Here is a 55,186-nt window from a genome sequence, read left to right as displayed (position 1 = left end):
TCCTGGGCCGGCCCGGGATTGCCTTGTTTCAAAAGAGGTCAACATTTACCCATGACCATCAGCGATCAACTACACCGCTTGCTACTCGACAACCTGACCACCGCGACCATCCTGCTCAACGCCGACCTGCGCCTTGAGTACATGAACCCGGCGGCGGAGATGTTGTTGGCCATCAGTGGCCAGCGCAGCCATGGGCAATTCATCAGCGAACTGTTCACCGAGTCGGCCGAAGCCCTGAGCTCCCTGCGCCAGGCGGTGGAACAGGCGCACCCGTTCACCAAGCGCGAAGCCATGCTCACCGCGCTGACCGGCCAGACCCTGACCGTGGACTACGCGGTGACGCCGATCCTGAGCAATGGCGACACCCTGCTGTTGCTGGAAGTCCATCCCCGTGACCGCCTGCTGCGGATCACCAAGGAAGAGGCCCAGCTGTCCAAGCAGGAAACCAGCAAGATGCTGGTGCGCGGCCTGGCCCACGAGATCAAGAACCCCCTCGGCGGGATTCGCGGCGCCGCCCAGTTGCTGGCCCGCGAACTGCCGGACGAGAACCTCAAGGACTACACCAACGTCATCATCGAAGAGGCCGACCGCCTGCGGAACCTGGTGGACCGCATGCTCGGCTCCAACAAGCTGCCGTCGCTGGCGATGTGCAACGTGCACGAAGTGCTGGAGCGCGTGAGCAGCCTGGTGGAAGCCGAAAGCCAGGGCTGCATCACCCTGGTGCGCGACTATGACCCGAGCATTCCCGATGTACTGATCGACCGCGAACAGATGATCCAGGCGGTGCTCAACATCGTGCGCAACGCGATGCAGGCCATCAGCAGCCAGAACGAGCTGCGCCTGGGCCGCATCAGCCTGCGCACCCGCACCATGCGCCAGTTCACCATCGGCCACGTGCGCCACCGCCTGGTGACCAAGATCGAGATCATCGACAACGGCCCGGGGATCCCCGCGGAACTCCAGGAAACCATCTTCTTCCCCATGGTCAGCGGCCGTCCGGACGGTACCGGGCTGGGCCTGGCCATTACCCAGAACATCATCAGCCAGCACCAGGGCCTGATCGAGTGTGACAGCCATCCCGGCCACACCACGTTCTCGATCTTTCTGCCACTGGAACAAGGAGCCCCATCGACATGAGCCGTAGTGAAACCGTGTGGATCGTCGATGACGACCGTTCTATCCGTTGGGTTCTGGAGAAAGCCTTGCAACAGGAAGGCATGACCACCCAGAGCTTCGATAGCGCCGATGGTGTGATGAGTCGCCTGGCCCGCCAGCAACCGGACGTGATCATTTCCGACATCCGCATGCCCGGCGCCAGTGGCCTGGACCTGCTGGCGCGGATCCGCGAGCAGCACCCGCGCCTGCCGGTGATCATCATGACCGCGCATTCCGACCTGGACAGCGCTGTCGCCTCCTATCAGGGCGGCGCCTTCGAGTACCTGCCCAAGCCGTTCGATGTCGACGAAGCGGTGTCCCTGGTCAAGCGCGCCAACCAGCACGCCCAGGAGCAGCAGGGCCTGGAGGTGATCCCGGCGCTGGCTCGTACCCCGGAAATCATCGGTGAAGCGCCGGCGATGCAGGAGGTGTTCCGCGCCATCGGTCGCCTCAGCCACTCCAACATCACCGTGCTGATCAACGGTGAGTCCGGTACCGGTAAAGAGCTGGTGGCCCACGCCCTGCACCGCCACAGCCCGCGGGCGGCTTCGCCGTTCATCGCCCTGAACATGGCGGCGATCCCCAAGGACCTGATGGAATCCGAGCTGTTCGGCCATGAAAAAGGCGCCTTCACCGGCGCGGCCAACCTTCGGCGCGGGCGCTTCGAACAGGCCGACGGCGGCACCCTGTTCCTCGACGAGATCGGCGACATGCCGGCCGACACCCAGACCCGCCTGCTGCGGGTGCTGGCCGACGGCGAGTTCTACCGGGTCGGCGGGCATACGCCGGTCAAGGTCGACGTGCGCATCATTGCCGCGACCCACCAGAACCTGGAAACCCTGGTGCACGCCGGCAAGTTCCGCGAGGACCTGTTCCACCGCCTGAACGTGATCCGCATCCATATCCCGCGCCTGTCGGACCGTCGCGAAGACATTCCGACCCTGGCCAAGCACTTCCTCAGCCGCGCCGCCCAGGAGCTGGCCGTCGAGCCCAAGCTGCTGAAAAGCGAGACCGAGGAATACCTGAAGAACCTGCCGTGGCCCGGCAACGTGCGCCAGCTGGAGAACACCTGCCGTTGGATCACCGTGATGGCTTCGGGTCGCGAGGTGCATATCAGCGACCTGCCGCCGGAACTGCTGAGCCTGCCCCAGGATTCGGCGCCGGTGACCAACTGGGAGCAGGCCCTGCGCCAGTGGGCCGACCAGGCCCTGGCACGCGGCCAGTCGAGCCTGCTGGACAGCGCGGTGCCGAGCTTCGAGCGGATCATGATCGAGACTGCCCTCAAGCACACCGCCGGCCGCCGCCGCGACGCCGCCGTGCTGCTGGGCTGGGGCCGCAACACCCTGACGCGCAAGATCAAGGAGTTGGGGATGAAGGTCGACGGCGGGGATGACGACGACAGCGACGAGGGCTGAGCCGCGTAACCCCCTGTAGCCGCTGCCGCAGGCTGCGATAAGGCCGAAGGCCTTCAGCGATCTTGAGATCCTGCGCGCCCTTCGGTCGCGATCGCAGCCTTCGGCAGCGGCTACAGTGCAAGGCATTCGGGCTGTGCCGAATGACAGATCCAATCGCGGGCAAGCCTCGCTCCTATAGATGAAGGGGTTCTGTAGGAGCGAGGCTTGCCCGCGAAGCTTTTTGTGCACCGCAATGGTGAGCCTGCACTGCCCGAATGCGCGGCTGGACGTGGGATTTCCCGGTGGGTGATCTCGATTTTTCTCGCAAAAACATCTCCACACAACGGCGAAAGCCCCGTAAACCGGGGCTTTCAGATTTTCTTGAAAATTCGCTTAACCGTTTAAGCCGAAATTGGCACGCCCCCTGCAAAGACAAGATCATGAGTGCAGTCACTCACCCGTTTTGGGGACCTTGGTACAGGCAGGCCGAGAATCCCCTTCTTTACACCCGGAACCCATACCGCTCGCAGCGACGGGTTCCACCCGGTTTGGGGAACCCTGGTACAGGCAGGCCAGGGATTCCCTCTTTAACACCCGGGCTCATCACGCTCACAGCGACGAGCCCCCACCCGTTTCGGGAACCTTGGTACAGGCAGGCCGGGGATTCCCTCTTTACACCGGGCCCAGCGCAATCAGCGCGGCCCTCACGCTTTTGGGGACCTTGGTACAGGCAGGCCGGGAATCCCCTCTTTTATTCCTCGCGCAGCTGGACTTCCAGGCGCCAGCGCCCGTCGACCTCGCTGCCCGACCACTCGGCGTGCAGCGCTCTTGCTGCGACCACGTTCAGCAGCAACCCTTCCTTAGCCGCCCGCACTCGCCAGTTGGCATCCTTGTCGTTGATCTTCAACTGGCCCTTTTGCACCCGCCCCTCGGCCTCGAACAACAGCGCCACGGACCCGTCGATGTGCTCGCCATGGACCTTGGGCTCGTTGTTGAACCACACCACCAGGGCATTGGGCTGGACCTGCACTTCCTGCAACTCGGTGGGGTCCGGGGTCGTCAGGCGACCGATCATCAACCCGACCATCACGCCAAGGATCGCCAGCGAGCCGAATACCCGCAGCATTAGCTTCGGCCGGACGTCCGCTTCAGGCGTAGAATGCGGCCTGTCTTTTTCTTCGGAGCCGTGCATGTTTCACGTCATCCTTTTTCAACCAGAAATTCCGCCGAATACCGGCAACGTAATCAGGCTGTGCGCCAATAGCGGCTGCCACCTGCATTTGATCGAACCGCTGGGTTTCGAAATGGACGACAAGCGCCTGCGCCGGGCCGGCCTCGACTACCACGAGTACGCCACCCTGCAGCGCCATGCCGACCTCGCCAGCTGTCTTGAAAGCCTAGGCCATCCGCGCCTGTTCGCCTTCACCACCAAGGGCTCGCGACCTTTCCACGACGCCAGCTTCGCCGAGGGCGATGCCTTCCTGTTCGGCCCGGAAAGCCGTGGCCTGCCCGCCGAGGTACTGGACGCCCTGCCCGCCGAACAACGCCTGCGCCTGCCCATGCGCGAAGGCTGCCGCAGCCTGAACCTGTCCAACACCGTGGCGGTGGCTGTCTACGAAGCCTGGCGCCAGCTGGGGTTCAAATAAGCCCCACCTCTGCACGACTCCTTGTAGCCGCTGCCGCAGGCTGCGATAAGGCCGAAGGCCTTCAGCGTGCTCAAGACCTGGCGCCCCCTTCGGAGGCGATCGCAGCCTTCGGCAGCGGCTACAGGTTTGGCGCCGCTCTCGGCGTCAACCTCGAAACCTTGGGCCCGAACATGAAAAAAGCGCCTGAAACGGCGCTTTTTTCATGGAACCCGGCAGCTTATTGAACAGTGCCTTCACCGGCTGCCTGCAGGCGTTGCAGCTCTTGCGCGTACAGCGCGTCGAAGTTCACCGGAGCCAGCATCAGGGCCGGGAACGAACCGCGGGTCACCAGGCTGTCCAGCGCTTCGCGAGCGTACGGGAACAGGATGTTCGGGCAGAACGCACCCAGGGTGTGGCTCATCGAAGCGTCGTCCAGGTTCTTGATCAGGAAGATACCGGCCTGTTGCACTTCGGCGATGAACGCCACTTCGTCGCCGTTCTTCACGGTGACCGACAGGGTCAGCACGACTTCGTGGAAACCCTCTTCCAGCGCCTTCTGACGGGTGTTCAGGTCCAGGCCGACGCTCGGCTCCCACTGCTGGCGGAAGATCGCCGGGCTTTTCGGAGCTTCGAAAGACAGGTCACGCACATAGATACGCTGCAGCGAGAATTGCGGTGCGGATTCGTCTTCGGTCGCAGCGGTGTTCTGTTGGTCAGTCATCTCAGATCCTTCTTGATCTCGGGGTCATGTAGGGTTTGCTGAACTTGGGTGGTCAGTCAGGCCGCGAGCAGCGCGTCGAGCTTGCCGGCGCGCTCCAGGGCGAACAGATCGTCACAACCGCCCACATGGGTGCTGCCGATCCAGATCTGCGGCACGGACGTACGCCCGGCCTTCTGGGCCATTTCGGCGCGAACCTGCGGCTTGCCGTCGACCTTGATCTCTTCGAAGGCTACGCCTTTGTTCTCGAGCAGGTACTTGGCCCGCGAGCAGTAGGGGCAGTAATCGCTGGAATAGACGACGACGGCAGCCATATCACTTCACCAGCGGCAGGTTGTCGGCTTTCCAGCTGCCAACGCCGCCGGACAGCTTGGCGGCGGTGAAGCCGGATTTCATCAGCTCGCGAGCGTGGGTGCCGGCGTGCTGACCCAGGGCATCGACCAGAATGATGGTCTTGGCCTTGTGCTTTTCCAGCTCGCCCACGCGGGCGGCCAGTTTGTCTTGAGGGATGTTCAACGCGCCGACGATATGGCCCGCGGCGAAGTCCTTGGTCGGACGGATATCGATCACCACGCCCTGCTCGCTGTTCACCAGCGCGGTCAGTTCACGGGTGCTGAGGCTACGGCCGCCGCGGCTCAACTCGTGAGCGATCAACAGAGCCAGCAAGATGACGAAGGCGCCGACGAGCAAGTAGTGTTCAGTGGCGAATTGAATCAGGTGAGCAACCATCAAGGAGGTTCCAGGGCGTTAAAATGTCGGCCAGTATACACAGCCCTCCGGGTCGGCCAAACCCCGCCCGGCGGTGACGCCACCGGAACTTCGCTTTAAACTGCCACTCCCTTTTTCCAACATTCTCCCAATCCAGCCACGAGTGGAATCTATGACTACCACGCCTAAACCTTTGGTCCTGATGATTCTGGATGGCTTCGGTCACAGCGAGAGCCACGAATCCAACGCTATCTATGCAGCCAAGAAGCCGGTCCTCGACCGCCTGTGCGCCAGCGTGCCGAACGGCCTGATCTCGGGTTCGGGCATGGATGTCGGCCTGCCGGACGGCCAGATGGGCAACTCCGAAGTCGGCCACATGAACCTTGGCGCCGGCCGCGTGGTGTACCAGGATTTCACCCGTGTCACCAAAGCCATCCGCGATGGCGAGTTCTTCGAGAATCCGACCATTTGCGCCGCCGTGGATAAAGCCGTGGCCGCCGGCAAGGCCGTGCATATCCTCGGCCTGCTGTCCGATGGCGGCGTGCACAGCCACCAGGACCATCTGGTGGCCATGGCCGAACTGGCCTTCAAGCGTGGCGCCGAGAAGATCTACCTGCACGCCTTCCTCGACGGCCGCGATACTCCGCCGAAAAGCGCCACCTCGTCGATCGAACTGCTGGATGAAACCTTCAAGACCCTGGGCAAGGGCCGCATCGCCAGCCTGATCGGCCGCTACTTCGCCATGGACCGCGACAACCGCTGGGACCGCGTGGCCCAGGCCTACAACCTGATCGTCGACGGCAAGGGCGAATTCAACGCCGCCACCGCCCAGGAAGGTCTGCAGGCCGCCTACGAGCGTGGTGAGAGCGACGAATTCGTCAAGGCCACCACCCTCGGCGAGCCGGTGAAAGTCGAAGACGGCGACGCCGTGGTGTTCATGAACTTCCGCGCCGACCGCGCCCGCGAGCTGAGCCGGGTATTCGTCGAGGACGGTTTCAAGGAATTCGAGCGCGCCCGCCAGCCGAAACTGGCCGGTTTCGTCATGCTGACCCAATACGCGGCAAGCATTCCGGCCCCTTCGGCCTTTGCCCCGGGCAGCCTGGAAAACGTGCTGGGCGATTACCTGGCGAAAAACGGCAAGACCCAGCTGCGCATCGCCGAAACCGAAAAATACGCCCACGTGACCTTCTTCTTCTCCGGTGGCCGCGAAGAGCCGTTCCCGGGCGAAGAACGCATCCTGATTCCGTCGCCGAAAGTCGCCACCTATGACCTGCAGCCGGAGATGAGCGCGCCGGAAGTCACCGACCGGATCGTCGACGCCATCGAAAACCAGCGCTACGACGTGATCGTGGTCAACTACGCCAACGGCGACATGGTCGGCCACAGCGGCGTGTTCGACGCCGCAGTCAAGGCCGTCGAATGCCTGGACCTGTGCGTCGGCCGCATCGTCGATGCCCTGGAAAAGGTCGGCGGCGAAGCCCTGATCACCGCCGACCACGGCAACGTCGAGCAGATGTCCGACGCCTCCACCGGCCAGGCCCACACCGCCCACACCAGCGAGCCGGTGCCGTTCATCTATGTGGGCAAGCGCGACCTGAAAGTCCGTGAAGGCGGAGTCCTGGCCGACGTGGCGCCGACCATGCTGAAACTGCTGGGCCTGCCGCAGCCCGCGGAAATGACTGGCACTTCGATACTGGTCTGATATCAAAAAGACCGAATAATGGGCCGCAAACGGCTTTTTATGACGAACGCCTCAAAGCAGTTGGCTTTGAGGCGTTTTTTTTGCAGCGAGGGGCGGGCATACTAGGCCGTCCCTTTCCCTGGTGTCGCCCGCCTCTATGCTTCGCGCCCTGATTACCCTTGCTCTGATCTGCCTGCTCCAACCGGCCTTCGCCGACGAGCGCGCGCAAACCCAACAGCAGTTGGACGCCACGCGTCAGGATATTGCCGAGCTGAAAAAGCTGCTGGGCAAGCTGCAGGAAGAAAAATCCGGCGTGCAGAAAGACCTGCGCGGCACCGAAACCGAGATGGGCAAGCTGGAAAAGCAGGTCGATGCCCTGCAGAAAGAGCTGAAGAAAAGCGAATCCGAGCTGCAGCGTCTCGATGAGGAGAAAAAAAAACTCCAGAGCGCGCGCATTGAACAGCAACGACTGATCGCCATCCAGGCCCGTGCGGCCTACCAGAACGGCCGCCAGGAGTACCTCAAGCTGCTGCTCAACCAGCAGAACCCGGAAAAATTCGCCCGCACCCTGACTTATTACGATTACCTGAGCCAGGCCCGCCTGGAGCAGCTGAAGAATTTCAACGAGACCCTGCGCCAGCTGGCCAATGTCGAAAAGGAAATCTCCCTGCAGCAAGCCCAGCTGCTGGTGCAGAAAAGCAGCCTCGACACCCAGCGTGAAGAACTCGACAAGGTCCGCAAGGAACGCCAGGTGGCCCTGGCCAAGCTCAATGATGACGTGAAGGCCCGTGGCGACAAGCTCAAGGCCCGCGAACAGGACCAGGCCGATCTGGGCAAGGTCCTGAAAACCATCGAGGAAACCCTGGCCCGCCAGGCCCGCGAGGCGGAAGAAGCGCGACAGAAAGCGCTGATCGCCCAGCAGGAAGCCGAAAAAAAGCGTTTGCGTGAGGCCCAGGCCAGTGCCGACGAGAGCCCGAGCAAGCCGCCCCGAGCGACGCCCGGCCCCTTGGTTTCCAGCGCAGGCGCCTCCTATGGAGGCCCTTTTGCTTCATCCCGGGGAAAACTTCCATGGCCGGTTGATGGTCGACTGCTGGCGCGCTTCGGCGAAAGCCGCGGCGACGATGCCCGGACCAAGTGGGACGGGGTGATGATCAGCGCCTCGGCCGGCAGCCAGGTGCATGCCGTCCATGGCGGCCGTGTAGTGTTCGCCGACTGGTTGCGCGGCGCCGGCCTGCTGGTGATCCTCGACCATGGCAACGGCTACTTGAGCCTCTACGGACACAACCAGACGCTGCTTAAAGAAGCGGGCGATATCGTCAAGGCCGGCGAGTCCATCTCCACTGTCGGTAGCAGTGGCGGACAGGGCGCGCCTGCACTGTACTTCGCTATTCGCCAGCAGGGTCGCCCAAGCGACCCGGCACAATGGTGCCGCGCGCAAGGATAAGCGCGCCATCTCATTCAGGAGTTCGTTCGACATGCTGCATTTGTCCCGCCTCACCTCGCTGGCCCTGACGATCGCTCTGGTGATCGGTGCGCCCCTGGCGTTCGCCGCCGAAACCGCTCAGTCGGCAGCCGCCACGACCACCAAGGCGCCATTGCCGCTCGAAGAGCTGCGCACCTTCGCCGAGGTCATGGACCGGATCAAGGCCGCCTATGTCGAACCTGTCGACGACAAGACCCTGCTGGAAAACGCCATCAAGGGCATGCTCAGCAACCTCGACCCGCACTCGGCCTACCTCGGCCCTGAAGACTTCGCCGAGCTGCAGGAAAGCACCAGCGGCGAGTTCGGCGGCCTGGGCATCGAAGTCGGCGCCGAGGACGGCATCATCAAGGTGGTGTCGCCGATCGACGACACTCCGGCGTCCAAGGCCGGCATCCAGGCCGGCGACCTGATCGTCAAGATCAACGGCCAGCCGACCCGCGGCCAGAGCATGACCGAAGCCGTGGACAAGATGCGCGGCAAGATCGGCCAGAAGATCACCCTGACCCTGGTACGCGACGGCGGTGCACCGTTCGACGTGACCCTGGCCCGCGCCACCATCCAGGTGAAGAGCGTGAAGAGCCAGCTGCTGGAGTCGGGCTATGGCTACATCCGCATCACTCAGTTCCAGGTCAAGACCGGCGAGGAAGTCTCCAAGGCCCTGGCCAAGCTGCGCAAGGACAATGGCAAGAAACTCAACGGCATCATCCTCGATTTGCGCAACAACCCGGGCGGCGTGCTGCAATCGGCGGTGGAAGTGGTCGACCACTTCATCACCAAGGGCCTGATCGTCTACACCAAGGGCCGCATCGCCAACTCCGAGCTGCGCTTCTCCGCCACCGGCAAGGACGAAAGCGAAGCGGTGCCGATGGTGGTGCTGATCAACGGTGGCAGCGCCTCGGCTTCGGAGATCGTCGCCGGCGCCCTGCAGGACCAGAAACGCGCGGTGCTGATGGGCACCACCAGCTTCGGCAAGGGCTCGGTGCAAACCGTGCTGCCGCTGAACAACGACCGCGCGCTGAAGATCACCACCGCGCTGTACTTCACGCCGAACGGCCGTTCGATCCAGGCCCAGGGCATCGTGCCGGACATCGAGGTGCGCCGCGCCAAGATCACCAGCGAAGCGCAGGACAACGAGTACTTCAAGGAAGCCGACCTGCAAGGTCACCTGGGCAATGGCAACGGCGGCGCCGACAAGCCGACCGCTTCCGGCAGCAAGCCCAAGCCGATGCCACAGGACGACGACTACCAGCTGGCCCAGGCCCTCAGCCTGCTCAAGGGCCTGAGCATCACCCGCAGCAAGTGATGGAAGCCATCGCGAGCAAGCCCGCCGCCTCCTCTGCAGGAGCGCAGCTTGCTCGCGATAGCGCCCTGATGACCGCCACACCCCGCTAAGGCTTTACCCGAACCCTATGCTTCAAATCCCCATGATCAACCAACGCCAACCCCTCCCACGGTTGTCGTGGAGGCTCATGACCGGGCTTCTGTGCCTCCTCGCCTTCACCTCGACCCAGGCCGCCGAGCCCGCCCCGCGCAAGGCCTACCTGAGCCTGATCATCGACGACCTCGGGCAGAACCTGCCCCGCGATCGCCGCGTACTGGCCCTGCCCGGCCCGGTGACCACGGCGATCATGCCCGACACGCCCCACGCCGCCGAGTTCGCCCGCGAAGCCCATCGCGCCGGCAAGATCGTCATCCTGCACATGCCCATGGACCCGGCCACCGGGCCCTTCGCCTGGCACCCCGAGCTGCCCATCGAAGAGCTGGAAAAGCGCCTCAACGCCGCCTTCAAGGCCGTGCCCTATACCAGCGGCATCAACAACCACATGGGCAGCCGCATGACCTCCCAGCCCCAGGCCATGGCCTGGCTGATGGGCGAGTTGCAGCGCCGCCACAAGTTCTTTGTCGACAGCCGCACCAGCGCCAAGACCGTGGCCGCCGCCGAGGCGCAGAAGATCGGCCTGGCCAGCGTGTCCCGCGATGTGTTCCTCGACGATGAACGCACCGAAGACGCCATCAGCTATCAGTTGCAGACCGCGATCAACCTGGCGCGCAAACAGGGTTCGGCGGTGGTGATCGGCCATCCCTACCCGCAGACCCTGGCCGTGCTCGAACGCGAACTGCCCAAGCTCAAGGCCCAGGGTATCGACTGGATCGATATCAAGTTGATGATCAGCGTGCGCAGCAACAAGGCCATGGCCGGGCACGGCAAGGATGGGGTTTATCGGTGAAGCAGCTGCAAGCCTCAAGCTGCAAGCTTCAAGTCACTTGCAGCTCCAAGCTTGCAGCTTGCGGCTGCCCTTCTACAGATAACGCCCCATGATTTCTTCCACCACGCCTTCCTCGCGCAGTTGATCCAGCGCGGCCTGCAGCCGGGCGACGGTCTCGTCCGGGACTTCTTTGTTCAGCGCCAGGTACAGCTGGGCGCTGTGGAAGCGCAGCACAGTCTTGAGCCCGGTCACACCTTCCTGCCTGGCCAGATAGCGCCCGGCGGGATCGCCAGTGGCCCATAGGTCGATCTGGCCGCCGACCAGCTTCCTGGCGTTGTCCTGGTCCCTCAGCACCACCAGCGGCTTGAGTCCTTGCTTGGCCAGGGTCTCGGCAATGGCGTCGCCCTTGTAGGCGCCAATCCGGTATTTGCGCGCCTGCTCCAGAGATTGCAGGGCGATCTTGCTATCGCCCCGGGCCAGCATGATCCAGTCATCCGGGCCGATGGGGCCGACCCATTTGAACAGCGGCTCCCGGTCCGGCAGCCGCGCCATGACAAACACGCCATACCCCGGCTGCTCCAGGGCGAGCTTGTAGATGCGCTCCCAGGGAAAACGCAGGGTCAGGCTGTAATTGATCCCGGCACGCTTGAACATTTCGCGGACGATATCCACGGCGATGCCGTTGATATTCTCGCCCTGGGCAAAGTTCTTGCCGTTCTTGGCCATGTTGTAGGGGGGGAAATTTTCCGTCAGCAGCACCAGGGAGGTGCCTGGCGTTTGCGCTGCGCGAGCGCCTGCGGCGAAGAGGACCGAAGCGCTGACAAGAACAAGAAGAAGACGTTTGAACATGACGGGCTACCGGAATCCATGGCGTGCCCAAGAGTGCCGCGAGCCCGCCATGCTGTCCAGTGGCTACCGCACGACGATGCCGCGGTGCGCCATATAAGCCTTGGCTTCCGGAACCGTGTACTCGCCGAAGTGGAAGATGCTCGCCGCCAGTACCGCGCTGGCGTGGCCTTCGAGGATGCCGTCGGCCAGGTGCTGCAGGTTGCCGACCCCGCCCGAGGCGATCACCGGAATGCCCAGGGCATCGCTGATGGCGCGGGTCACACCCAGGTCGAAGCCGTTCTTCATGCCGTCCTGGTCCATGCTGGTCAGCAGGATCTCGCCGGCGCCCAGGCCTTCCATCTTCTTCGCCCACTCCACCGCGTCCAGCCCGGTAGGCTTGCGCCCACCGTGGGTGAAGATCTCCCAGCGCGGGGTTTCGCCCGGCCCGGAAACCTTCTTCGCATCGATGGCGACGACGATGCACTGCGAGCCGAAATGCTGCGCCGCTTCGCCGACGAACTCGGGGTTGAACACCGCCGCGGTGTTGATCGAGACCTTGTCCGCCCCGGCATTGAGCAGGTTGCGGATGTCCTGCACGGTGCGCACGCCACCGCCCACGGTCAGCGGGATGAACACCTGGCTGGCCATGCGCTCGACGGTATGCAGCGTGGTGTCGCGGCCATCGACGCTGGCGGTGATGTCGAGAAAGGTAATCTCGTCCGCGCCCTGCTCGTCGTAGCGACGGGCAATTTCCACCGGGTCGCCGGCATCGCGGATGTTCTCGAACTTGACGCCCTTGACCACCCGGCCGTTGTCGACATCGAGGCAGGGAATTATGCGTTTGGCTAAAGCCATGGTTAATCCTCGAGTTGCAAGCTTCAAGCTTCAAGCTGCAAGAAAGAGCGGATCGCGTTCACGCTCCTGACTTGCAGCTTGCAGCTTACGACTTGGAGCTGGCCGCGTAGCCATCACAAAATGCTTGAGCCTCTGCCACATCCAGCGTGCCCTCATAAATCGCGCGGCCGGTGATGGCGCCAATGATCCCCGGAGCCTTGGCATCCAGCAGGGCCTTGATGTCGCCCAGGTTGTGGATGCCGCCGGAAGCGATCACCGGAATCTTGGTGGCAGCGGCCAGGGCGGCGGTGAAGGGTACGTTGCAGCCCTGCATCATGCCGTCTTTGGCGATGTCGGTATAAACGATGGCGGACACGCCGTCGGCTTCGAAGCGCTTGGCCAGGTCGATGACCTGCACGCTGCTGACCTCGGCCCAGCCGTCGGTGGCGACGAAGCCGTCCTTGGCGTCCAGGCCGACGATCACCTTACCCGGGAAGGCGCGGCAGGCTTGCGCAACGAACTCCGGCTCTTTCACCGCCTTGGTGCCGATGATCACGTAGCTCACGCCAGCCTTGACGTAGTGCTCGATGGTTTCCAGCGAGCGGATGCCACCACCGATCTGGATCGGCAGGTTCGGGTAGCGCTTGGCGATGGCGGTGACCACTTCGCCGTTGACCGGCTGGCCTTCGAAGGCGCCGTTCAGGTCGACCAGATGCAGACGGCGGCAGCCGCCCTCCACCCACTTGGCAGCCATGCTCACCGGGTCATCGGAGAACACCGTGGAATCTTCCATGCGGCCCTGGCGCAGACGTACACAGGCACCGTCTTTAAGATCGATAGCGGGGATAATCAGCATGCTTTTTCCTTCGTCAAAAGAGCGGCAAGCTGCAAGCGACAAGCTGCAAGCATGCGGTGTACCAATTCTTGCAGCTTGAAGCTTGCGGCTTGCAGCTGCTCCTAATTTTTTTCGAGCGCCCACAGGTCGCTTTCGATGCTTTCGAACCGCTCTTTGAGCTGGGCCTGCACATCGAAAATCGCCCTGTTGTAATAGTGCGGAGCAATTTCGCGGGTAAACAGTTCAAGAATCTCGGCCGCCTCGAACGAACCCAGGTCGAGCTCGAAACGATCTGCCATGAAGCGCTGGATCTTGTGATTGGCCTCACTCTCCTGCTCGGGCGTGAGGGTCAGGATCGGCGCCTTCTTCTTGACCGCCATTTACCAGCGACCGTCCCACGCCGCGAAGTTCTGCAGCAATTGCAGGCCATGGGTATGGCTTTTCTCCGGGTGGAACTGCACGGCGAAGCGCGAGCCCTCGGCCAGTGCCGCGGCGAAATCGACGCCGTAGTGGCCGCTACCGACCACCTGCCGCGCGTTGCCGGCGGCGATGTAGTAGCTGTGCACGAAGTAGAAACGCGCCAGGTCCGGGATGTTGTGCCACAGCGGGTGGCTCACCGCCTGTTTCACTTCGTTCCAGCCCATGTGCGGGACTTTCAGGTGCTCGCCGTCCTCATGCAGGCCCTTGCCGAAGAACTTCACCTGGCCGGGGAACAGGCCGATGCAGTCGACGCCGTCGTTCTCTTCGCTGCGGTCGAGCAAGGCTTGCATGCCCACGCAGATGCCGAGGAACGGACGGTCCTGGCTGACTTCACGCACCAGCGCGTCGAAGCCCAGGCGACGGATCTCCGCCATGCAGTCGCGAATCGCGCCGACGCCGGGGAAGACCACCCGGTCGGCTTCGCGAATCACATTGGCATCGCTGGTGATCAGCACCTTGCCGGCGCCAACGTGCTCGAGGGCCTTGGCCACCGAGTGCAGGTTGCCCATGCCGTAATCGATAACCGCGACCGTCTGCATTACAGCACGCCCTTGGTGGAAGGCATCTGCCCGGCCATGCGGTCATCCAGCTCCACGGCCATGCGCAGCGCGCGGCCGAAAGCCTTGAACACGGTTTCGATCTGGTGGTGGGTGTTGTGCCCACGCAGGTTGTCGATGTGCAGGGTGACGTTGGCGTGGTTGACGAAGCCCTGGAAGAATTCCTGGAACAGGTCGACATCGAAGCCGCCCACGGTGGCGCGGGTGTAAGGCACGTGCATCTGCAGGCCAGGGCGGCCGGAGAAGTCGATCACCACGCGCGACAGCGCTTCATCGAGCGGCACATAGGCGTGGCCGTAGCGACGGATACCCTTCTTGTCGCCGATGGCTTTGGTGAAGGCCTGACCCAGGGTGATACCGACATCCTCCACGGTGTGGTGGTCGTCGATATGCAAGTCGCCTTTGCTTTCGATATCCAGGTCGATCAGCCCGTGACGGGCGATCTGGTCCAGCATGTGCTCAAGGAAGGGAACCCCGATATCGAATCGGGCCTTTCCGGTGCCATCCAGGTTGATCGAGGCTTTGATCTGGGTTTCCAGAGTGTCGCGCTCGACGGACGCCTTACGTTCGGCCATCACCAGCTCCGCAAAATCATTGGGCGAAAAAGGCGATCATTATAGGCCGGACGGCGGCTAAACAGGAACACGCAGGACAAGATCCTGACGGGCTGAAGCCAATAAAGCCGGGGCTGTACCTGTCATGACAAGCAATATGAAATCGATGGCCGCTACCGAAGCCTCCCGAAAACCCACGGCCGATCGCAAATCTTCTGTAGGAGCGAGGCTTGCCCGCGAACAGGATCGCGCGGTGCATCAGGTATACCCCGCTATCGTTCGCTCATCGCGAGCAAGCCTCGCTCCTACAGAAAAAGGTCGATGCGCCTGGCAGCAGTACCAGGCGCAATCACTTAGTGGAACAACACCGCGGTCTTCTGCAGGGTGACCCACACGCCCCACGCCAGCGGAATACCCACCACCAGCCAGGCGGCGACCGCCAGCGGCACGCTGCCGGACGAGGCCTTCCACTCCAGCACGGTGGTGCTGTCCGCGCCCTTGTCATGGCCCAGCGCCTGTTCGGCGGCCAGCTCGGCGTCGCTCATGAAGTACTTGTCGGCCACCGGACGCACCAGCAGGTTGCACAGGAAACCCAGCACCAGCAGGCCGGCGAGGATGTACAGGGTGATGTCGTAGGCCGCGGCACGCTCGACGCCGATGCTCAGCTGATATTCACGCAGGTAGTTCACCAGCACCGGACCCAGTACACCCGCCGCCGCCCAGGCGGTCAGCAGGCGACCGTGGATCGCGCCCACCATCTGGGTGCCGAACAGGTCCGCCAGGTAGGCCGGAACCGTGGCGAAACCGCCGCCGTACATCGACAGGATGATGCAGAACGCCGCCACGAACAGCGCGACATTGCCCAGGTGCCCGAGGTTCGGGATCAGCGCGTACAGGGCAAAGCCCAGGGCGAAGAACACGAAGTAGGTGTTCTTGCGTCCCAGGTAGTCGGAGAACGACGCCCAGAAGAAGCGGCCACCGATGTTGAACAGGCTCAGCAGGCCGGTGAAGCCGGCGGCGATCGCGGCGATCGACGCCAGTTGCGAGGCGTCCAGCTGACCGAAGGCCAGCTCATTGCCCAGCAGCTTGCCGGCGAAGACTTCCTGCAACAGCGGCGAAGCCATGCCGAGGATGCCGATACCCGCGGAAACGTTCAGGCACAGCACCAGCCATACCAGGCGAAACTGCGGGGTTTTCCAGGCCACGTTCACATGCACGTGACGGTGGGTGATCATCGCGTTCGCGGCTTTTTTCGCCGGCGGGGTCCAGCCCTCGGGCTTCCAGCCGGTCGGCGGCACGCGGTACGACAGCGCACCACCGATCATGAACACGAAGTAGATCGCCGCCATCACCAGGAAGCTCTGCCAGACGCCGACGCCGGTTGGCGAAGCGAAATGGCTCATCAGTGCCGCCGCCAATGGCGCACCGACCATCGCGCCACCGCCGAAGCCCATGATCGCCATGCCGGTGGCCATGCCGCGCTTGTCCGGGAACCATTTGATCAGGGTCGACACCGGCGAAATGTAACCCAGGCCCAGGCCGATACCGCCGATCACGCCGGAGCCGAGCCACATCAGCCAGATCTGGTGGGTATAGATACCCAGCGCCGAAATCAGCAGGCCGCCGCACCAGCACAGCGCCGACACCACACCGGCCTTGCGCGGGCCGGCGTGTTCCAGCCAGCCGCCCCAGATCGCCGCAGAGCAGCCGAGGAAGATGAAGAACAGGGTGTAGATCCAGCCGAGCATCGAGATCGGCCAATCGCACTGGGACGAAAAGACCTGAGCGATAAAGCTCATGTCCGGGGCGCAAGCCACCGGGGCGGTCACGCCCAGGGCCTTGGACAGCGGCAACCAGAACACCGAGAAGCCGTAGGCCATGCCGATGCACAGGTGGATGGCCAGAGCGGCCGGTGGAACCAGCCAACGGTTGAAACCGGGCTTGGCGATGATGCGTTCTTTGGACAAGAACGCCGGCTGGGCGGCAATCGCGCCCGCCTCGGTGCTAGTGCTCATGAGTGTTTCCCCCAATTATTGGAATTATTCGCCGGCCACTCTCCACTCACGACCTTTGCACGCAGACGTGGCCGTTTTATCGAGCGAAGCTCCATAGAGTGCGACTTTTGGTCGCGGAAGGGCAGATGAACTGCGAGAGATTACCATTTGCTCGTGACAGAAAAAGCAAACTGCCATCACCTTTTCAGCGTCATCTGCTCCGAAAGACGGCAATAACGCTGCTGTAGGAGCCAGGCTTGCCGGCGATGGGTGTTATGCGGTGTGTCAGGCAGAACGCTTCGCGGGCAAGCCTCGCTCCTACAGAAGCCTGCCCCTCGCCAGCCCGCGCGCTGCTCTCGATAATGGCCAGCCATTCCTTCGCTCTGCACAGGATTCCCCATGCCCATCGTTGTCGAGTCGCTGAAACAAGCCAGCTATCAGGATCAACAGGACCTGCAGAAGATCTACCGCGACGCCCCGCCCTGGTTGTTCGCGCCGCAGCGCGACGATATGGAACTGATCGAGACCGCCCTGGGCGACGGCAGCCTGATCGCCGGGCGCTTCAACGACCGTCTGCTGGGCGCCGCCCGCCTGCAACGGCACCAAGACGTCTGGCACCTGTCCCAATTGTGTGTGCGCAAGATCACCCGGCGTCGCGGCGTGGCCGAGCGACTGGTGAGCGAAGCCCGGACAATGGCCGCCCGGCACGGCGCCACCTTGCGCCTGCTGGCCCCCGCCGGGCACCTCGAAGCCCAGGCGCTGGCGGCCAAGCTGCAGATACCGCTGGATGTGCTGCAAAGCGATCAGTGACCAGTGGCCAGGTCCGGGGCGTTATACTCCCCGGCTAAATTCGAATTCGACACTACAAGGACTCGCCCATGAAAGCGTTCGGCAAAATCCTGGGTCTGGTACTTCTCGGGCTGTTGCTGATCATCGTGGCTCTCGGCTTCGCCCTGACTCACCTGTTTGATCCCAACGACTACAAAGAAGAAATTCGCCAGATAGCCCGCGACAAGGCCCACATCGAGCTGACGCTCAATGGCGATATCGGCTGGAGCCTGTTCCCCTGGCTCGGCCTCGAACTGCATGAGGCCGGCGTCGCCACCCTGGCCAACCCGACCCAGCCGTTCGCCGATCTGCAGATGCTCGGTTTGTCGGTCCGCGTGCTGCCGCTGCTGCGCCGCGAAGTGCAGATGAGCGATGTGCGTGTCGAAGGCCTGAACCTGCGCCTGACCCGCAACAAGGATGGCCACGGCAACTGGGAAGACATCGGCAAGGTCGCCCCCGCCGACAAGCAGGCCGCAACCCCGGCCACCAGCACCGGCGAAACCACAACCACGACCCCGGCCACCACGGAAAAACCGGCGCAGCCGATCCGCCTGGATATCGACAGCCTGACCGTGAACAACGCCCGGGTGGAATACAACGACGAGCAGAGCGGCAAGCAGTTCACCGCCGAAAGCATCCAACTGAGCACCGGCCCGATCCACGAAGCGACCAATACCCCGGTCAAGCTCACCGCCTTCCTCGCCAGCACCCAGCCGGCCGTGCGCGTGCGCACCGAGTTGAAGGGCGAGCTGCGCTTCGACCGCGTCCTCAAGCGCTACCAGTTCGAAGACATGAAACTGTCCGGCGAAGCCGCCGGCGATCCGCTGCAAGGCAAGACCCTGACCTTCGCCGCCCAGGGCCAGCTGCTGCTGGACAAGGCCGCCAACGTCGCCGAATGGAACAGCCTGAAGCTCTCGCTCAACCAGCTGCGCGCCATCGGCGAGCTCAAGGTCAACGACCTGGACAAGACCCCGCAGCTCAACGGCGGCATTTCCATCGCCCAGTTCGACCTGGCCAAGTTCGTCGACAGCATTGGGCAGACCCTGCCGGCCATGGCCGAAGGCAGCCTGAGCAAGGTCGAGCTGGTCAGCCGCCTGTCCGCCACGCCGAACAGCATCGCCCTGGAAAACATCAACCTGAAACTCGACGACAGCAGCTTCAGCGGCCGCCTGGCGGTCGAAGACCTGGCCAAGCAATCGCTGCGCGCCCAGCTCAAGGCCGACACCTTCGACGTCGACCGCTACCTGCCGCCGAAGTCCGCCGAAGCCAACAGCGCCGCGGTCGCGCGCAAGGCCGAAGTACAGAGCAGCGAAGCCAGCGCCGTCGCCGGGGCCGGCAACTCGCCGCTGCCGGACGCGCCGACCAAGGGCGCCTGGAGCACCGAGCGCCTGCTGCCGGTGGAACGCCTGAGCAAGCTGGATGTGGACGCCGACCTGAGCTTCGGCCAGTTGACCCTGGACAAGCTGCCGATTCAGAACGCCACGCTCAAGGCCAACGGCCAGGGCGGCCTGCTGAAACTCGAAGGCCTGCGCGGCGAGCTGTACAACGGCAGCTTCGAAGCCAACGGCAACCTCGACGTGCGCCAGCCAACGCCGCAGTTGAGCCTGCAGACCAGGATCAACCGGGTACCGGTGGAGCGCATCCTGGAAAGCCAGGGGCAGACCCCGCCGGTCAAGGGCCTGGTGACCCTCGACAGCAACCTGACCAGCAGCGGCAACAGCCAGAAAGCGCTGGTCGACGGCCTCAACGGCAACGCCAGCTTCGTCGTCAACAACGGCGTGCTGCTCAATGCCAACCTCGAACAGCAAGTGTGCCAAGGCATCGCCACGCTGAACCGCAAGACCTTGAGCAGCGAGCCGCGGGGCAAGGACACACCCTTCCAGGAACTCAAGGGCAACCTGACCCTGCGCAACGGCGTGGCCAGCAACCCGGACCTGAAAGTGCGCATCCCGGGCATGAGCGTCAAAGGCAATGGCGACATCGACCTGCGCGTACTGGGCATGGATTATCGCGTTGGCATCGTCGTCGAAGGCGACAAGAGCGACATGCCGGACCCGGCCTGCCAGGTCGGCGAGCGTTTTGTCGGCATCGAACTGCCGCTGCGCTGCCGCGGCCCGCTGGAACTGGGCGCCAAGGCCTGCCGCCTGGACCGCGACGGCCTGGGCCAGGTCGCGGCCAAGCTGGCCGGCGATCGCCTCAGCGAAAAACTCGATGAGAAGCTGGGCGACAAGGTCAGCCCGGAACTGAAAAACGCGCTCAAAGGGCTGTTCAAACGATGAGGGCCGAGCAGTTCGCACCGGCGGTACTGGACTGGTACGACCGCCATGGCCGCCATGACCTGCCCTGGCAGCAGGAGATCAACCCGTATCGGGTATGGGTCTCGGAAATCATGTTGCAGCAGACCCAGGTCAGCACCGTGCTCAACTACTTCGACCGGTTCATGGCCTCGCTGCCGACGGTCCAGGCCCTGGCCGCCGCGCCGGAAGACGAAGTGCTGCACCTGTGGACCGGCCTGGGTTACTACACCCGCGCGCGCAACCTGCAAAAGACCGCGAAGATCGTGGTCGCCGAGCATGGCGGCGAGTTTCCCCGCGACGTGGAAAAACTCACCGAACTGCCGGGCATCGGCCTGTCCACCGCCGGCGCCATCGCCAGCATCAGCATGGGCCTGCGCGCGCCGATCCTCGACGGTAACGTCAAGCGGGTGCTGGCGCGCTTTACCGCGCAGGAGGGCTACCCGGGCGAACCCAGGGTGGCCAAGCAGCTGTGGGCCGCGGCCGAGCGCTTCACCCCGCAGACCCGGGTGAACCATTACACCCAGGCGATGATGGACCTGGGCGCCACCCTCTGTACCCGGAGCAAACCCAGCTGCCTGCTGTGCCCCCTGGAAAGAGGCTGCGAAGCGCACATGCTGGGCCTGGAAACCCGCTACCCGATTCCCAAGCCACGCAAGACGGTCCCGCAGAAACGCACGCTGATGCCGATGCTGGCCAACCACGAAGGCGCCATTCTGCTGTACCGCCGGCCCTCCAGCGGCCTGTGGGGCGGTTTGTGGAGCCTGCCGGAGCTGGACGACCTGGCGGACCTGGAACACCTGGCTTCGCAGCACTCGCTGGAGCTGGGCAAGCAACAGGAAATGCCCGGGCTGGTGCACACCTTCAGTCACTTCCAGCTGGCCATCGAGCCCTGGCTGGTGCAGGTCCAGGCATCTACCCATCACGTGGCCGAGGCCGACTGGCTCTGGTATAACCTCGCCACCCCGCCGCGCCTGGGCCTTGCCGCCCCGGTGAAAAAGCTGCTCAAACGCGCGGCCGACGTATTGAACGCAGGAGAGTTGCAATGACCCGCACCGTAATGTGCCGCAAGTACAAAGAACAATTGCCGGGCCTGGAGCGTCCTCCGTACCCGGGTGCCAAGGGCCAGGAGATTTTCGAGCACGTGTCGGCCAAGGCCTGGGCCGACTGGCAGAAACACCAGACCCTGCTGATCAACGAAAAACGCCTGAACATGATGAACGCCGAAGACCGCAAATACTTGCAGGGCGAGATGGACAAGTTCTTCTCCGGCGAGGAATACGCCAAGGCCGACGGCTACGTGCCGCCGTCCGAGTAATTGCGCTCAAATCGGGGCGGGAACGTAAGCGGCGGTAATAATTAAACTTTTTTTCAAAACTTGCTTGACGCCCCCCCGAAAAACCCGTTTAATGCGCCCCGTTGCCCAGATAGCTCAGTCGGTAGAGCAGGGGATTGAAAATCCCCGTGTCGGCGGTTCGATTCCGTCTCTGGGCACCACTAATACCGAAACCCCTGAATCGCAAGATTCAGGGGTTTTTTATTGCCTGCGATTTGATGCGCCTGTTTTCAGCATTGCAGCCTTCACTCAATAACCTTCATTCCAATGCAGGTTGAGGTCGCGAATGCCCGCCACTTTCATATCCACCGCGCTGCGCTCGGTACGCCCGCCACGGGTGGCGACAACCTGGTACTTGCCGGCCGGCAGTTGCACAAAGACGATGGGGCCCACCTGATTCAGGGTCAGGACCGGCTGCCCTTGCGGGTTCTGGATCGCCAGGTCGACATCCGAGGTGTATTTGTTTTCCGGGCCGACGGAAAAGGTCATGTGCAGGTTGTACCCCTTGGTCTGCAAGAGCGCCCGCGATTCGTCCAGGCCGATACCGCCGGACAGATAGGTAATGCCGTTCTGCTGCTGAGGTTCCAGCTGCACGCCCGCCGGGTCGATGGGTTCGTTGCTGGGGGTGGCGGACTGTACGCTGAACGGCGCGAGTGACAGGAACGCCGCGAGAACGCCTGTTACGACACACAAGTAAAAGGACTTCATGATGAGCACTCCCGGGTTCGTCTCGAACCACTGAATGGGAACGCCACCGCCAAGAGCCCAGCCCCAGAACGGCGGCGTCCGGGTCTCCCCTTTTCATCTTGAATAGCCCAGCTACGCCTCAGGCAAACGATGCTCGAATGAACAGCCCGTAAGCGTCATGCATCCGTGATCGCCCCCAGGCCCTGATATTCAGTGTACGCCCCGATACCAGGCCGTTTAGATCGATTCGGTGTGATGCTTTTAACCAAAAGTACCTAGCAGCGGCGCCAATCCTGACGGTTGCCACGGAGCGGACAAGGCGGTTATTAATGCTTGCACCTAAAAAGAGCCGACACGCCTTTTCGCCCGCAAAGGAATACGCGCCGATGACCGTGCAATCCCCACCCTCGCCCCTGCACCCGGCCAGCACCGTGACCAGCAGCCCCGGCACGGCTTTCCGCGAGCCTGCCGCCGATGGCTTTATCCTGGGTGGTTTCACCTGGCGCCATGCCGAACCGGACCCCGCACGCCCGGTGGTGATCATCAATGCCGCCACCTCCGTGCGTTGTCGGCACTATTCGCGGTTCGCCGATTACCTGTTCAGCCATGGCCTCGACGTCATCATCTACGACTACCGCGGCATCGGCGAGTCGCGGCCGGCCTCGATGCGCAAGTTGAAGGCGTCCTGGTCGGACTGGGGCAGCCTGGACTTCGAAGCCATGCTGCAACGCGCACAGCGGGAATTCCCCGGCCAGCCCATCGACGTGGTCGGGCACAGCTTCGGCGGCTGCGCGGCAGGGCTGGGCGCATCCGGGCAGTTGATCCGCCGCGTGGTGACAGTGGGCGCGCAGTTCGCCTACTGGCGCGACTACGCCCCGGAAAGCCGCTGGCGCATGCTGGGCAAATGGCATGTCGTGATGCCGCTGCTGACGGCGATTTACGGCTACTTCCCCGGCAAGCGCCTGGGCTGGCTGGAGGACACCCCCGCCGGCGTGGTGCGCGACTGGGCCACGCCCACCGCGCACTATCAACGGCGGCCCAGCGGGCGCCACCTGGCGCGCCGGGATCCGGCGCTCCCCTTCGCCCGGGTCAAGGCGCAACTGCTGGCCATCAGCATCAGCGACGACCCTTACGGCACCGTGCCGGCCATCGAGCGCCTGCTGGGCTACTTCACCGCCAGCCAGCGCAGCCATTGGCGCATCGAACCCGAGGACATCGGCGAGCGGGAAGTCGGGCACTTCGCGTTTTTCCGCAGCCATTACCAGGACCGCCTGTGGCCGATCGCCCTGGCCTGGCTGCAACACGCCACATTGCCCAGCGACACCCCGGGACGCCTGATCAGCGGTAGCCGTTGAGCGTGCCAGGCAGCGCATTTACTGGCATCCTCTGCCGCCTGAAAGCCAGGCCGGACACTGTATCCATCCCTGGCCCCCTCTTTGCGCAAAAGGTACGACGCCCATGGCATCTGCGAACAAGCAACACAAAAGAGCCCAGCGGGCGAAAACCAAGGCCAAGCAGAACCGCACCCAGCGTAACGCCGCGCCAGTGGAACTGGACCCGAACGACGACCGCATCGACTTCGAATCAGTGGACCTGACCGAGCTGTTCAAGAAGATGATCGACGCCGAGAAGATCAGCCAGCAGGCGATGTGCGCGGCGTTCCTGGAAGACCCGCTGCTGGAGATCGTCTACGAGCAGGAAGGCGAGGAAGGCGCCATGGACTTCATCCTCGCCGCCCTGATCGAGTACCGCCAGTGGTCCACCGAGAGCGACGAGGCCGGCGCCCTGGCCTGGATCGAAAGCCCGGAGTTCCAGGCCGCCTACCTGGCCGCCTCGGAAGCCCTGATGCAGAAATAAGCCTCAACACAATCTGTAGCCGCTGGCGCAGCCTGCGGCTACAGCGCGCCCTGCATGACCCTCACTGCTGCGTCGAATGTTCAATCGTCATCGCGGGCAAGCCTCGCTCCTACGGATCACCTTCATCTGTAGGAGCGAGGCTTGCCCGCGAAAGCCTCGGTACAGGCCATAAAAAAGGCCGCTGTCAGCACTGACAGCGGCCTTTTTCGTTACCGGGAAAAACTCAGGCGCGGCTCAATACACCGGCCGCCTGCTTCTCCAGCTTGCGCCGACGCGCAACCAGCAGGCCCGCCGCGATCACGACGATGCTCAGCAGGCCGGTGGCGACGATCTCCATACGGTGCCCTTCCTGGAACAGCATGATGGTCAGTACCCCGACGATGAACACGATCACCGCGTAGGTCAGGCCCGGGAACAGCCACATGCGGAAGGCGATCTTCTCGCCGGCCGCCGTGCGTTTCTGGCGCATGCGCAGCTGCGATACCGCGATCACCAGGTACACCAGCAAGGCAATGGCGCCGGAACTGGCCAACAGGAAATTGAACACCGCGGCGGGTGCCACGTAGTTGGCGAATACCGCGAGGAAGGCGGCTGCGGTGGACAGGATCACCGCCCAGTAAGGCGTGCCGCTAGTGTTGGTGCGCTTGGCCGCGGCCGGGGCGTCGCCGCGCTTGCCCAGGGAGAACAGCATGCGCGAGGCGGTGTAGAGCGCCGAGTTCAGGCAGCTGGTCACCGCCACCAGCACCACCAGATCGACAATCAGCTTGGCGTTGGGGATGCCCATGCGGTCGAGCACGGTCTGGTAGGAACCGACCTGGGCCAGGCTCGGGTCATTCCATGGCACCAGCGACACGACGATAAAGATCGACACCAGGTAGAACAGGCCGATCCGCCAGATCACCGAATTGGTGGCCTTGCTGATCTGCTGGCCCGGGTTCTTCGATTCGGCGGCGGCGATGGTGACGATCTCGGTGCCCATGAACGAGAACATGGTGGTCAGCATGGCGGCGAGTACCGCGCCCATGCCGTTGGGCAAAAAGCCCTGGGTATCGAACAGGTGCGAGACGCCGCTGACATTGCTGGTCGGCAGCAGGCCGAAGATCGCCAGCAGGCCGAGCACCACGAAGCCGATGATCGCCACGACCTTGATCAGGGCGAACCAGAACTCGAACTCACCGTAGTTCTTCACGCTGAACAGGTTGGTCGCGGTCAGCAGCAAGGTGATCACCAGGGTGAACGCCCAGATCGCTATATCAGGGAACCAGGCATGCAGGATGGTCGCGGCGGCGTTGGCCTCCAGCGGAATCACCAGCACCCAGAACCACCAGTACAGCCAGCCGATGGTGAAACCGGCCCAGTGGCCGATGGCGCGGTCGGCATAAGTCGAGAAGGAACCCGTGTCCGGCGAGGCGACGGCCATTTCGGCCAGCATGCGCATCACCAGCACCACCAGGGTGCCCGCGGCCGCATAGGCCAGCAGCACGGCAGGGCCGGCTTCGGCGATGGCGTGGCCGGAACCGACGAACAGCCCGGCGCCGATTACCCCGGCGATCGACAGCATGGTGACATGCCGCGGTTTGAGCCCCTGTTCGAGGTCATTGGAGGTCTGCGTACTGCTCATTGAAACTACCTTTGCGAAGAAAGCGAAAGCGTCCACCCGGCCTGGATATTCTTTCTCGTAAAAAGAATCCAACAGGACGTTCTTTATTTCTTACGCAAGATTTGCGCCAAAATGTTACAGGCTCCCAGCCGGCGCGGCCTGCGAAGGCGACCGACGGATGAGCGCAAGTCCTTGAGATTAATGGCCTTGCGCCAGAACGTTACCGCACCACCCATTTGTAGAACGAAGCAGCGCACCAGAAACACACACAAAAAGTGTGCGACGCACAAATAGAGGGCGGATACGCAACCTTTGGCCGTTTTACCCTTCCAACACCTGGCCAAAGCTGGCACCATCGCGCCTTTTTTTACGCGACACCCGCTGGGAACAGGGTTCAAACGGGCGTTCGGTTGTTGACGGGGCGACAGTCTGCTGTGCCGATGCGACAACCTGTCACACGCCGTCTGCTTACACCCTGAAGCGCTGTTGGCTGTCATTCGAACGCTATGCTAGGTTGGCGCCTCGCCAGAAAAGCCGCTACCAGCAGGAGCGCAATGAACTCATGAGGACCGCACATGGCTGAGGCCACGCCCGCGCTTGAAATCCGCAACTTGCACAAACGGTACGGCTCGCTGGAGGTACTCAAGGGTGTCTCGCTGACCGCACGCGACGGCGATGTGATCTCGATCCTGGGTTCCTCCGGTTCCGGCAAGTCCACCTTCCTGCGTTGCATCAACCTCCTGGAAAACCCGCACCAGGGCCAGATCCTGGTGGCCGGTGAAGAACTCAAGCTCAAGGCCGCCAAGAACGGCGAACTGGTTGCCGCCGACGGCAAGCAGATCAACCGCCTGCGCAGCGAAATCGGCTTCGTGTTCCAGAACTTCAACCTCTGGCCGCACATGAGCGTGCTCGACAACATCATCGAGGCGCCGCGCCGGGTGCTCGGCCAGAGCAAGGCCGAAGCCATCGAAGTGGCCGAAGCGCTGCTGGCCAAGGTCGGCATCGCCGACAAGCGCCACGCCTACCCGGCCCAGCTCTCCGGCGGCCAGCAGCAACGCGCCGCCATCGCCCGCACCCTGGCGATGCAGCCCAAAGTCATCCTGTTCGACGAGCCGACCTCGGCACTGGACCCGGAAATGGTCCAGGAAGTGCTCAACGTGATCCGCGCCCTGGCCGAAGAAGGCCGGACCATGCTGCTGGTCACCCACGAAATGGGCTTTGCCCGTCAGGTCTCCAGTGAAGTGGTGTTCCTGCACCAGGGCCTGGTGGAAGAGCAAGGATCGCCACAGCAGGTGTTCGAGAACCCGCTTTCGGCACGCTGCAAACAATTCATGTCCAGCAACCGCTAACGGAGCAACACGCATGCAGAGCTATAAGAAATTCCTCCTGGCCGCTGCCGCCACTCTGGTGTTCTCGGCCAATGCGATGGCCGCCGACAAACTGAAGATGGGCATCGAGGCGGCCTACCCGCCGTTCAACAACAAGGATGCCAGCGGCCAGGTCGTCGGTTTCGACAAAGACGTCGGCGATGCCCTGTGCGCCAAGATGAAAGTCGAGTGCGAAGTGGTCACCTCCGACTGGGACGGCATCATCCCGGCCCTGAACGCCAAGAAGTTCGACTTCCTGATCTCCTCGATGTCGATCACCGACGAGCGCAAGCAGGCGGTGGATTTCACCGACCCGTACTACTCCAACAAGCTGCAGTTCATCGCGCCTAAAGACAAGGCCGACTTCAAGACCGACAAGGCTTCCCTCAAGGGCAAGATCATCGGTGCGCAGCGCGCCACCCTGGCCGGCACCTGGCTGGAAGACAACCTGGGCGACGACATCACCATCAAGCTCTACGACACCCAGGAAAACGCCTTCCTCGACCTGACGTCCGGCCGCCTGGACGCGATCCTGGCCGACAAGTACGTCAACTACGAGTGGCTCAAAAGCGAAGCGGGCAAGCCTTACGAGTTCAAGGGCGACCCGGTTGAAGAAAGCGACAAGATCGGCATCGCCGTGCGCAAGAACGATCCGATCCGCGAGAAGCTCAACGCCGCCCTGAAGGAAATCGTGGCCGACGGCACCTACAAGAAGATCAACGACAAGTACTTCCCGTTCAGCATCTACTGATACTGACTGGCCTGCCCGGCGCCCTTCCCCGAGGGTGCCGGTCCTTAGCAAAGCCTGCCGTGACTTGAATAACCATCCATGAATATCGATCTCTACGGATTCGGCCCGGCGCTTGCCGCTGGCGCGCTGATGACCGTCAAGCTGGCTCTTTCGGCGCTGTGCCTGGGGCTGGTGCTCGGCCTGCTCGGCGCCTTGGCCAAGACTTCCCCGTACAAGCCGCTGCAATGGCTTGGCGGCACCTATTCGACCCTGGTGCGCGGCGTTCCCGAACTGCTCTGGGTGCTGCTGATCTACTTCGGCACCGTCAACCTGATGCGCGCCCTGGGTGAGTTCTTCGGCAACCCGGAGCTGGAACTCAACGCCTTCGCCGCCGGGGTCATCGCCCTCGGCCTGTGCTTCGGCGCCTACGCCACCGAAGTGTTCCGTGGCGCGATCCTCGCCATCCCCAAGGGCCATCGTGAGGCCGGCGTGGCCCTGGGCCTGTCGAAATGGCGGATCTTCACCAGGCTGATCATGCCGCAGATGTGGCGCATCGCCCTGCCGGGCCTGGGCAACCTGTTCATGATCCTGATGAAGGACACCGCTCTGGTGTCGGTGATCGGCCTGGAAGAAATCATGCGTCACTCGCAGATCGCCGTGACCGTGTCCAAGCAACCTTTCACCTTCTATATGGTGGCGGCCTTCATGTACCTGGGCCTGACCGTGCTGGCCATGACCGGCATGCATTTCCTGGAAAAACGCGCCGCTCGCGGCTTCGCGAGGAGCGCTTCATGAACTGGGAAGTGATCATCAAGTGGCTGCCCAAGCTGGCCCAGGGCGCCACGCTGACCCTGGAACTGGTGGCCATCGCGGTCATCGCCGGCCTGCTGCTGGCCATTCCGCTGGGCATCGCCCGCTCGTCGCGCCTGTGGTACGTGCGCGCCCTGCCCTATGCCTACATTTTCTTCTTCCGCGGCACGCCGCTGCTGGTGCAGCTGTTCCTGGTCTACTACGGCCTGGCGCAGTTCGACGCAGTGCGTAACAGCGCGATGTGGCCGTACCTGCGCGATCCGTTCTGGTGCGCCACCGCCACCATGACCCTGCACACCGCGGCCTATATCGCCGAGATCCTGCGCGGGGCGATCCAGGCCATCCCGCCGGGCGAGATCGAAGCGGCGCGGGCCCTGGGCATGTCCAAGCCCAAGGCGCTGTTCTACATCATCCTGCCCCGGGCGGCGCGCATCGGCCTGCCGGCCTACAGCAACGAAGTGATCCTGATGCTCAAGGCCAGCGCCCTGGCCAGCACCGTGACCCTGCTGGAACTGACCGGCATGGCCCGCACCATCATCGCCCGCACCTACCTGCCGGTGGAGATCTTCTTCGCCGCCGGGGTGTTCTACCTGCTGATGTCCTATGTGCTGGTGCAAGGCTTCAAGCTGCTGGAACGCTGGCTGCGCGTCGAGCAATGCCAAGGCCGCTGAACCGTTCGCTCCTACCGGCGCCCCGCTAACCTGTAGGAGCGAGCCTTGCTCGCGATCGCCCTCCCCAGACACCGCCGAGCCCAGCATGCCCTCCATCCTCCAAGGCCCCGAACTCCTCAGCCGCTTCCAGGCCCTGGACCGCTTCCTGCTGGACCATCAATCGCTCTGGCGCCCACGCCCCTTCACCGAGCCGCAGCTGCCCTGGGAAGCCCGACACCGCGAACTCGCCCAGTGGCTGCGCCAGCGCAGCCTGGACGATGCCGAGGTCAGCCATAACCACCCAGAACGGCTCGATGCTCCCGCGCCCTTCCCCGATCTGGCGCGGACCGCCGCCGCGCTCGGTGCCGTGGCCGAGCTGCCGATGCACGAGGTGCCAGCCGCCCGCCAGCGCCTCAACGTCGATGTGCCCGGGCGCAAATGGCAGCAGATCGAAGCCTTCGCCGCCTGCCTGGAATTCACCCAGGCACCCGGCCACTGGCTGGACTGGTGTTCGGGCAAGGGCCATCTCGGCCGCCGCCTGCTGCAACCCGGGCAACGGCTGACCTGCCTGGAATACGACCCGGCGCTGGTCGCCAGCGGCCGGCAGTTGAGCGAACACCATCGGCTGCCGGCCAGCCACCTGCAGCAGGACGTACTCGCCGCCGACGCCGCTGCCTGCCTGAGCGCCGAACACACCCCGGTGGCCCTGCACGCCTGCGGCGACCTGCATGTACGCCTGATGCAACTGGCCAGCGAACGCGGCTGCCGCCAGCTGGCTATCGCGCCCTGCTGCTACAACCGCATCAGCCACGCCGAGTACCAGCCGCTCTCCGGCCCGGCCAAGGGCTCGGCGCTGCAACTGTCCCTCGACGACCTGGGCCTGCCCCTGAACGAGACCGTCACGGCCGGCGCCCGGGTGCGCCGCCAACGCGACAGCTCCATGGCCCGCCGCCTGGCCTTCGACCTGCTGCAACGCCGGCTGCGCGGGGTCGACGAATACCTGCCCACCCCGTCGCTGCCCGCCAGCTGGCTGGACAAACCCTTCGCCGGCTACTGCCGCAACCTGGCGGCCCTCAAGGACTTACCCACAGTCGGTTCGCAGGACTGGCCGGCGCTGGAAGCCGCCGGCTGGCAGCGCCTGGCCCAGGTCCGCAACCTGGAGCTGCTGCGCGGCCTGTTTCGCCGGCCCTTGGAGCTGTGGCTGGTGCTCGATCGCGGGCTGTTTTTGCAGGAACAGGGTTACCGCGTGCAACTGGGCCTGTTCTGCCCGGCACCGCTCACCCCACGCAACCTGATGCTGCTGGCGGAACGTGGATAAGTTGGATCCATCATCCTATCCAGCCTGTGGATAACTCTGTTGATGAAATCCCGCCAAAGCCGCTGAAAGCGCCTGCTACAGCCTCAATACAGAGCTGGTCATTTTTTGTTCATAAAAATAAATCAGCGAAAAAACAGCCAGTTGCGGCGAGTTGAGAACGGATCCACAAAATCAGCGAAAACAGCCGCGCGACAGCCATCGATTGTGCATAAGCGTCAATGCCAAAGGACATAACAGCCGAAAACCGGCACCACAGGCGAGGCAAATTGCGCCGGTCGGCGACGCTTGTTATACAGACGCAGGCGCTCGCGGGCGCGTCCGCTCCAGAACCTTTGTGATTGACGGGAAAAGACAGTGACGTTCATTTCTTATGCACAAAATTTCGAAGACATCCGCCTGTGGCGCGCGCTCAAACACGTTGAAAACGGCTTCTACGTCGACGTCGGCGCCAATCACCCCACCGCCGACTCGGTGACCCGCGCCTTCTACGATCGCGGCTGGCGCGGCATCAACGTCGAACCGGTGCCGAGCTATTACCACGCCCTGTGCCAGGAGCGGCCCAGGGATACCAACCTGCAATGCGCCGCCGGCGACAACGCCGAGGCCCTGACCTTCTACGGCATCGCCGACACCGGCCTGTCCACCCTCGACCCCGCCATCGCCCAGCAACACAAGGACGCCGGCATGCAGGTGCAGACCCAGATCGTCAGCTCACGCACCCTGAGCGACATCTGCGAGGCTCACGTCGGCGGCCCCATCCACTTCCTCAAGATCGACGTCGAAGGCCACGAAGAAACCGTGCTGCGCAGCATGGACTTCAACCGCTGGCGGCCGTGGATCCTGCTGATCGAAACCCCATGGAACCGCGACCAGGCCTGGGAAACCCTGGTCACCGGCGCCGGCTACCACCCGGTGGTGTTCGACGGCATCAACACCTTCTACCTGGCCGAAGAACACCTGAACCTCAAGGGCGCCTTCGACATTCCGCCGTGCAACCTCGACGAATTCCAGTTCCGCCCCGGCCACCGCTTCGTCGCCCCCGCCACCGACCTGGAACAGGCCCTGATCGCCGAACGCCAACGCGCCGATCGCGCCGAAGCTGCACTGCACGCCCTGCGCAACAGCCGCTCGTGGCGCGCCCTCGAAAAACTCAAGAAAGTGCTGGTCCGCGGCGGACGTCGCTGAGAGCGTCAATCAAGCAATAACCTCGTGCTGCGCCGTGACTGCTTGACTCGCACTTCCCGGCAGACTTGCAAAAACAGTCCCGACGACAGAGTATTTCCGACTACCTCAGCTCAGACAGGGATATGTTTCAGCGAGGTGATATCAGACACGCACGGTCACAAGGACGAGACGACCATGACTTCTTTTTGCCCACAAACGCGGCATGGCCCTCAGGCTGAATGTCTATTGCACCATCTGGACAGCGTGCGTCATCCCAAGGCACAGCCTCTCCTCGCTCCCTCCCCTGCTTCGCGCAGACCAGACACCGGCCTGCCACGTATTCAATCTCTTCTGCCCGACCTGGCACGGAGCCCGATATGAGCGGAAAACCTGCAGCTCGCGTTACCGACCCTACCGCCTGCCCACTACCCGGCCACGGTACCCATCCAATCACCTCAGGCTCCCCCGATGTGCTGTTCGACGGACTACCGGCCGCTCGCCTGGATGACCCTTCTGCATGCGGAGGAAAGCTGTCCGGCAACCTCTCGGCGACGGTGTTCATAAACGGGAAAAACGCAGCAACGGTCGATAGCCTCGGCACCCATGGCAACGTAGTGATCGGTGGCTCCGGGACAATCATCATTGGCGATACCTTCGTCCCCAGCCCCATGGCACCGATCCAGGGCATGAGCACAAGTCCATTCAAGGGCCGCTTCCGGGTGTTCGACAGAGAAACCGGCAAGGCCATCGCAGGCCAACGAGTGCGTATCAGCTCCAGCAGTGGGGAGTCGATACAAAGTACCGATGCCGAAGGCTACACATCCTGGGTGAACAACGAACAGCCGGAAACACTGAAGTTCGACCTGATCTATGGAGATGATCAATGAGTGGTGATAACCCCTTGTCGACCGGCGGCATGTCAGCACCAGGGCAGACAACGGATGTAGGCCTGACAAAACCCAGGCTCTCCCCTGGAGACAAAAAAGTTCTCTGTTCGGCGGCCTGTTACTGCCAGGCGACACCTAACGTAGCGGTGGACGGTAAAAACCTGAAACAGCAGTGCGTCGCCGCGCGCCTGAACGGGCTGGACAAACTCCTTATGGGGCGAAGCACGCTGAAGCCGGAAGTCAGCTACGACATGACCAAAAAACCGCCCGTTCCGATCATGGACAGTCAGAGTGGCGATAACCCTCATAGCTGGATCCCTGGCTGGATCAAGAAATACTGGGATCAGGACCCAGATCACCCACCGTTCGAAGCAGGTACGGGCATGATTCGCCGTCCGGACGTCGTCATCGTGAATGACCCGAGAAAACCCCCGACCCAGGACAACATCAAACAGGTTGTGGAAATGAAATTTCCACCCGATTCTCCAAACACGAAACAGGCTGCTGAATACGCGAAAATTGCAGGGGGCAGCAATAAGGTAGTTACCCTCGATGCCAGAGAGTGCGACTGCACCCAGGAAGAGCAAACGTCCAAAGTTCCGTCTGAAGAGCTGGGATGGGCCGCAGCGATTGCCGCCGCCGCTGCGTGGCTACTGAGCCGTGGCAAGACACCCGCCCCGAGATTCCCGGTACCCGCCGGCGCCATGTGATTTAAAGGAACCGACTATGAGTGAACCTTTCGACTTAGCCGCCGAGCTGGAAAAAATGCCTTTCGCCCTGGAGATACCGGGCCATTTGCTGATGAAGGGGGGGCGGCAAGACTACATTGGAGCAGCGCTCTGCATCCGAGGCACCTTGTATTTCAAGGATGCCCATACCATTCCGGTACGCGAAGAACTGGGTCGATGCTTCAACGACTACAAGCGCCTGGCAGAGCCGGAGTTGAGATGGCTATGGCGGGAAGAACCACCTGAAGGTTCAGCATTGACCCCTTACAACAAGGCCAGATCCCTGACCGAGATGCTGGCCACCATGAAGGAAAACGATCACCTGAGTTTCTACTACACCGGGGGCCGTGAAGCGGTCGACGCCAGTCCCTGGTTTTTCGAGTTATTCGGCCAGCGTGGCTGGGAAGCAAAAATGGGGGATGACCTCAGCGTGCTGGAGTTTTCAGTCCCGATCCTCTTCTTCGAGAAGCACCGTCTCGACTTCCTGCGCTTGTTCCTCGATTGTGCAGCCCGCCTGAAAGCGGAGCAGGGCTATGCAGGTTATGCGCTAAACCTGTCCGTAACCAAAAGAGACGGTAACGAAGCAACAGAAGCCTACATGAGCGAAAGCATGCCCGGGCTGGATGCAGGCCTGGCACCACTCTTGGCCAACCGGCCCGAGTTCCAGAAGAACAAAATCAAAACCGTGAGCTGGCTGACCGTACTCAACAAGCCACGCCTGGAAAGCGCAGGAGGTTTGAAACCACTGCAGGCCAGGCTGCCCGACAGCCATTTCGCTTTTTATGACTACGGTGCCGGCGTGATCATCCAGGCCGGAAACGAACCGGCCGTGATAGGCGATGCCGACTTCCCACGGCCTCCCGCCTACGTGCTGCTGAACCATGAGCTCAAGGAACTGCGCTACGAAACAGTGGGCGACCTTCATGGTGGCTCTCATGATGGCGAAGTTCGTCTTACCGGGTGGTCGGCGGATCAATGGTTGAAACGCTTTGATGTGCCGCTGTCCGAGCTAAGCGCCTATCAGCACAAACTCAACGAACAGCCCGCACTCAGCAGCCAGTACACGCTCAAGGACCGGCTGCGTGCTCAAGGTTATACAAGCAGCGGCCCCGGCAGCGCCCCCTGACCGGCCAGTTCGGCGGTATAACGCGACTCCGATGAGAGTTACACCACTTTCCGCAGGGACCACTCCAAGAGCCCCCATATGAACATCGATCCCAAGGTAGCCGGAGCATCTGCAAAAATAGTCAGATTTCAGGGGTTTACAGAACCTCGCCAATCGCTATAATCGTCGCCCACACGCCGGTATAGCTCAGTTGGTAGAGCAACTGACTTGTAATCAGTAGGTCCCGGGTTCGACTCCTGGTGCCGGCACCATACAAGGTTGCAGAGAAGGCTTTCAAAATCTCTGGAACCCCCGAAAAACCCGCCTTCTGGCGGGTTTTTTCGTTTTGGGGGTTCCATCGGAATCCGAGGGTAGCCAGCGCTAATAAGGGTAGTTTTAAGGATAGAGCTCCGCTTCGATATTGGAGACTACCCTTATGGCCCGCACCACAGCCCCGCTCGCAGACACCACCTATCGCACGGCAAAGCCCAGAGAGCGCGAGTACAAGCTCTTCGACGGCGACGGCCTCTACTTGCTTGTGCAACCCAACGGCCCCAAAGGCTGGTGGCTCAGGTACATGAAGCCCGATGGCCGCGAAAGCCTGACGGCCCTCGGCAGCTACCCGGAGGTCGGGCTGGGCGACGCACGCCGCAAGCGCTTCGAGATCAAGCAGCAGCTCGCCAACGGCATAGACCCCATCCAGTCCAAACTGCAAGCCAAGGCCCAAGCCGTGATCAACGGTCGGAACTTCGAAAGCGTCGCGCTCGACTGGCACGCCAGCATGGTGCCCAAGTGGGCGCCCGACCACGCCAAGACTGTGCTCAACCGATTGAAGACCCATGTATTCCCTATTCTCGGTGCCAGGGCAATCGTCGAGCTCGACACTCACGACCTGATGCAGCCACTGGGATCGATACCTTGATCGTGAGGCGTGGAGGCAGATCAGATATGAGCTGGGGCACGATCGAATCGATGTGGTAGCCGCCTACATCAGAGGGGAGACATGAGTAAGCCCTTCGATATGGAATTGTTTCTGACTGGCGTGCTAAGCGGAGCGTACGCGACCCGTCAACGACATTTACGACAGGCGAAGCTTATCCAAGTTGAAATCGCAAATCGCTGGCAGCAAGATAATCCTTGGGTATGGCAGCGAAAACATGTAGTTTTGTTTTTAGAACACCCAATGAAAAACAGAAGCGAAGAAACAAAATATTGCTACGGACTGACTATTGAACTGATAATAAAAAGACTAAACAAACAGTAGCGCATAAAACAAAGCATGAACAAAACACCAATAAAGAAATGGTCACCATCTATAGCACCACAAATTGTCTCGATGACTTTTGCTTTAACCTCAAAAGTCCTGCGCAGCAACCCAACCCTAAAATAACTTGACGAACAAGTAACTAAAAACATACCCTACAACACTATTGAACCGAAGAAAATAGGCGCATGATTTTATTAAACACATATGATGATCACGATGACGCAAAGGAAGCAGAGAGCTTACTAATAGGAAAAAAACGCCTCGCCAGCGAGAGAGATGGAACCCAAATAATATATAATTTATTCGGAATAGCTTCCTGGAGGAATTTTCACAGCCTGAAGATGTTCGGACTAACAGAATTACAAGCCCTGCTTGAGCAACGTGATGCTTGGAGTGCCAACCAATCCCACAGGCACAGCGAGATATTAAGCCAACTTCTTATTTGTGCGAAGAATTTTGATCTAATAATTCCCGAGCATTGGAAATGATGATCGGCGCCGCCTGCGAACTAGGCAGCGCGCCAAACCGAAACCAGTTCAATCTGTTAAGTCAAAAATAAGTCGCATATAAATCCTCACCTAACTGGTTCCAATGGCTTGATTTATATGGAGTGAAATTGAAATTTCGAACATCAGAAAGCTTAGCCTTATAGTGATCAAACCCACGATCACCGCCATTTAAGAGAATTAGACGAAGGCACTTTATGAATCCGTTAATTGATGTCGGAGTAAGCAGCTTGCTTTCATGACCAATCTGCCATCCTTCAGGATAGGATGCTTTAACAGCATTCAAAAGGCCATTCAGCTCCTCGACACAGTAAGATATATAAGCATCTAAGTTTGTTCTGCTCCCCTTAGAAACAATACTCTCTTTTTTATCGTGTTCCGACCAGATCGTAAATAGAGAGTCTGCCCCCTCAAATTTAACTATAGGTTTAAGACCATAGCTGACAATTGATGATATCTTGAGCTTCTTGGCATCGTCGAAAACATGCTCCTCCAGCTTATCTTTTAATGCCCCTTTACGAGCAAGCCCAATAAGGATCGCTTTCGCAATTGCCGTACCTGAATACGGATTAACTATGAGTTCAATTTCTTGAGTAAGCGCAGACTTAACCTTTGTTTGACGACCATTTATCTCGAGAAATAACCGGGCCTCAAATAGAGTTCTTTCCTCTTCGGAGGCCGTGGAAGGATAAATAATACCGGTCACGAGTAGATTTTGCTTATTTCGAAGCCGGCTGATTTGCTGCTCATAGGCATCCACACCTTCGTGATAAGAGTACACCCTATGCTGGCCGTCAATCAAACCTACAACATTGTACTCATCCGGCACCGAAATAGTTACCGGCTTTACATTCAGTTGCCCACTGGGCGGCAACTGATCGAATGTCTCGATATCATGAATTTTAGTAGCTGACGGTAAAGTCGCGATGACATTACCCAGGTATACCCTTTTGCTCTCAGAAAGATATTGCCTCATCGATCTAATTTTGGGCATATCTAATATCCGCTGATAAGAGATATTAGGCTCAAGCCAGCCATTCTTTCTCAAGACGAAGCTTTTTTTCAACAAAGAAGCAGGGTCGGCATAGAACGAAACAACTTTGTAGCCTTCAGGGTAGCTACTATTGGCCTCAGGAAGCAAAAAACCTTGGAAGGTACTAAGTGGTCTATGATTACCCCCTGAAGTCTTTGCTTTACCCAGATCCTTATATTCAACACCGAGAAAATTAAGTATCTCATATTTCGCCGAAACAGAAACACTTTTCACAAGAGCATGGAAGTAATTGGTTAGTGCTTTCTCTACAACCTGCATGCCGACTCGCTCTGCGCTCTCGACATACTCAGAATCGACAGAGTGCATACTGAAATATACAACTCTCAATTCATATTCTGCAGCTTCATATTCTTGAGACTCGTAATATTCCTTAAAATCTGGAAGATTGCTCACCAAACAGCTAACAAACTCAGACTTATTCTTCATTGCCAGCTCAAAGGCAATTTGCTTCTTCGCAATATGGGGCCCTGGAGTAGCCGCACAGGTGTCCTCCATAACCACCAATATATTTTCGTATACAAACACCCCATCAAGCTCAGTCGTACGAGAACCATTGGAGGTTTCGATAACAAACTCTCGACTCTCCGAACGTATAAATTTGAACCCAGACTTAACAAACATTTCTTTGGCAGAAGAACGAAACTTATTTTCGTCCCTTTTCTTTTTCGCTGCAAGCTTAGCTGCTAGTTTTTCAGCAGCCGTGAGCTTTTTACGCGGCTTCTTAACTGTCTTTGACATCCTTGGCTTGGCAACGTTCATCGAGCGTTCCTGTAAATCTCTTCGTTTATATTCAATTCAATCGTACTGAAAATAAATTCGTCTTTGCGCCCCTTTACTTGCGAGCTCTTATACTGATGAGTATTTCCTGCACCATATATGTACAAGCCAGACGAAGGCAGCAGCTCGACAAATTTACTCAAGGTCGTTACCTGCTCAAAGTCCGGACAGACACCGAACTTTGAGAGGGGAGGACAGCTTATGATTTCCTTGATCGACTCCTGAAGTGACTCGAACAACACGGACTCCGACGTCAAAAACACATACTTAGCTGAAACTATTTCGTATTTTCCGCGTACAGGTCGATCAAGCCGCTCAACCCAAATCTTTTCGACTTCAACACCAACAGACTTAAGTTTTTTTGCCAAGACCCTTGCAAACTTTAAAACTCTCAACTCAAGAATCGTTTCTTTGAAAATATCAGCTCCGATTGACACTTTCGATGCAGAATACTTCACCAACCTGTCATCAAGATTATCTGCAAGATATGCTTTAAACATATCAAGGTAGCTAGAGTTTAATTCGAACCCTAAATACTTACGACCCATAAAAGCGGCTTGCGCAGGGACAGTACCCGACCCAGAGAATGGATCAAACACAGTATCACCTTCATCTGTAGTAAGAGTGATGATACGTCTGACCAAATCCTCAGGAAGTGGACAGAAATGTTTGATATAGCCTTCCCCCCAAGATCCTTGGGTAGGAATACTAAACTCCCAAATCTCCTCTAAGCTCTTACCATGTGGACTGTATCGCTCGGGATAGCGTACCCACCACTCTTTAAGGTCATTTATTTCTCTAGCCCGCTCAGAGTAATACTTGAAATCTTGCCCTTTTGAGAAGAACAACACATATTCAAATATCTTCCGGGTGGCCCCTTTCTTACTCCAAGGAACGGTTTTATCTTTCTTCCAGATTATGACATCTTGGAGCTTCCATCCAACCGCACTTATCTCTCGCGCAAAATCGAACGGAAGAGTAACAACGGCGCCATCTCGCTTAAATGAGTCTATAACTACCCAGAGAGATCCAGACTCCTTCGTTGCGTGATATACGTCTTTGAATATCTTTTTTAGATCTTGCAAATAATCATCGTAAGATTGACCAAAACCAATCTGACCAGAATGACCATAATCCTTCATATCAAAATAAGGAGGAGATGTGATGGTAACGTCAACCGAACCTTTCTTCACTCTCTTCTTTAAATTTCTAGCATCGTCTAAAAAAACTTCTGACATCTGTTGTTCTCTGGCGGCACTGCCAAATAGGAAATTCTGCTATTATATACTTTCGCGTCGACGCTTTCCACAACCTTTAACAAATTACCAAATAGTCAGACCATTAAAATTAAGTCAGACCGCACAAAACATAGTGACGCCTATATCATTTAGCAAAAAAACCACTCTTACCTTACCCCCCCAAAAAATTAGCTTAACTTAGTGAACCGGCAAAAGGGTAGTTTAAGAGATAGCATAAATCTTCTAATTTCTAATCAATTGATTAGTTTGTCTTATTTCGCTATTCGACTCTTGGTGCCCTGCAAAATCTCTGCCCCCCCCGAAAAACCCGCCTTCTGGCGGGTTTTTTCGTTTTGGGGTTCTGCAAAAGCGATGATCTTGTCGCTGAATCGACCTGTGCTGTGCTGTCAATAACGCGACTTTGGCAAAAGTTTTACGCTAGTGTTTCCCTGCGGGCCAAGACGGTTTTCCCGTGCATTGCCTTTAAAAACAGGTGCGAACACTTATGACGAATGCCACGCCATCCATCAAACTCAGCACTCTTCGGCAAATAGCCCCCTACCTGAGCATGCGTGGGGTGTCGCCGCTGGAGTTCTTTCGGCGTTACGGCATTTCCCCTCATGTTTTTCAAAACCCTGATGCCTGGGTACCGCGAGCGGCCTGTTTTCATATAGCCAACGAAATGGCAGCTATCGCACAGGACCCCTTCGGCGGTGCCTGTGTGGGGCATCTGATCGAAGTACGCTCGCTCGGTGCCTGGGGCGAGTTGATATTGGGCTCGACCAACCTTGCTCAGGCTTGCGCAACGGCGGCGATCTATACGGACCTACTGCATCAAGGAGGAGAAGTAGAAATCGTCACCGAAGGCCGTACGACGAAACTGATCCACCAATTTACCGGACAGCACGGGGCTGATCCGAAGCAAGTCATTCTCGGCACGCTTGCGCTGCTTAGAAAAGTACCTCTCATGTCCGGTGAGCCTGGCGCCATACGCGTGCATCTGCAAAACCCGAGGGAAAGAGGCGATGAGGCGCTTGAAGAATACCTGGGGCCGAATCTCGAAATGAACGCGCAGTACAACATGATCGAATTCGACCGTGAGCTGCTCGACACACCCCTGCAACCTGTTCGGGATGATGCCTGGAAAGTCACCGAAGCCTTGAAGTCGACAGCACAAGCAGCGGGCGTGCTCATCGAGCGGATATCGGACCAGGATCAATCCAAACTTACCGCTATCTCAAGAAACATCGGACTGTCTTCTCGAACGCTGCAGCGCCGTCTCAAGTATTGCGGCATCGACTTCGAAGATCTACGCGACGAGACGCGGCGCAGCGAAGCACTTCAACTAATTGCCAGCGGTAAATACACCGCGACCGAAATTGCCTACATGGTGGGTTACAGCGATCAAGCGCACTTTACTCGAGCCTTCAAACGCTGGACCGGGAACTCGCCGTCGCGCTACCGCTCGGCCTTGAAACATGATTATTAAAATTCAAGACAGCGTCTTCGCCTGACCACTTGCTCCCTCTCCCACCCGCCCCTTCGGCCCACTTCGGGCTAAGCCTTCCAATAGCCTCGAACTACCGGGATAGGGCTTGCCGTCCTGACCTGAACAGCCATTTCTGTACGAGCACCGCCGGCAAGCTGATCGGTAGGTAATGGCCTGGCCTTTTGGCATCAAATGGCAAGTTTCCATCGAGACGTTCTTATACAGTTTGAAAAGGTAATGCCAACCCCAGCACGCGCCGCAGCGAGCAACTCACGCACAAGAACAGCCTGAAGCCGGGGAAGGGAATCACTTCTTATAAGATCAAGAGGTTTAAATGTCCTACTCATCCACGGCCTGCATCGTCGCCCTGACGCTGGCAACTTTTGCGAGTGCAAACGCTCAGTCATCCCCTGCCGCGGCGATGCTGGTGGGTGTCGATAACTTTGTCCGTGCCGAGTCCGACCTGTACATGGGCAAAACGGTGACGAGTGGAGGCTTTGGTCAGTTTGTTCATAACCGTGAACCGGTTCCTATCGACGCTCAGGATGTCGTCCGAATGAATCGGGACACCCTCTACTCATCAGCGGTGTTCGATCTCGATGCCGGTCCAGTCACGATCACTTTGCCTGAGGCCGGTGAGCGGTTCATGTCGATGCAAATGGTCAACGAAGATCACTACGTACCCGCCGTCATTTACGGTGCCGGTCGCCATACGCTGACGAAAGAGGATATTGGCACACGCTATGTTTTTGTCGCTGTGCGCATTTTCTTCGATCCCACGGATCGCGAAGATCTTGAGCAGGTGCATGAGCTGCAGGACGCAATCAAGGTCAGCCAGGCCAGGCCAGGGGAATTCGTAGTACCGAAGTGGGATCAGGCGAGCCAGAAAAAGATGCGTGATGCCCTGGCTGTCCTGGGTTCGACAATTCCCAACTACAACCAGTCCTTTGGCCCTAAAGGTAGCGTCGATCCGATCCAGCACCTGATCGGAACTGCGACGGGGTGGGGCGGAAATCCGAGCAAGGACGCCATCTACCTCGGCGGTGTGATGCCGCAGAACGATGGGAAAACCGTTTACCGTCTCAAAGTTGGACAGGTCCCGGTCAACAGCTTCTGGTCTGTGAGTGTTTACAACACAGACGGATACTTTCAAAAAAACCCATATGACACCTACTCGTTGAATAACCTCACTGCCAAGAAAAGCGATGATGGCTCGATTGTCATCCAGTTCGGTGGTTGTGACGCAAAGATCACTAATTGCCTGCCCGTTATGCCCGGTTGGAACTATACGGTCAGGCTTTATCAGCCGAGCAACGAAATACTGAATGGCCAATGGCGTTTTCCACAGCCGCAGCCCGTCGTTCTATAAATTCAATCATTCAAATAATGACTGGTTATTTAGATCAATTGGCTGATGCCTTAATAGCGTTAGACGCAACGGTTACCAAGTTTGATATGGCTTATTAAGTCAGGGATGGCTCTGGACTACAGAGTTCACACCAAAGGAACTAAACAATGACAAGCAAAGACCATTCAAATTCTTTTAGACACCCGCTGATGTTCATCATGGGTGCAGCCCTCGCATTGACGCTGGTGTTGCCTGCACATGCAGCCCTTGACGATTCAAACGGCGCTCCATCCGTGACGGTAGGTGGCGGAGTTGCCTTTGGCCCGTTGTACGAAGGCTCTTCACGCTACGCCGCGTTCCCGTCGCTGAAACTGAAAGCAGTCTTGCCTACCGAAGACTGGGGCACCTTTACCGCGGCCTTCCCGGACGGGCTGCGTTGGGACTTGCCGGGGCTGGCTCCTTTCGGAGTGGCCCTGCTGATCGGTTATGACCAGGGACGCAAGGAAAGAATTCATACCCTGGACGGCCGCGATGACTACTTGAAGGGAATGGGCAACCTGGACAGCACCGCCCTGGTCGGGGCGGAAGCGTACTGGATCCTGCCGGCCGGCCGCCTGTTCGTGCGCGGCCTGCAATCGAGCCAGAACCGTCATTACGGTGGCGAAAGCCTGGGGCGCACGGCGTACCTGGAAGCCGGGGTCGCCACGGCATACCCACTGTCTTCGACCTTGACCCTGGACTCGACGCTGTACGGCACCTGGAGCAATGAGAACGACATGATGGCGCGCTTCGGCGTCACGGCCCAGCAAGCCGCACGCACCCGGTTCGATGAATACCGCCCGGGTGGCGGGATGCGCGACGTGACCTTGAAGCTGGGCCTCACCTGGCAATGGCAGCCACAGCTGGCACTGGAAGGCGGCATCAAGACCTACGCCCTGGTCGCCGACGCCCGCGACAGCCCGCTGACGGGTGAGAAAGTCGGGGCCGGTGCCTATCTGAACGCTCTATACCGTTTTTGATAAACCGGTAATACCGGCGCCATCCGATACAGATAAAGGAATGATCGATGAAAAAACTACCTAAGCAGTTGGGGATGACCGCGTCCCTGGCCGGCCTATTCGGGTCGGGACTGCTGCTCGCCGAAGATGCCGCCACCCAGGTCACGGACCCTCACTTCAAGCTGGCTCCAGGCTATCTGGACCCGGCTGACTTGCCAGTGCGCCTGGCGCTGCTCGGTGCACCGCCAAAACCAGACTCCGCAGCGCTTGCGCGGGATGAGGAAGCACGGCGTGCGGCGCTGGCGCTGCGTGGCACCGCTCGGGAGAAACTCGCGGCAACGGATGCGGCGCTGTCATTCCCTGGCCCGGCGAAAACATTCTCCTGCGCGCTGGGCACGCCGATCACCGAGAAAAGTACACCGCATCTTTACACCTTGATGCAGCGCACCCTGACCGATGCAGGCGGCTCCACCTACGCCGGGAAGAATGCCTACAACCGTACCCGTCCTTTCGTGGTGCATAACGAAAGCACGTGCCGCAAAGACATGGAGCCACTGCTGCGCACGGATGGTTCCTGGCCGTCCGGCCACTCTGCCGCGGGCTGGGCCTGGGGCCTGGTACTGGCTGAGATCAATCCGGCACGCGCCACCGAATTGATGACCCGTGGCCTGTCATACGGCCAGAGCCGGGTCATCTGCGATGCGCACTGGCAGAGCGACGTGGATGCAGGCCGCATCATGGGGGCCGCCACGGTGGCGAGCCTGCATGGCAATCCGGCGTTCCTGGCGGACCTGGCGGCCGCGAAGGAGGAGGTCAAGGCTGCGCAAAAGGCGGGCCTGAAGCCTACAGAGGACTGTGCGGCCGAGGGCGTGGCGCTCTCGCTGACCCAGCACTGATCGGAGAAACACCATGATGCACAGTGACAACCCACGCTCGCCGTTGCGGTGCAAGCACGCGGGCCTGGCGCTGCTGGTCAGCGCCTTGACGGCCGGATCCAGCCTGCCGATGGTGGCCATGGCGGCGGATGCTGATGGCTGGCAGTTCAACGGCGGGCCTTACCTGTGGGGCGCCGGGATCCGTGGGCACGTGGGCCACCGCAGCACCGGGACCCAGTTTATAAAATCCGACTTCTCCGACATCGCGCGTAGCGTCGATATGTCGGTGATGCTGATGGGCGAGGCGCGGCGCGGGCCCTACAGCGTACTCGCCGACCTGATGTACATCGACACCGACACCCGCAACCGTCTGCCAGCGGGCGCCCCGGCGTCCAAGCTTGAGGTGGAAAGCAAGACGGCCTCGGGATTCCTGGGGGGCGGATACCAGGTGTTGGGAGATGACGATCATCGGTTGGACGTCGCGGGCGGCGTGCGCGTCTGGTACAGCAGCACCACCATCACCCTGCATGGCGGGCCTGCTGGCGGCCTGTCCGGGTCCGACAAGGCCACCTGGGCCGACGCCATGGCGGGACTGCGCGGGCACTATGCCGTGAACGAGCGATTCTGGTTGTCATCCTGGGGCATGGCGGGCGCCGGCCAGTCGCGGGAAGACTGGGACCTGGCCGCGCTGGCGGGCTGGGAGTTCTTGCCGGGCTTTTCTGCGGTGGCCGGTTACCGGGCCATGGGGGTGAATTATCGCCATGACGGTTTTGTCTACGACATTGTCCAGAAGGGGCCACTGTTGGGGATCAGTGGGCGATTCTGAGGCTTTCATGTCATTACGTTTTTCTCTGGTACCCATACGCAGTATGTCAAAGGCCAACCTTCGGGTTGGCCTTTGTTGCTTTCAAAGATCAACTTTCTCGAACATCCCGTTCGATATTTTCTCATATTCACAGAAGCCAATTAGATCGATCATGCGCCACGACTCACGCAGATGCAGGGTGAAACAGTGGGATGGATAACTAACCTGATCGCCTACTTGACGGGCAGTCAGTCAGCTCAAGACACACCTCAAGAGGAAGTACGCATGGCTAAGGTATTGGTTCTTTATCATTCGATGTACGGTCATATCGAAACAATGGCCCAGAGCGTGTCGGAAGGCGCCCGGAGCGTTCCCGGGGTTGAAGTCACCCTCAAACGCGTACCCGAGACCATGGACCCGGAAGCCTTCAAGGCTGCCCATGGCAAAGTGGATCAGAGCGCTGCGGTTGCCACACCAGGCGAGCTGGGCGACTACGACGCAATCATCCTGGGTACTCCGACCCGCTTCGGCAACATGTCCGGCCAGATGCGCAACTTCCTCGACCAGACCGGCGGGTTGTGGGCCAAGGGCGGCCTGGTTGGCAAGCTCGCCAGTGTATTCACCTCGACAGGTACCGGCGGCGGCCAGGAGATGACCATTACCTCCACGTGGACCACCCTGGCTCACCACGGCATGATCATTGTGCCCATCGGTTACAGCTCGCCAGCCTTGTTCGATACATCCAGTGTCGGCGGTGGCACGCCTTATGGCGCATCCACCATTGCCGGTGGTGACGGCTCGCGCCAGCCCGATGCTCGTGAACTGGAGATCGCCCGTCATCAAGGCCAGTACGTGGCCCAGCTGGCGGTCAAACTGAGCAAGTAACAAATCGCCAGGTGAGCGCTGAAGCAGACACTGCATAAGCAGTGTCTGGATTCGACTCCCGGCGTGGCACTCTACAGAACAAAGCCCTCGCAACGATGCGAGGGCTTTGTTGTTTCTACCAGACGTACATTGTTCTAGCGGCTCTTGAGTTATCCACACCTGCCGCTCATACAAAACATAATCGTGGCTCCGTCGCACATCGGTCCGGCTATCCGGGAGCGGACAACTGATCTTGCAATACGAGTAAGCCGGCATCCATCTTGATCAACGTGCCCAAATGAGGCATCGCGCTCTATCGGCAAAGCTCAATTCAAAAGAGTTATAGAGGCCGCCAGTTTTAGCTACTCCCAAACTTGCTGATCATTGCTTTGGTGGCAGGCAGTCAGCCTGTAGAAAAACCATCGAATAAGTGAAATGCCTATCGAAAGACAGGGGCGGAGTACCGGGGGCGGTCCACTCCGCATAATTGCCTGTCATGGCGGTAGGGCTGTCCAGCTTACCCATCGCCATGCTCGCAATGGTACCGATCTGGGAGATAGGAATACTTCCATACCAATGGACATCTTTTTCGTTCTTGAACCAGTTGCCGTTCCAATTTGGCTCGCTTGTGGAATACCACGTGTTATCGGCTTTTAAGCAAACCGTCTGAACAGTCGCCGCAGCTCCGCCTGGAATGGTGAACGTCGACATCCGCCATAAGCCAACAGGCGAACTATCAGCGTGAGCTGCGCCAACAGCCCCAGCAGCAAGGCCGAGCGAAAGCACAAAACGGATAAAGCTTCCCTTCATAAATTTTCTCCATGGAAACATGTTGCATTGAGTTGAACTGGATAGAATTCCAGTCAAAATAACTGTACATACATACAGTATTTCGACGCAACCCCATGCCGATGAAATTTCTCCGGAAGGCCAATCATTTGTCCCCTACAAGGCATGCACAAAAGCTCGGCAGGCTTTAAGCACAAGGGCTGCCAGATTTCCTACGGGCAACAAACCGCTAATACCCACTTCACCAGGCCAATTCGAACAGAATGACTCACGCCCCTCAGATTGCCCTATGTGCCCGCAGCCCCCGGCCGGCAAGGCGTTGACAGGGGCGGTGCTATACTTTTTTAGCTAGCGATCAGCGTGCGGTGTTATCCAGAGCGGCAGGAAAACGCTCTGGAATTTCAGATAACGACTGCAGAAAAAATGGGGGCCTCTGCGACGATGAAGTAGGAGGTGACTCATGAACCGACACTTTTACATCAGCGATAATCTCGACGAGCTGGAAACCGTTGAAAGCGAACTGGAAGCCAGCGGCATCAGTACCGAGCAGATTCATGTGCTCAGCGACCGGGATGCGGATGTGGAACAGCATCACCTGCATGATGTGAACTCACTCATGAAGCAGGATGTCGTTCACTCCGGCGAGATTGGCGCGGTCATTGGCATACCGCTCGCGGCATTGGTACTGCTCGGTGCTTATCTGGCAGGTTGGACCGAGTCCGCGGCAGGCTGGGTGCCGTTCATCTTCCTGGCGATCGTGATCCTGGGCTTCTGTATCTGGGAAGGCGGCTTCTTTGGTATCCAGGTGCCCAATGCCCACTTCAGCAATTTGAAAAAGACAGTAAGGGACGGCGAGCACATTTTCTTCGTGGACGTCGAACCCGCTCAGGAGCCAATCCTGGATCAGGTCATCAGCCATCACCCACAACTGCAGGTCGCCGGGACCGGCGCAGCAGCGCCTCACTGGATAGTGGCCTGGCTGCAGAAATGGCATCAGTTCAAGCGCACGATATAGGACGCTGCGGCGCTTGAACGCTGGAGGCGGAAGCCGGTCATTGCCCGAGGAAAATCCCCCGGGTGGAAAACACGTAGTCCGCCTCGGCGGCCATCAGGCCAACCAGCACCAGCAGGCACAACGGCGGGACGAGGATGGCGTAGACCATCGCCAGGCGCTCCCAGGCCATGTGCATGAAGATGGAAACGATCAGGCCGGCCTTCAACAACATGAGGACCAGGATCAGCGACCACCTGAAGTAGCCCTGGAAGTGAAAGTAGTCGACCAGGTAGGACAGGGTACTGAGTACGAACAACAGCCCCCAGATCTTCAGGTACAGGCTCAGTGGATGCTGTTGACCTTGTGCATGTGCCATCGCCGGTACTCCTCTGCGGGCTCACCATAAGTAGAAGAAAGCGAAGATAAATACCCACACCAGATCCACGAAGTGCCAGTACAGCCCGGTGATCTCGACGATCTGATAGTTGCCGGAGCGCTCGTAGTCCCCGCGCAACACCTTGAAGGCGACGATGCACAGGTAGATGACGCCGACCGATACATGCAGCCCGTGGAAACCGGTAATCATGAAAAAGCTGGCGCCGAACTGCGCGGCGCCCATGGGGTTCGACCAGGGGCGCACGCCTTCGGCGATGAGCTTGCTCCACTCGAACGCCTGCATGCTGACGAAGGTCGCACCGAAGGCCGCGGTCGCCAGCATCAGGGCCGCGCATTTGCCGCGTACACGGCGATAGGCGAAGTTCACGGCCATGGCCATGGTGCCGCTGCTGCTGATCAGCACGAAGGTCATGATGGCGATCAGGATCAGAGGGATTTCAACGCCGCCGATGGTCAGGGCGAACACTTCGCTGGGGTTCGGCCAGGGGACGGTGGCACTGATGCGCACCGACATGTAGCCGGTCAGGAAGCAGGTGAAGATGAAGGTGTCGCTGAGCAGGAAGATCCACATCATCGCCTTGCCCCAGGGCACCCGCTTGAACACATCCTGATCCGAGGCCCAGTCGGTAGCGATGCTCTTCCACCCCGCTACCAGCGTATCGGGTGGGGGTGGGACGGAACTTTCCGGAGGGGTTGCTGAGGGCAATGCCATGGCTTCACCTCAGGCCGCAGAATGCGGCGATGGCTTGATAGGTTTCCGGCGTGCTGGTCAGCAGGACGAAGAGGACGATCCACAGCCCCAGCAGGTAGTGCCAATAGATCGCGCAGAGCTCCACGCTGGGCGCCAGTTGCGACAGCGGAACGCGGCGCAGGAACCTGGCGCCGACTCTGCCCCACGCCACCAGGCCTCCCAGCAGGTGCAACCCGTGTACACCGGTCAGCAGATAGAAAAAGCTGTTGGCCGGATTGGCGGAGACAAAATAGCCCCAGTCGACGAACTGCTTCCAGACCCAGAGTTGCCCCCCGAGAAAGGCGATCGCGAAGACTCCGCCCAGGGCGAAGCCGAGGGTGGCCCCGTTCAATGCATCCCGCCGGGCGGCCAGCCGCGCCCACTGCAGGCTGATACTGCCCAGCACCAGCAGGAGCGTGTTCAGCCAGAGTTGCCGGGCACTGGCCAGCGGCGCCAGGGGCTCGGTCAGAGGCTGCCAGTCCGCCATTTGCGAACGCGCGATGAAGGCCAGCAGGAACAGCAGGAACAGCGAGGTCACCACCACCAGGAACATGCGCAGGCCCACTTTTGCGGCTTTCACCCTGTCCAGGCCTGCCGGTCCCCGAGAGTGGTCGGGGGGCTGGCTCCAACGGCCGCCGGCGCCGGCGCTTTCAGTATTTTTCAATAGCGGCCCGTTCATGGTCTTTCGCCCGCTATCCTGGCTTCTGCGCTGTTCTGCCTCATCTGCTCCAACTCCTGGGCAGAAACCGTCTGTGGCACGAAGTCCTGCTCTATCCCGGGCACGCTGTAGTCATAGGCCCAACGGTGCACCACCGGCAGCTCCGGCCCCCAGTTGCCATGTACGGGCGGAGTGTCCGGCGTCTGCCATTCCAGGCTGGCCGCCCCCCATGGGTTCGGGCCCGCCGGCTTGCCTTTGAAGGCGCTCCAGGCCAGGTTGAAGAGGAACAACAGCTGGCATACCCCGACCGTCAGCGCGACAACGGTGATGAACGCATTCAGCTGCTGCGCCGATTGCGGGATGAAGTCGTAGTTCTGCCAGGCGTAATAGCGCCGAGGCATGCCCAACAGCCCCAGGTAGTGCATGGGGAAGTAGATGCAGTAAGTACCCAGGAAAGTTATCCAGAAATGCAGCTTGCCCAGGGTGTCGTTCATCAGGCGCCCGGTGATCTTCGGAAACCAATGGTAGATGGCGCCAAATATCACCAGGATCGGCGCGACCCCCATGACCATATGGAAGTGAGCCACCACGAAGTAGGTGTCCGACAGCGGGATATCCACAATCACGTTGCCGAGAAACAACCCGGTGAGGCCACCGACCAGGAAGGTGACGATAAAGGCCAGGGCGAACAGCATCGGCACCGTCAGGTGGATGTCGCCATGCCACAGGGTCAGCACCCAGTTGTAGACTTTCAGCGCGGTCGGCACGGCGATGATCAAGGTGGTGGCGGCGAAAAAGAAGCCGAAGTACGGGTTCATCCCGCTGACGTACATGTGGTGCGCCCAGACCACGAAGCTCAGCACGCCGATGGCAATGATGGCCCACACCATCATGCGGTAACCGAAGATGTTCTTGCGCGCGTGGGTGCTGATCAGATCGGAGACCAGGCCGAACGCCGGCAGGGCGACGATGTAGACCTCCGGATGGCCGAAGAACCAGAACAGATGCTGGAACAGGATCGGGCTGCCACCCTGATGCGCGAGCTGCTGCCCCATGGAGATCACCGCCGGCATGAAGAAGCTTGTGCCCAGCAGCCTGTCGAACAGCATCATCACCGCGCTGACGAACAAGGCCGGAAAGGCCAGCAGGGCCAGGATCGAGGCCATGAAGATGCCCCAGACGGACAGCGGCATGCGAAACAGCGTCATGCCGCGCGTACGTGCCTGCAGCACCGTGGTCACATAGTTCAGCCCGCCCATGGTGGCGGCGACAATGAAGATCGCCAGCGATACCAGCATCAACACGATGCCCCATTCGGTACCCGGGGTGCCCTGGGTGATGGATTGCGGCGGATAGAGTGTCCAGCCCGCCCCGGTGGGCCCGCCCGGGACGAAGAAGCTGGAAAGCAGCACCAGGACCGAGAGCAGGTAGAACCAGAAGCTCAGCATGTTGACGTAGGGGAAGACCATGTCCCGGGCGCCAATCATCAGCGGAATCAGATAGTTGCCGAAGCCGCCCAGGAACAGGGCCGTCAGCAGGTAGATGACCATGATCATGCCGTGCAGGGTCATCGCCTGGTAATAGGTGCTGGCGTCCATGAACTCGAGGCTGCCGGGAAAGCCGATCTGCATGCGCATCAGGCCGGACAGCACCAGGGCGACGAGCCCCACGGAGATCGCCGTCAAGGAATACTGGATGGCGATGACCTTGTGGTCCTGGCTCCAGATATAGCGCGTGAAGAAGCTCTTCGGTTCGTGCAGGACTTCTGTTTCTGCATGCTCGACATAAGCCATCAGGTCATCCTCCGGTAAGTTTCGGAGCATTTCCGGCTAGTTACGGCGACTTGCCCGATTCCACCTTGCCGGCATCCGCGTCGACAGCAGCTTTCGACTTGATGAAGGCGATCAGGGCGTCCAGTTCCTTGTCATTGGGGGTAAAGGTCGGCATCACCGCGGCGTAACCCTTGACGATCGCAGCGCCGGGTTGGCGCACGGAATCCTTCAGGTAGCCCTCATCGACCTTGATCTGAGAACCATCGGCCAGGGTTTGCGTCTTGCCGTACAAACCCTGCCAGCCCGGGCCGATACCCTGGCTGCCATCGACGCTGTGGCAGGCCAGGCAACCCAGCGATTCGGCCAGCCGCTGTCCCTGCGCCGCCAGCTCATTCTGTGCGTCTGCAGGGCCTTGTTCTTTCTGCCCCACGGCACTCAGCGACTTGATGAAAGCCACCACGGCGGCCAGTTCATCTTGACTGAAAGTATAGGCCACCATGACCGGCGGATAGCCCTGGACCAGCCTGGCCTGCGGCTCGAGAATCGACTCCTTGAGGTAGGCTTCGTCGATCTGGACACTGCTGCCATCGGCCAGCTGTTCCGAGCGGCCGTACAGGTCCTTCCAGCCCGGGCCCAGGCTGGTGCTGCCGTCCTGGCTATGGCAGGCGCGGCAGCCATGGCTTTCCACCAGTTGGCGGCCTTTTTCCAGCAGGCTGTCCCGGCTCGGCGTGGCGACGTTCGTCAGCGTCTGGGCAAAGGTCGGCTGGCTGGCGAACCATTGGTCGAAAGCGCCCTGCTCCTCGACGACCAGATGGCCGCGCATGTTGTAGTGGCCCACGCCACAGTACTCGGCGCACAGCACTTCAAACTTGCCGAGCCGGGTCGGGGTGAACCAGAAGTGGGACACCATGCCCGGCACCATATCCATCTTCGCGCGCATCTGCGGAATATAGAAATCGTGCAGTACATCCTTTGCCCGCAGCAGGACTTTTACCGGCCGATCGATGGGCAGGCGCACTTCATTGTTCATGATCAGCACATCGTCCTGCCCGGCAGGGTCATTGCGATCAAGACCGAAGGGATTGCCGGGATCGATCCATTTGACATCCGCCTTGCCGAGTTTTCCGTCACGCCCGGGAAAGCGAAACGCCCACTGCCACTGCTGGGCAACCACTTCGAGCTGGGTAGCCTCTTGCGGCACCTGGACGAAATCGTTGTAGACCACCAGGCCGGGCGCGAGCATGCCGATGATGCCCAATGAAGTGAGGATGACCAGCCACCCTTCCAGCTTCCGGCTTTCCGGCTGGTAGTGCGCCCGGGCACCTTCGCGATGACGGAAGCGAATCACGGCGATGGCCATGAACAGCGTGATGGCGATGAAAAAGATTCCGGTGATGACCAGGGTGATCAGCAGCGTGGTGTCTATCGACCCCCAGTTGGAGGCAGCCGGCGTCATGTGCCAGGGAGCAAGCAGGTGAAACAGCACCGAAGCGACAACGACTAGAACCAGGATGATTGCTATCGCCATTTTCTCGTCTTCCTGTGCCGGTTGTTCTGTGGCCATGCAAACGCAACGTCGCCCAACCGCAGCGCCACACCGATGCCTAACCCTCCTCCCAAGCCTGCTGGAACATTGCCTCTATCCCCGGGGCAAATCTTCTGAAAAGTATAGTGCGCCTCGTCGGACGTGCGCCGCCGGGCCCCGACACGACACAAGGCCAGGAGGTTGTGGCATTACCACGTCCCTTTCCCCTGATGGCCATCCCCAACACCTGCCAACCATGCTCAAATAGCCCCCGCGTTTTTTGCCACCCGCCACATCCGATCCGGAGCCGAACATGAAAAACACCGCAGCCCTGACCTTGGCCCTGATGCTTAGCCTGCTGTCGCTCCATGCCCAGGCAGAAGCAGTGGGCGATGCCGAGGCCGGTGGCAAGCTGTTCAAGCGCATTTGCGGCGGCTGCCACAATATCGGGCCTTCGGTGCGCAGCTCTTTCGGGCCGCAGCTCAATGGCATTTTCGGGCGCACCGCGGGGAGCGTGGCGGACTATCACTACTCCGACGCGATGAAGTCCTCCGGCATCGTCTGGACCCGCGACAAGCTGGTCGCCTACCTCGAAGACCCAAAGGCCGTGGTGCCCGGTACGCGGATGATCTTCTGGGGGCTGAGCGATCAGGAGAAGATCGATAATCTGCTGGCTTATCTGCAGAGCTTTCAGGCGCAACAGCCCTGAGCGACCTGACAAATCAAAGCGGCCCCAAATCCTCAACGGGCGCTTCGCGCCCGATCGCAGCCTGGCGGCAGCGGCTACAGGGAGCCGCGGTGCTGGACGGGGCAACACCCACAAAAAAGCCCCGAACCAGTCGGGGCTTTTGCTATTGCCGGCCCAGTATCAGGCCGCGATCAGGCGTTTATCAGAACACGTTGATCGGGTAGTCGACGAACACACGCAGTTCGTTACCGCTGTCGTTGTAGCCACTGGATTTCTGCGATACACGCAGGATCGAGCTACGCACCTTGACGCTCAGGTCCTTGGCCGGGCCGCTCTGGACCACGTACTTGAACTGGTTGAAGATTTCGCGCTCGGTACCGCCGGTGGTGGTGGCGCCCTCACTGTTGGTGGCGGTGATGTTGTCACCACGCACATAGGCCAGGTTGTAGGTCAGGCCCGGTACGCCGAAGGCGCCGAAGTCCAGACCGTAGCCCAGCTGCCAGCTGCGCTCGTCTTCCGCGTTGAAGTCGGACCAGTAGGAGTTCGCCAGGTAGATGGTGTTGCCACCGTCGCCCACACGGTGCTGCTCTTTCTGGTAGCCGCCGTAGGCGTAGCCCAGGTTGCTGTCGCCGGTGCTGCGCTGGTGCGCCAGGGTGAAGGAGTGCGGGCCGGTGGCGTAGGTGGCTGCCAGGCTCCAGATCTTGTTGTCCTGGCCACCTGCTTCTTTGAACTCGGCGTAGGACTTGTCCAGCTTGGTGCGATAACCGTTGAAGTCGAAGGTCAGGGACTGATCTGTGGCCAGCGGGAACACGTAGTTCAGGTTCACGTACTGCTTCTTCAGCACGTCTTCGACGTCGGAAGCGTACAGCGAGCCCTTGAACTGTTCGGTGAACTGGTAGCTGCCGCCCAATACGTTGATCGACTTCAGGCCACCGCTGTCACGGCCTTCGGCGCTTTTACGCGACTCGGCGGTGAAACGACCGGCGTTCAGCTCCAGGCCCTTGATCTCTTTGGAGGTGATCAGGGTACCGGTGTAGCTTTCCGGCAGCAGACGACCATTGTCGTAGCTCAGTACCGGCAGGGCCGGCATCTGGTCACCGTAGGTCAGGACGGTGTTGGACAGGCGGAATTTGACCGCGGCGCCGGCCTTGGCCAGGTCTCCTGCCGGGCTCTTGTTGCCGCCTTCGCTTGGCTTGAAGAAGTCGATGCCCTGGCCGCCGCTGTGGCTGCCTTTATCCAGGCGCAGGCCGTACAGGCCGAAGGCATCGACGCCCACGCCGACGGTGCCTTGGGTGAAGCCCGACGAGAAGGTACCGATGGCCGCTTGACCCCACTCGCGCTGGTCATCGTTACCGTTCTTCTTGTCGCGATTGATGTAAGCGTTGCGCAGCAGAATTTTCAGGCTGCTGTCTTCGACAAAGCCCTTGGACTCAGCCTGGTCGTTAGCCATAACTTGAGTACTGCTCAGAATCCCCAGTGCGATCAGACCGATCCGCTTGTTCAACATTTTATTTTCCTTATTACGGGTTGATGACGCGCTGTGGTGCTCCTTTGAAACGGCGCTTAAGCGCTCTTTTTTCAGGCCAGAACAAAAAGACCCACCCACGAAGAATCGCGGTGGGCCTTTTATTATTGGAAGGTCATGGCCGTTGGCCACAGGCGTTGGCGCGAATCCTATCCGCGCCCTGAACAGTGTGTCAATTTCAAGAATCGTCTGAAAATAGGCAAAAATCGTCTAAGAACTTAACGATCCTTGATGGCCAATTGCACGGTATGGCTGTCGACGAACTGTTCGAAGTGCGTGACCTTGCCATCTTTCAACGTCCACAAATGGGCCACGCGGGCATTCAGCGGTTTGCCCGTGGCTTTATAGACGCCGCTGTAGTTGCCGTAGGCGAACACCTTGTCGCCCTGGGCCACATAGTTCTCGACAGTGAAGGCAAACCCCTCCCACTCGGTGGCCAGGCGCTTGAAGACATTCTCCACCACGGCATCGAAG

At 60.1% G+C, this 55,186-nt stretch carries 55 protein-coding genes, 2 tRNA genes and 1 pseudogene (1 of these 58 cut by a window edge); 35 read left to right on the top strand and 23 right to left on the bottom strand.

The genetic code is table 11. The features are described 5' to 3' along the window. Window positions 1–51 precede the first annotated feature (51 nt). Both glnL and ntrC read left to right on the top strand, forming a co-directional pair. Window positions 52–1,137 (top strand): nitrogen regulation protein NR(II), encoded by a 1,086-nt coding sequence (glnL, locus tag AC3RCP_RS03080; protein ID WP_009041766.1) that lies wholly within the window; start codon window positions 52–54, stop codon window positions 1,135–1,137. Then, on the top strand, window positions 1,134–2,570 hold the full coding sequence (ntrC, locus tag AC3RCP_RS03075; RefSeq protein WP_007929941.1) for a nitrogen regulation protein NR(I): 1,437 nt from the start codon (window positions 1,134–1,136) through the stop codon (window positions 2,568–2,570). The genes glnL and ntrC overlap by 4 nt, the downstream gene beginning before the upstream one ends. A gap of 730 nt (window positions 2,571–3,300) precedes the next feature. Here the strand turns inward: ntrC and AC3RCP_RS03070 are convergent. Continuing rightward, window positions 3,301–3,741: a hypothetical protein gene (locus AC3RCP_RS03070; RefSeq protein WP_492571672.1), complete on the bottom strand. Its 441-nt coding sequence runs from the start codon at window positions 3,739–3,741 to the stop codon at window positions 3,301–3,303. Here AC3RCP_RS03070 and trmL point away from each other — a divergent pair. After that, the gene (gene trmL / locus AC3RCP_RS03065; protein WP_007930832.1) at window positions 3,740–4,195 is read left to right on the top strand and encodes a tRNA (uridine(34)/cytosine(34)/5-carboxymethylaminomethyluridine(34)-2'-O)-methyltransferase TrmL; all 456 of its coding nucleotides are present in this window, start codon (window positions 3,740–3,742) and stop codon (window positions 4,193–4,195) included. The genes AC3RCP_RS03070 and trmL overlap by 2 nt on opposite strands. Before the next feature lie 217 nt (window positions 4,196–4,412). Here the strand turns inward: trmL and secB are convergent, their stop codons facing one another. From secB to AC3RCP_RS03050, 3 genes are read right to left on the bottom strand one after another with little or no spacing between them, the layout of a single operon-like run. Continuing rightward, window positions 4,413–4,895, bottom strand: coding sequence for a protein-export chaperone SecB (secB, locus tag AC3RCP_RS03060; protein WP_007930826.1), 483 nt, complete (start codon window positions 4,893–4,895; stop codon window positions 4,413–4,415). A gap of 56 nt (window positions 4,896–4,951) precedes the next feature. Beyond that, the gene (gene grxC / locus AC3RCP_RS03055) at window positions 4,952–5,206 is read right to left on the bottom strand and encodes a glutaredoxin 3 (protein ID WP_007930824.1); all 255 of its coding nucleotides are present in this window, start codon (window positions 5,204–5,206) and stop codon (window positions 4,952–4,954) included. Between the two features lies 1 nt (window position 5,207). Beyond that, on the bottom strand, window positions 5,208–5,621 hold the full coding sequence (locus AC3RCP_RS03050; protein WP_007930821.1) for a rhodanese-like domain-containing protein: 414 nt from the start codon (window positions 5,619–5,621) through the stop codon (window positions 5,208–5,210). Between the two features lie 151 nt (window positions 5,622–5,772). Between AC3RCP_RS03050 and gpmI the strand changes: the two genes are divergently transcribed. The 4 genes from gpmI (at window position 5,773) to AC3RCP_RS03030 (ending at window position 10,992) form a co-directional block, all read left to right on the top strand. After that, window positions 5,773–7,302: a 2,3-bisphosphoglycerate-independent phosphoglycerate mutase gene (gpmI, locus tag AC3RCP_RS03045; protein WP_007930819.1), complete on the top strand. Its 1,530-nt coding sequence runs from the start codon at window positions 5,773–5,775 to the stop codon at window positions 7,300–7,302. A 136-nt stretch (window positions 7,303–7,438) separates the two neighbouring features. After that, window positions 7,439–8,725 (top strand): murein hydrolase activator EnvC family protein, encoded by a 1,287-nt coding sequence (locus AC3RCP_RS03040; protein WP_053259311.1) that lies wholly within the window; start codon window positions 7,439–7,441, stop codon window positions 8,723–8,725. A 31-nt stretch (window positions 8,726–8,756) separates the two neighbouring features. Further along, the gene (locus tag AC3RCP_RS03035; protein WP_009041761.1) at window positions 8,757–10,067 is read left to right on the top strand and encodes a S41 family peptidase; all 1,311 of its coding nucleotides are present in this window, start codon (window positions 8,757–8,759) and stop codon (window positions 10,065–10,067) included. A 166-nt stretch (window positions 10,068–10,233) separates the two neighbouring features. Next, the gene (locus AC3RCP_RS03030) at window positions 10,234–10,992 is read left to right on the top strand and encodes a divergent polysaccharide deacetylase family protein (RefSeq protein ID WP_492571673.1); all 759 of its coding nucleotides are present in this window, start codon (window positions 10,234–10,236) and stop codon (window positions 10,990–10,992) included. A gap of 72 nt (window positions 10,993–11,064) precedes the next feature. Here AC3RCP_RS03030 and AC3RCP_RS03025 read toward each other — a convergent pair whose 3' ends face one another. The 7 genes from AC3RCP_RS03025 to AC3RCP_RS02995 form a co-directional block, all read right to left on the bottom strand. Then, window positions 11,065–11,820, bottom strand: coding sequence for a substrate-binding periplasmic protein (locus tag AC3RCP_RS03025; protein ID WP_062823944.1), 756 nt, complete (start codon window positions 11,818–11,820; stop codon window positions 11,065–11,067). Window positions 11,821–11,883: 63 nt separating this feature from the next. Next, on the bottom strand, window positions 11,884–12,654 hold the full coding sequence (gene hisF / locus AC3RCP_RS03020; protein ID WP_007921812.1) for an imidazole glycerol phosphate synthase subunit HisF: 771 nt from the start codon (window positions 12,652–12,654) through the stop codon (window positions 11,884–11,886). A gap of 85 nt (window positions 12,655–12,739) precedes the next feature. Then, window positions 12,740–13,489, bottom strand: coding sequence for a 1-(5-phosphoribosyl)-5-[(5-phosphoribosylamino)methylideneamino]imidazole-4-carboxamide isomerase (hisA, locus tag AC3RCP_RS03015; RefSeq protein ID WP_087089691.1), 750 nt, complete (start codon window positions 13,487–13,489; stop codon window positions 12,740–12,742). Between the two features lie 101 nt (window positions 13,490–13,590). Then, window positions 13,591–13,848 (bottom strand): DUF2164 domain-containing protein, encoded by a 258-nt coding sequence (locus tag AC3RCP_RS03010; RefSeq protein WP_009041757.1) that lies wholly within the window; start codon window positions 13,846–13,848, stop codon window positions 13,591–13,593. Beyond that, complete coding sequence (gene hisH / locus AC3RCP_RS03005) at window positions 13,849–14,487, bottom strand: imidazole glycerol phosphate synthase subunit HisH (protein ID WP_053259308.1); 639 nt, start codon at window positions 14,485–14,487, stop codon at window positions 13,849–13,851. Then, window positions 14,487–15,080: an imidazoleglycerol-phosphate dehydratase HisB gene (hisB, locus tag AC3RCP_RS03000; RefSeq protein WP_007921806.1), complete on the bottom strand. Its 594-nt coding sequence runs from the start codon at window positions 15,078–15,080 to the stop codon at window positions 14,487–14,489. The genes hisH and hisB overlap by 1 nt, the downstream gene beginning before the upstream one ends. Before the next feature lie 332 nt (window positions 15,081–15,412). Continuing rightward, entirely contained in the window at window positions 15,413–17,074 is a 1,662-nt protein-coding gene (locus AC3RCP_RS02995; protein WP_087089685.1) for an OFA family MFS transporter, read from the bottom strand. Between the two features lie 378 nt (window positions 17,075–17,452). On the opposite strand from AC3RCP_RS02995, the gene AC3RCP_RS02990 reads away from it, so the two are divergent. The 5 genes from AC3RCP_RS02990 (at window position 17,453) to AC3RCP_RS02970 (ending at window position 21,672) form a co-directional block, all read left to right on the top strand. Next, complete coding sequence (locus AC3RCP_RS02990) at window positions 17,453–17,863, top strand: acetyl-CoA sensor PanZ family protein (protein ID WP_007921802.1); 411 nt, start codon at window positions 17,453–17,455, stop codon at window positions 17,861–17,863. Between the two features lie 68 nt (window positions 17,864–17,931). Continuing rightward, the gene (locus tag AC3RCP_RS02985; RefSeq protein WP_062823946.1) at window positions 17,932–20,160 is read left to right on the top strand and encodes an AsmA family protein; all 2,229 of its coding nucleotides are present in this window, start codon (window positions 17,932–17,934) and stop codon (window positions 20,158–20,160) included. Continuing rightward, a complete protein-coding gene (gene mutY / locus AC3RCP_RS02980) occupies window positions 20,157–21,224 on the top strand; it encodes an A/G-specific adenine glycosylase (RefSeq protein ID WP_492571674.1) in 1,068 nt (355 codons plus the stop codon). Before AC3RCP_RS02985 ends, mutY begins: the two co-directional genes overlap by 4 nt. Beyond that, window positions 21,221–21,493, top strand: coding sequence for an oxidative damage protection protein (locus AC3RCP_RS02975; protein ID WP_007921798.1), 273 nt, complete (start codon window positions 21,221–21,223; stop codon window positions 21,491–21,493). The genes mutY and AC3RCP_RS02975 overlap by 4 nt, the downstream gene beginning before the upstream one ends. A gap of 103 nt (window positions 21,494–21,596) precedes the next feature. Further along, window positions 21,597–21,672, top strand: a tRNA-Phe gene (locus AC3RCP_RS02970). Window positions 21,673–21,760: 88 nt separating this feature from the next. Here AC3RCP_RS02970 and AC3RCP_RS02965 read toward each other — a convergent pair. After that, window positions 21,761–22,219, bottom strand: coding sequence for a carboxypeptidase regulatory-like domain-containing protein (locus AC3RCP_RS02965; RefSeq protein ID WP_492571675.1), 459 nt, complete (start codon window positions 22,217–22,219; stop codon window positions 21,761–21,763). Window positions 22,220–22,584: 365 nt separating this feature from the next. Here AC3RCP_RS02965 and AC3RCP_RS02960 point away from each other — a divergent pair, with 365 nt between their 5' ends. Then, window positions 22,585–23,553, top strand: a complete 969-nt coding sequence (locus AC3RCP_RS02960) for an alpha/beta hydrolase family protein (protein WP_101336584.1) — start codon at window positions 22,585–22,587, stop codon at window positions 23,551–23,553. Window positions 23,554–23,656: 103 nt separating this feature from the next. Further along, complete coding sequence (locus tag AC3RCP_RS02955; RefSeq protein WP_492571676.1) at window positions 23,657–24,055, top strand: hypothetical protein; 399 nt, start codon at window positions 23,657–23,659, stop codon at window positions 24,053–24,055. 223 nt (window positions 24,056–24,278) lie between these two features. Here the strand turns inward: AC3RCP_RS02955 and gabP are convergent, their stop codons facing one another. Then, window positions 24,279–25,676 (bottom strand): GABA permease, encoded by a 1,398-nt coding sequence (gene gabP / locus AC3RCP_RS02950; RefSeq protein ID WP_101336583.1) that lies wholly within the window; start codon window positions 25,674–25,676, stop codon window positions 24,279–24,281. A gap of 554 nt (window positions 25,677–26,230) precedes the next feature. Here gabP and AC3RCP_RS02945 point away from each other — a divergent pair. From AC3RCP_RS02945 to AC3RCP_RS02885, 13 genes and pseudogenes are all read left to right on the top strand, one after another. Continuing rightward, window positions 26,231–27,004, top strand: a complete 774-nt coding sequence (locus AC3RCP_RS02945) for an ABC transporter ATP-binding protein (protein WP_007922616.1) — start codon at window positions 26,231–26,233, stop codon at window positions 27,002–27,004. Window positions 27,005–27,017: 13 nt separating this feature from the next. Beyond that, entirely contained in the window at window positions 27,018–27,773 is a 756-nt protein-coding gene (locus AC3RCP_RS02940) for an ABC transporter substrate-binding protein (protein ID WP_101336582.1), read from the top strand. 78 nt (window positions 27,774–27,851) lie between these two features. Further along, window positions 27,852–28,547 carry an ABC transporter permease gene (locus AC3RCP_RS02935; RefSeq protein WP_087089666.1) on the top strand — a complete coding sequence of 232 codons (696 nt, stop codon included), beginning with the start codon at window positions 27,852–27,854 and terminating at the stop codon, window positions 28,545–28,547. After that, the gene (locus AC3RCP_RS02930; RefSeq protein WP_007922607.1) at window positions 28,544–29,233 is read left to right on the top strand and encodes an ABC transporter permease; all 690 of its coding nucleotides are present in this window, start codon (window positions 28,544–28,546) and stop codon (window positions 29,231–29,233) included. The genes AC3RCP_RS02935 and AC3RCP_RS02930 overlap by 4 nt, the downstream gene beginning before the upstream one ends. A gap of 85 nt (window positions 29,234–29,318) precedes the next feature. Beyond that, entirely contained in the window at window positions 29,319–30,530 is a 1,212-nt protein-coding gene (locus AC3RCP_RS02925) for a methyltransferase (protein ID WP_492571677.1), read from the top strand. A 354-nt stretch (window positions 30,531–30,884) separates the two neighbouring features. Then, window positions 30,885–31,715 carry an FkbM family methyltransferase gene (locus tag AC3RCP_RS02920; RefSeq protein WP_492571678.1) on the top strand — a complete coding sequence of 277 codons (831 nt, stop codon included), beginning with the start codon at window positions 30,885–30,887 and terminating at the stop codon, window positions 31,713–31,715. Between the two features lie 356 nt (window positions 31,716–32,071). Further along, complete coding sequence (locus tag AC3RCP_RS02915) at window positions 32,072–32,581, top strand: PAAR domain-containing protein (protein WP_492571679.1); 510 nt, start codon at window positions 32,072–32,074, stop codon at window positions 32,579–32,581. Then, complete coding sequence (locus AC3RCP_RS02910; protein WP_492571680.1) at window positions 32,578–33,291, top strand: VRR-NUC domain-containing protein; 714 nt, start codon at window positions 32,578–32,580, stop codon at window positions 33,289–33,291. The genes AC3RCP_RS02915 and AC3RCP_RS02910 overlap by 4 nt, the downstream gene beginning before the upstream one ends. A gap of 16 nt (window positions 33,292–33,307) precedes the next feature. Continuing rightward, a complete protein-coding gene (locus AC3RCP_RS02905) occupies window positions 33,308–34,435 on the top strand; it encodes a type VI immunity family protein (protein ID WP_085533445.1) in 1,128 nt (375 codons plus the stop codon). A gap of 175 nt (window positions 34,436–34,610) precedes the next feature. Continuing rightward, window positions 34,611–34,686, top strand: a tRNA-Thr gene (locus tag AC3RCP_RS02900). Between the two features lie 164 nt (window positions 34,687–34,850). Beyond that, window positions 34,851–35,330: pseudogene (locus tag AC3RCP_RS02895) on the top strand (tyrosine-type recombinase/integrase); the annotation flags it as partial. 87 nt (window positions 35,331–35,417) lie between these two features. Further along, the gene (locus tag AC3RCP_RS02890) at window positions 35,418–35,678 is read left to right on the top strand and encodes a hypothetical protein (protein WP_492571681.1); all 261 of its coding nucleotides are present in this window, start codon (window positions 35,418–35,420) and stop codon (window positions 35,676–35,678) included. 188 nt (window positions 35,679–35,866) lie between these two features. Further along, window positions 35,867–36,169, top strand: coding sequence for a hypothetical protein (locus AC3RCP_RS02885; protein WP_492571682.1), 303 nt, complete (start codon window positions 35,867–35,869; stop codon window positions 36,167–36,169). A 61-nt stretch (window positions 36,170–36,230) separates the two neighbouring features. Here the strand turns inward: AC3RCP_RS02885 and AC3RCP_RS02880 are convergent, their stop codons facing one another. Both AC3RCP_RS02880 and AC3RCP_RS02875 read right to left on the bottom strand, forming a co-directional pair. Beyond that, the gene (locus AC3RCP_RS02880; protein ID WP_492571683.1) at window positions 36,231–38,000 is read right to left on the bottom strand and encodes a DGQHR domain-containing protein; all 1,770 of its coding nucleotides are present in this window, start codon (window positions 37,998–38,000) and stop codon (window positions 36,231–36,233) included. Continuing rightward, window positions 37,997–39,256, bottom strand: a complete 1,260-nt coding sequence (locus AC3RCP_RS02875) for a DNA-methyltransferase (RefSeq protein ID WP_492571684.1) — start codon at window positions 39,254–39,256, stop codon at window positions 37,997–37,999. Before AC3RCP_RS02875 ends, AC3RCP_RS02880 begins: the two co-directional genes overlap by 4 nt. Window positions 39,257–39,761: 505 nt before the next feature. On the opposite strand from AC3RCP_RS02875, the gene AC3RCP_RS02870 reads away from it, so the two are divergent. The 6 genes from AC3RCP_RS02870 (at window position 39,762) to wrbA (ending at window position 45,656) form a co-directional block, all read left to right on the top strand. Beyond that, window positions 39,762–40,745, top strand: coding sequence for a helix-turn-helix domain-containing protein (locus tag AC3RCP_RS02870; protein WP_101336537.1), 984 nt, complete (start codon window positions 39,762–39,764; stop codon window positions 40,743–40,745). Between the two features lie 334 nt (window positions 40,746–41,079). Further along, on the top strand, window positions 41,080–42,114 hold the full coding sequence (locus tag AC3RCP_RS02865; protein WP_492571685.1) for a DUF1254 domain-containing protein: 1,035 nt from the start codon (window positions 41,080–41,082) through the stop codon (window positions 42,112–42,114). A gap of 146 nt (window positions 42,115–42,260) precedes the next feature. Further along, on the top strand, window positions 42,261–43,112 hold the full coding sequence (locus tag AC3RCP_RS02860) for a MipA/OmpV family protein (RefSeq protein ID WP_492571686.1): 852 nt from the start codon (window positions 42,261–42,263) through the stop codon (window positions 43,110–43,112). A gap of 47 nt (window positions 43,113–43,159) precedes the next feature. Beyond that, window positions 43,160–43,987, top strand: coding sequence for an acid phosphatase (locus AC3RCP_RS02855; RefSeq protein WP_007922577.1), 828 nt, complete (start codon window positions 43,160–43,162; stop codon window positions 43,985–43,987). A gap of 13 nt (window positions 43,988–44,000) precedes the next feature. Then, a complete protein-coding gene (locus AC3RCP_RS02850; protein ID WP_492571687.1) occupies window positions 44,001–44,792 on the top strand; it encodes a hypothetical protein in 792 nt (263 codons plus the stop codon). A 264-nt stretch (window positions 44,793–45,056) separates the two neighbouring features. Beyond that, window positions 45,057–45,656 (top strand): NAD(P)H:quinone oxidoreductase, encoded by a 600-nt coding sequence (gene wrbA, locus AC3RCP_RS02845; RefSeq protein ID WP_085533433.1) that lies wholly within the window; start codon window positions 45,057–45,059, stop codon window positions 45,654–45,656. Between the two features lie 360 nt (window positions 45,657–46,016). On the opposite strand, the gene AC3RCP_RS02840 is transcribed toward wrbA, so the two are convergent. Next, on the bottom strand, window positions 46,017–46,445 hold the full coding sequence (locus AC3RCP_RS02840; RefSeq protein ID WP_087089649.1) for a hypothetical protein: 429 nt from the start codon (window positions 46,443–46,445) through the stop codon (window positions 46,017–46,019). A 439-nt stretch (window positions 46,446–46,884) separates the two neighbouring features. Between AC3RCP_RS02840 and AC3RCP_RS02835 the strand changes: the two genes are divergently transcribed. Further along, a complete protein-coding gene (locus tag AC3RCP_RS02835; RefSeq protein ID WP_053259294.1) occupies window positions 46,885–47,439 on the top strand; it encodes a hypothetical protein in 555 nt (184 codons plus the stop codon). A 37-nt stretch (window positions 47,440–47,476) separates the two neighbouring features. Here the strand turns inward: AC3RCP_RS02835 and AC3RCP_RS02830 are convergent, their stop codons facing one another. The 5 genes from AC3RCP_RS02830 to AC3RCP_RS02810 are packed head-to-tail and all read right to left on the bottom strand — an operon-like array spanning window position 47,477 to window position 52,502. Beyond that, entirely contained in the window at window positions 47,477–47,794 is a 318-nt protein-coding gene (locus AC3RCP_RS02830; RefSeq protein WP_007922565.1) for a cytochrome C oxidase subunit IV family protein, read from the bottom strand. A 21-nt stretch (window positions 47,795–47,815) separates the two neighbouring features. Further along, entirely contained in the window at window positions 47,816–48,526 is a 711-nt protein-coding gene (locus AC3RCP_RS02825) for a heme-copper oxidase subunit III family protein (RefSeq protein WP_492571688.1), read from the bottom strand. A 4-nt stretch (window positions 48,527–48,530) separates the two neighbouring features. Then, window positions 48,531–49,223, bottom strand: coding sequence for a cytochrome c oxidase subunit 3 (locus tag AC3RCP_RS02820; RefSeq protein ID WP_492571689.1), 693 nt, complete (start codon window positions 49,221–49,223; stop codon window positions 48,531–48,533). Next, window positions 49,220–50,995 carry a cytochrome c oxidase subunit I gene (gene ctaD / locus AC3RCP_RS02815; RefSeq protein ID WP_053259291.1) on the bottom strand — a complete coding sequence of 592 codons (1,776 nt, stop codon included), beginning with the start codon at window positions 50,993–50,995 and terminating at the stop codon, window positions 49,220–49,222. Before ctaD ends, AC3RCP_RS02820 begins: the two co-directional genes overlap by 4 nt. Window positions 50,996–51,035: 40 nt before the next feature. Next, a complete protein-coding gene (locus tag AC3RCP_RS02810; RefSeq protein WP_492571690.1) occupies window positions 51,036–52,502 on the bottom strand; it encodes a c-type cytochrome in 1,467 nt (488 codons plus the stop codon). A 310-nt stretch (window positions 52,503–52,812) separates the two neighbouring features. Between AC3RCP_RS02810 and AC3RCP_RS02805 the strand changes: the two genes are divergently transcribed. Next, window positions 52,813–53,208 carry a c-type cytochrome gene (locus AC3RCP_RS02805; RefSeq protein ID WP_053259289.1) on the top strand — a complete coding sequence of 132 codons (396 nt, stop codon included), beginning with the start codon at window positions 52,813–52,815 and terminating at the stop codon, window positions 53,206–53,208. A 181-nt stretch (window positions 53,209–53,389) separates the two neighbouring features. Here AC3RCP_RS02805 and AC3RCP_RS02800 read toward each other — a convergent pair whose 3' ends face one another. Then, window positions 53,390–54,694, bottom strand: coding sequence for an OprD family porin (locus tag AC3RCP_RS02800; protein ID WP_007922539.1), 1,305 nt, complete (start codon window positions 54,692–54,694; stop codon window positions 53,390–53,392). A 236-nt stretch (window positions 54,695–54,930) separates the two neighbouring features. Further along, window positions 54,931–55,186: the 3' portion of a nuclear transport factor 2 family protein gene (locus AC3RCP_RS02795; RefSeq protein WP_007922537.1), read on the bottom strand. The gene runs 140 nt beyond the window's last position; the window shows 256 of its 396 coding nt (coding positions 141–396); its start codon lies beyond the right edge, outside the window; the stop codon is at window positions 54,931–54,933.

Source organism: Pseudomonas sp. GW822-FHT05A08, from assembly GCF_058800485.1.
The sequence above is the reverse complement of the archived record's forward strand: the minus strand, read 5'-3'. Positions and strand labels throughout refer to the sequence as shown.

What these genes read in the sequence shown, in the direction of transcription:
- AC3RCP_RS02865 (WP_492571685.1), top strand. Translation starts at nt 41,080, where the DNA reads ATGTCCTACTCATCCACGGCCTGCATCGTCGCCCTGACGCTGGCAACT.
- AC3RCP_RS02910 (WP_492571680.1), top strand. Translation starts at nt 32,578, where the DNA reads ATGAGTGGTGATAACCCCTTGTCGACCGGCGGCATGTCAGCACCAGGG.
- AC3RCP_RS02855 (WP_007922577.1), top strand. Translation starts at nt 43,160, where the DNA reads ATGAAAAAACTACCTAAGCAGTTGGGGATGACCGCGTCCCTGGCCGGC.
- grxC (WP_007930824.1), bottom strand. Translation starts at nt 5,206, where the DNA reads ATGGCTGCCGTCGTCGTCTATTCCAGCGATTACTGCCCCTACTGCTCG.
- AC3RCP_RS03030 (WP_492571673.1), top strand. Translation starts at nt 10,234, where the DNA reads ATGACCGGGCTTCTGTGCCTCCTCGCCTTCACCTCGACCCAGGCCGCC.
- AC3RCP_RS03050 (WP_007930821.1), bottom strand. Translation starts at nt 5,621, where the DNA reads ATGGTTGCTCACCTGATTCAATTCGCCACTGAACACTACTTGCTCGTC.
- AC3RCP_RS02830 (WP_007922565.1), bottom strand. Translation starts at nt 47,794, where the DNA reads ATGGCACATGCACAAGGTCAACAGCATCCACTGAGCCTGTACCTGAAG.
- hisB (WP_007921806.1), bottom strand. Translation starts at nt 15,080, where the DNA reads ATGGCCGAACGTAAGGCGTCCGTCGAGCGCGACACTCTGGAAACCCAG.
- AC3RCP_RS02955 (WP_492571676.1), top strand. Translation starts at nt 23,657, where the DNA reads ATGGCATCTGCGAACAAGCAACACAAAAGAGCCCAGCGGGCGAAAACC.
- AC3RCP_RS03035 (WP_009041761.1), top strand. Translation starts at nt 8,757, where the DNA reads ATGCTGCATTTGTCCCGCCTCACCTCGCTGGCCCTGACGATCGCTCTG.
- AC3RCP_RS02870 (WP_101336537.1), top strand. Translation starts at nt 39,762, where the DNA reads ATGACGAATGCCACGCCATCCATCAAACTCAGCACTCTTCGGCAAATA.
- AC3RCP_RS02935 (WP_087089666.1), top strand. Translation starts at nt 27,852, where the DNA reads ATGAATATCGATCTCTACGGATTCGGCCCGGCGCTTGCCGCTGGCGCG.
- AC3RCP_RS02945 (WP_007922616.1), top strand. Translation starts at nt 26,231, where the DNA reads ATGGCTGAGGCCACGCCCGCGCTTGAAATCCGCAACTTGCACAAACGG.
- AC3RCP_RS02820 (WP_492571689.1), bottom strand. Translation starts at nt 49,223, where the DNA reads ATGAACGGGCCGCTATTGAAAAATACTGAAAGCGCCGGCGCCGGCGGC.
- AC3RCP_RS02915 (WP_492571679.1), top strand. Translation starts at nt 32,072, where the DNA reads ATGAGCGGAAAACCTGCAGCTCGCGTTACCGACCCTACCGCCTGCCCA.
- hisH (WP_053259308.1), bottom strand. Translation starts at nt 14,487, where the DNA reads ATGCAGACGGTCGCGGTTATCGATTACGGCATGGGCAACCTGCACTCG.
- AC3RCP_RS02805 (WP_053259289.1), top strand. Translation starts at nt 52,813, where the DNA reads ATGAAAAACACCGCAGCCCTGACCTTGGCCCTGATGCTTAGCCTGCTG.
- wrbA (WP_085533433.1), top strand. Translation starts at nt 45,057, where the DNA reads ATGGCTAAGGTATTGGTTCTTTATCATTCGATGTACGGTCATATCGAA.
- gabP (WP_101336583.1), bottom strand. Translation starts at nt 25,676, where the DNA reads ATGAGCAGTACGCAGACCTCCAATGACCTCGAACAGGGGCTCAAACCG.
- AC3RCP_RS02880 (WP_492571683.1), bottom strand. Translation starts at nt 38,000, where the DNA reads ATGAACGTTGCCAAGCCAAGGATGTCAAAGACAGTTAAGAAGCCGCGT.
- AC3RCP_RS02985 (WP_062823946.1), top strand. Translation starts at nt 17,932, where the DNA reads ATGAAAGCGTTCGGCAAAATCCTGGGTCTGGTACTTCTCGGGCTGTTG.
- ntrC (WP_007929941.1), top strand. Translation starts at nt 1,134, where the DNA reads ATGAGCCGTAGTGAAACCGTGTGGATCGTCGATGACGACCGTTCTATC.
- ctaD (WP_053259291.1), bottom strand. Translation starts at nt 50,995, where the DNA reads ATGGCTTATGTCGAGCATGCAGAAACAGAAGTCCTGCACGAACCGAAG.
- AC3RCP_RS02975 (WP_007921798.1), top strand. Translation starts at nt 21,221, where the DNA reads ATGACCCGCACCGTAATGTGCCGCAAGTACAAAGAACAATTGCCGGGC.
- AC3RCP_RS02825 (WP_492571688.1), bottom strand. Translation starts at nt 48,526, where the DNA reads ATGGCATTGCCCTCAGCAACCCCTCCGGAAAGTTCCGTCCCACCCCCA.
- AC3RCP_RS02990 (WP_007921802.1), top strand. Translation starts at nt 17,453, where the DNA reads ATGCCCATCGTTGTCGAGTCGCTGAAACAAGCCAGCTATCAGGATCAA.
- AC3RCP_RS02995 (WP_087089685.1), bottom strand. Translation starts at nt 17,074, where the DNA reads ATGAGCACTAGCACCGAGGCGGGCGCGATTGCCGCCCAGCCGGCGTTC.
- glnL (WP_009041766.1), top strand. Translation starts at nt 52, where the DNA reads ATGACCATCAGCGATCAACTACACCGCTTGCTACTCGACAACCTGACC.
- AC3RCP_RS03025 (WP_062823944.1), bottom strand. Translation starts at nt 11,820, where the DNA reads ATGTTCAAACGTCTTCTTCTTGTTCTTGTCAGCGCTTCGGTCCTCTTC.
- AC3RCP_RS02835 (WP_053259294.1), top strand. Translation starts at nt 46,885, where the DNA reads ATGAACCGACACTTTTACATCAGCGATAATCTCGACGAGCTGGAAACC.
- gpmI (WP_007930819.1), top strand. Translation starts at nt 5,773, where the DNA reads ATGACTACCACGCCTAAACCTTTGGTCCTGATGATTCTGGATGGCTTC.
- AC3RCP_RS02850 (WP_492571687.1), top strand. Translation starts at nt 44,001, where the DNA reads ATGATGCACAGTGACAACCCACGCTCGCCGTTGCGGTGCAAGCACGCG.
- AC3RCP_RS02960 (WP_101336584.1), top strand. Translation starts at nt 22,585, where the DNA reads ATGACCGTGCAATCCCCACCCTCGCCCCTGCACCCGGCCAGCACCGTG.
- hisF (WP_007921812.1), bottom strand. Translation starts at nt 12,654, where the DNA reads ATGGCTTTAGCCAAACGCATAATTCCCTGCCTCGATGTCGACAACGGC.
- AC3RCP_RS02890 (WP_492571681.1), top strand. Translation starts at nt 35,418, where the DNA reads ATGAGTAAGCCCTTCGATATGGAATTGTTTCTGACTGGCGTGCTAAGC.
- AC3RCP_RS02875 (WP_492571684.1), bottom strand. Translation starts at nt 39,256, where the DNA reads ATGTCAGAAGTTTTTTTAGACGATGCTAGAAATTTAAAGAAGAGAGTG.
- AC3RCP_RS02905 (WP_085533445.1), top strand. Translation starts at nt 33,308, where the DNA reads ATGAGTGAACCTTTCGACTTAGCCGCCGAGCTGGAAAAAATGCCTTTC.
- AC3RCP_RS02925 (WP_492571677.1), top strand. Translation starts at nt 29,319, where the DNA reads ATGCCCTCCATCCTCCAAGGCCCCGAACTCCTCAGCCGCTTCCAGGCC.
- AC3RCP_RS02930 (WP_007922607.1), top strand. Translation starts at nt 28,544, where the DNA reads ATGAACTGGGAAGTGATCATCAAGTGGCTGCCCAAGCTGGCCCAGGGC.
- AC3RCP_RS02860 (WP_492571686.1), top strand. Translation starts at nt 42,261, where the DNA reads ATGACAAGCAAAGACCATTCAAATTCTTTTAGACACCCGCTGATGTTC.
- hisA (WP_087089691.1), bottom strand. Translation starts at nt 13,489, where the DNA reads ATGCTGATTATCCCCGCTATCGATCTTAAAGACGGTGCCTGTGTACGT.
- AC3RCP_RS03070 (WP_492571672.1), bottom strand. Translation starts at nt 3,741, where the DNA reads ATGCACGGCTCCGAAGAAAAAGACAGGCCGCATTCTACGCCTGAAGCG.
- trmL (WP_007930832.1), top strand. Translation starts at nt 3,740, where the DNA reads ATGTTTCACGTCATCCTTTTTCAACCAGAAATTCCGCCGAATACCGGC.
- AC3RCP_RS03010 (WP_009041757.1), bottom strand. Translation starts at nt 13,848, where the DNA reads ATGGCGGTCAAGAAGAAGGCGCCGATCCTGACCCTCACGCCCGAGCAG.
- mutY (WP_492571674.1), top strand. Translation starts at nt 20,157, where the DNA reads ATGAGGGCCGAGCAGTTCGCACCGGCGGTACTGGACTGGTACGACCGC.
- AC3RCP_RS02940 (WP_101336582.1), top strand. Translation starts at nt 27,018, where the DNA reads ATGCAGAGCTATAAGAAATTCCTCCTGGCCGCTGCCGCCACTCTGGTG.
- AC3RCP_RS02810 (WP_492571690.1), bottom strand. Translation starts at nt 52,502, where the DNA reads ATGGCGATAGCAATCATCCTGGTTCTAGTCGTTGTCGCTTCGGTGCTG.
- secB (WP_007930826.1), bottom strand. Translation starts at nt 4,895, where the DNA reads ATGACTGACCAACAGAACACCGCTGCGACCGAAGACGAATCCGCACCG.
- AC3RCP_RS02800 (WP_007922539.1), bottom strand. Translation starts at nt 54,694, where the DNA reads ATGTTGAACAAGCGGATCGGTCTGATCGCACTGGGGATTCTGAGCAGT.
- AC3RCP_RS03040 (WP_053259311.1), top strand. Translation starts at nt 7,439, where the DNA reads ATGCTTCGCGCCCTGATTACCCTTGCTCTGATCTGCCTGCTCCAACCG.
- AC3RCP_RS02965 (WP_492571675.1), bottom strand. Translation starts at nt 22,219, where the DNA reads ATGAAGTCCTTTTACTTGTGTGTCGTAACAGGCGTTCTCGCGGCGTTC.
- AC3RCP_RS02840 (WP_087089649.1), bottom strand. Translation starts at nt 46,445, where the DNA reads ATGAAGGGAAGCTTTATCCGTTTTGTGCTTTCGCTCGGCCTTGCTGCT.
- AC3RCP_RS02885 (WP_492571682.1), top strand. Translation starts at nt 35,867, where the DNA reads ATGATTTTATTAAACACATATGATGATCACGATGACGCAAAGGAAGCA.